We start from the raw sequence: 56,787 nt of genomic DNA, 5'->3' as shown, positions 1-56,787 counted from the left end.
TCGGGCGATCTCGGCCTTCGAAGGCTCGGACAGCTCGATGGAGGTGTACCGCCAGTCGTTCCCGACGCCGTGCGTTTGCGCCAGAAGTTTGACTGTCGCGGTGAATTCGTCCGCGGTCAGGGGATCGAGAGGGTGGAACGTGTCGGCTGCCATGTCTAGTGTGCGCTCATCACATGCTTGATGCGGGTGTAGTCCTCCACGCCGTAGGCCGACAGGTCCTTGCCGTACCCGGAGTATTTGAACCCGCCGTGTGGCATCTCGGCGACTAATGGGATATGACAGTTCACCCAGACACAGCCGAAATCGAGTTCGCGAGTAAACTTTTCGGCGGTCTCATGGTCCTTGGTCCATACACTGGAGGCCAGCGCGTAGCGCACGCCATTGGCCAGGCGGACGGCCTCGTCTGCGTCGTCAAAGGATTGGACCGTCAAGATGGGCCCAAAGGTCTCCTCCTGGACTATCGAGTCGTCCTGCCGGACACCGGTGACGATGGTGGGCTCGATGAAGTAACCCTTGTCGCCCCAGCGCTTTCCTCCGGTCACGATCGTCGCGTGCGCGGGTAGATTGTCGAGTTTTTTGGTGACCGCGGTGAAGTGGTTGATGTTGTTCATCGGCCCGTAGAAGCTGTCGGGGTCATCGGGCAGGCCCGGCCGCAACGTCTGCGCCGCGGAGTTGAGGGCGTTCACGAAGTCGTCATGAATCGACTGGTGCACGATCACCCGGGTGGCAGCCGTGCAGTCCTGGCCGGCGTTGAAGAAGGCGGCCTGCGCAATCCCGGTGGCCGCCTTGTCGATATCGACGTCACCGAACACCACAACCGGTGCCTTACCGCCGAGTTCGAGGTGGCTGCGCTTGAGCTGCTCGGCCGCCGAAGCGGCGACGGCGATGCCGGCCCGCACCGACCCGGTGATCGACACCAGGCCAATGGCAGGGTGACTCACCAATTCGGAGCCGGTGGTAGCGGTGCCCAGTACGACGTTGAAGACGCCGTCGGGCAGGATGCCCTTCGTCAGACGGGCCAGCACCAGTGTGCTTTCCGGGGTGGTGTCGCTGGGCTTGAGGACGATGGTGTTCCCGGCCGCCAGCGCGGGGCCGATCTTCCAGATCGCCATCATGAACGGGTAATTCCACGGGGTCACCTGCCCGACGACGCCAATGGGCTCGCGCCGAACGTAGGAGGTGAATCCCTCCATGTACTCGCCGGCAGATTTGCCCTCGACGAGTCGTGCCGCACCGGCGAAGAACCGGAGCTGGTCGGCGCTCACGGTCACCTCTTCGGCGGCGATGACCGCTTTCGGCTGCCCGGTGTTGCGGCACTGAGCCTCGACGATCTCGTCGATATGCGCCTCAATGGCGTCGGCGAGTTTGAGCAGCGCCTGCTGCCGCAAGCTCGGTGTGGACTTACCCCAGGAGATGAAGGCACGTTCGGCGGCGGCCACCGCCGCATTCACGTCGTCGGCATTGGACACCGGGGCGCGGCCCACCAACGATTCGTCGACCGGACTGATCAGGTCGACGGGCTCGGAGGATTTCAGGGACAAAGAATCGACGAACTGGCCGTCGATGTAGTTCTGGAGTACCGAATCCGGCATATCGCATGTCCATCCGTCGAGGGAATCCGTCTAAGCACGTCAAGAAAGCACGCAGACAACCAGTGTGCGCTGAGACACATGCCTGATCATCCGACAATTCCGGGAATCTTCGCGGTGTTTTTCACCATTCTGTACAGTCCCGTGAGGTGACTGTTGCGGTGCGCTGGGTGTTGGATCAGCTGGATCTGAAACTCACACTGAAGGGCGGCGCCGCGGGTCTGGGGCGCGAGATCAATCTGGCGCTCACCACAGAACTCGCCGACCCCGCGCGATGGCTATCCGGTGGAGAGTTGGTGCTCACCACCGGGATCGGCTTACCCGGTAGTGCCCGGGAACGGCTGCGCTACCTGCGTGCGCTTGACGAGAATGGCGTTGCCGCATTGGGATTCGGTACCGGACTGACGTTCGACGAGGTGCCGCCGGAGTTGGTGACAGCCGCCGACGAGCTGGGTATGCCGCTGATCGAGGTGCCGCTGCGCACCCCGTTCGCTGCAGTGGTCAAGGCGGTGAGCACCCGCATCGCCGAACTGGAGTACGACGCGGTGCTGCGGGTATCGCGGGCTCAGCCCCGGATTACCCGGGCGATCGTCAATGGTGGTGTGCAGGCGGTCACCGCGGAACTTGGACGGTCGCTGCGGGCCAGCATTGTGGTGCTGGACTCCGGTGGCACGGTGATCGCGAGTCATCCGCGCAATCTGGATGTCGCGACGGTCAATCTGGTCCGGGGTGCGTTGGCCCCGGGAGCATCGGCCGGCGCGCAACAACTGGACCCGGGAATCGCGGTCGCGCAACAGACGATCGGTGTGGGTGGTACCTCGTACGGAGTGTTGGCTGTTGTCAGTAAGGTGCCGTTGACCTTCGTGGACCATGTGTTACTGGGGCACGCAAACTCCCTGTTGGCCTTGGATTTTGATAAGCCGTCGCGGCTGCAGGACGCACAACGCCAGTTGAACGGGCAGGCCCTGGGGCTGCTGCTCGGCGATGCACGGAACCTGGACTCGGTGTGGGCGCAGCTCGCACAAGCTGCCGACGGGCGTGGGCGGATCCGGGTGTTGGTGGTGGATGCGGAATCCCCGGCGGCGCTGCGGCGGGTGCAGCCCGTAGTCACCCGGGCCATGGAGTCGGCGGGCCACCCGGTCTTCGCGCATACCTCCGAGTCCCAGCTCACCGTCGTGATTCCGGGGTCGGAGACTGCTGAATTTGCCCGGCAGTTGTTCGCGGAGGTGGACGGGCGTACCAGGAAGGGTCTGCGGGCGGGGTTGAGCGGGGCGCATCCGGTGGGGCGGCTCGGCGATGCGGCACAGAATGCGAAGCTCGCCGCGTCGGTGGCCGAACGCGGCGGGACACCGCTGGAGTTCACCTCGTTGGCGGGCAGTGCACTGTTGTCCTTCGGGGCGAGTCGTGAGGTGCTGGTTGCCGTCGCGAACGCGACCCTGGCGCCCGTCGCCGAATATGACGCCACCTACAGCGCCGAGCTGATGGCGTCCTTGCGGGCCTATCTGGAGGCGAACGGCCATTGGGAATCGGCGGCCGCCGCTGTCGGTGTACATCGTCACACGCTGCGCAAACGCATCGAAACCGTGCAGTCACTGCTGGCCTGCGACCTCGATATCGCGAGGGTGCGCGCTGAGCTGCTGTTGGCGATGCTGGCGGGTATGCCGAGCGCCGGGAACTGAACCAGGACCGCGAATTCGCAGTGCGCGGGCTTACGGTAGTGCTACCTTATTTAGAACAGGTTCCAGTTTCGGGGTTATTTATGCAGGTGAATAGATCGTGAGCGCCATGGTTGAAGCGTCACCGGTGCGGCCAGCCGCCGTGCCATCGACCAGGCGCCAACATGAGCAGTACAAGCGCATGCTCGATGCGGCCGAAGAACTCGCCATGACGCGCGAGCTCGATCACGTCCAGATGCATGATGTCGCCAAGCACGCCAACGTCGCCATTGGCACGTTGTACCGGTATTTCCCGACGAAGCGTCATCTGTTCGTCTCGGCTCTGGTACGTGAGTCGGAACGACTTGTCGGCCGCATCCCGTTGTCTCCCGATGGGGAGGAAACCGCGGCCGACCGGGTGGGTGAAGCGCTGGTGCGGGCACTGCGCGGATTGACGCGGCGCCGCATGCTGGCGATCGCGATGATCAGGTCCTCGAACTCGGCGTCAGTGGCCGAGGTGCCCGATCTGATGCAGGTCGAGAAGCGGTTCCATGAGCTGATATCCGAGGTGGCCGGTCTTTCGGGCCCGACCGATGAGGACGCGGCCGTGATCCGATTGCTGGTGCACCAGTGGTTTGGCTGTATTCAGGTGTGTCTCAACGGTGGTCTCACCGTGGCGCAGGCGGAGTCTGATCTGCGTCGGGCGGCACAGCTGTTGATGCGCGAATGGCGCGCCGTGGACGAGCGTTAGGTCCTACTATTTCGCTTTCAGGGCCGCCAGCGCGGCGTCGATGGCGAGCTCGGGGACATCGATTGTCTTGGACCCCAGGTCATGACGCGCGCCGGTGATCTCCACGATTGTCGCGCCGCCCGGTATCAGAACCGATGCCTCCTTGAGTTCGGCGACGGTGCCGAACGCATCCGAGGTGCCGTGGGTGAAGACCGTGGGAACTTGGATGCCGGGCAGATGCTCGGTGCGCAGCCGGTCGGGCTTGCCGGGCGGGTGTAGTGGGTAGGAGAACAGGGTGAGGACGTCGATGATCGGCCCCTTTTCCGCCACGAGCATCGAGGTTTGACGTCCGCCGTAGGAATGACCGCCGGCCAACAGCGGGCCATCCACCAGGGCGCGGGCCTTGTTGATCACCTCGGCAATACCCGCGCGGTCCTTGTCGCCCGACGAGGCCGAGGGGGGACCGCTTGGCCGGTTGCGCCGGAACGGCATGTCGAAACGTATCGCCAGCCAACCGCGTTCGGCCCAGGCCGTGCACAGCAGACGCAGCATGGGCGAGTGGCAGCTGCCCCCGGCGCCGTGGGTCAGCACTACCGCACCGTGGGGGTGTCCGTCGGGGTGGTGGGCGATTCCGGCGATATCCGGAAGTTCCTCGGTGCTCACGGAATCAGCTTAAGGCTCTTCGCGCGGACGCTCATCGCAGCCTGAACAGGGGCGATACCGGGCCGTGGCCACGGCCAAGGGGGTAGGCCGCTCGCAGGCACTCGGTGATCCACCGTTTTCCGAAGCCGACGGCTTCGGTCACGGAAAGTCCGTGTGCCAGTGCACAACTGATAGATGCGGCGAGGGTGTCACCGGCGCCGTGGTCGTGTCCGGTGTCCACCCGTTCGACGGGGAAGTAGTGAAACTCCGTGCCGTCGAAGAGCAGGTCGGTGCTGGTGTCGCTGGATCGAAGGTGCCCGCCCTTTACCAGGGCCCACCGCGGGCCGAGGGCATGGAGTTTTCGCGCGGCTTCCCTTTGTGACTCCTCGTCAACGACGTCGATGTCCACCAACAGCCGTACCTCGTCCAGATTCGGAGTGACGAGCGTTGCCAACGGAAAGAGTTGTTTACGGATGGCATCCAGTGCGCTCGGGTGCAGCAGCGGGTCGCCGTGCATGGATGCGCACACGGGGTCGACGACCAGAGGGACATTTGTCACCAGGCGCGACCATGTCTGCGAGATGGCCTCGATGATCGGGGCGGAGGCCAGCATCCCGGTCTTGGCGGCCTGGATGCCGATATCGGTGATCACCGCGTCCATCTGCGCGGCCACCACCTGCGGTGGGATTTCGTGAAAATCCCTGACACCCACCGAGTTCTGGACGGTTACCGCGGTGACGGCCACGCACCCGTGCACACCGAGCAGCGCCATGGTGCGCATATCGGCTTGGATACCTGCCCCGCCCCCGGAGTCGGACCCGGCGATGGTCATTACTCGCACCGGGGTAGCGCCCGGCTCCGGGATGGGGAGGAAGGCGGCCATGCTCACGCGATCGGCAGATAGACCCGGTTGCCGTGCTCGGCGAACTCCGCGGACTTCTCCTCCATGCCGCGTGCCAGCATCGCGTCGATGTCTTCCTGGGTCTCCAAACCGTTCTGGGCCGCGAACTCCCGGATATCGGCGGTGATGCGCATCGAGCAGAACTTCGGGCCGCACATCGAGCAGAAGTGTGCCGTCTTGGCCGGTTCGGCGGGCAGCGTCTCGTCGTGGAACTCCCGGGCGGTGTCCGGGTCCAATGAGAGGTTGAACTGGTCATCCCAGCGGAATTCAAAACGAGCACGGGATAGCGCGTCGTCTCTCAGCTGGGCGCGTGGGTGCCCCTTGGCGAGGTCGGCGGCGTGTGCGGCGATCTTGTAGGCGATCACCCCGTCCTTGACGTCCTTGCGGTCCGGCAGCCCCAGGTGTTCCTTGGGGGTGACGTAGCAGAGCATCGCGGTGCCGGCCTGGGCGATGATCGCCGCCCCGATGGCCGAGGTGATGTGGTCGTAGGCCGGAGCGATATCGGTGGCGAGCGGGCCCAGCGTATAGAACGGGGCCTCTTCGCAGAGCTCCTCCTCGAGCTTCACGTTCTCGACGATCTTGTGCATCGGCACGTGGCCGGGTCCCTCGATCATCACCTGCACGCCATGGGATTTCGCGATCTTCGTCAGTTCGCCGAGCGTGCGCAGCTCGGCGAACTGGGCCTCATCGTTGGCATCGGCGATAGACCCTGGACGCAGGCCGTCACCGAGCGAGAAGGTCACGTCGTAACGCGCCAGGATCTCGCACAGCTCCTCGAAGTGCGTGTACAGGAACGACTCCCGGTGATGGGCCAGGCACCAGGCGGCCATGATAGAACCGCCGCGCGAGACGATGCCGGTGACACGCTTGGCGGTCAGCGGCACATAGCGCAGCAGCACACCGGCATGCACCGTCATGTAGTCGACGCCCTGCTCGGCCTGCTCGATCACGGTGTCGCGGTACAGCTCCCAGGTCAGCGCGGCCGGATCACCGTTGGTCTTCTCCAGTGCCTGGTAGATCGGCACCGTGCCGACTGGGACGGGCGAGTTGCGCAGAATCCACTCACGGGTCTGGTGGATGTCCTTACCGGTGGAGAGGTCCATGATGTTGTCGGCACCCCAACGGATGGCCCACACCATTTTCTCCACCTCTTCGGCGATCGAAGAGGTGACGGCCGAGTTGCCGATGTTGGCATTGATTTTCACGCCGAAGGCCTTACCGATGATCATCGGCTCGCTCTCGGGGTGTTTGTGATTGGCGGGGATCACGGCGCGGCCCATCGCGACCTCACTGCGCACCAGCTCGGCGGGCACACCCTCGCGGACCGCGATGAACTCCATCTCGGCAGTGATCTCGCCAGCCCGAGCGCGCTGCAGCTGGGTGCCGCGATCGGTGACGATGCCGGCGCGCGGTGGCAGTCCCTTCTGGAGATCGATGGTGGCGCCCGAGTCGGTGTACGGACCGGAGGTGTCATACAGGTCCAGGTGCTCACCGTTGGTCAGGTTCACCCGGCGCTGCGGCACGCGCAGGCCACTGTCGAGGTGCTGGTAGATCTTCTCGCTGCCCTGGATGGGGCCGGTGGTGACGGTTTCCGGGGCCTGAGAACGGGTTGATTGAGTCGACATGATTTTCCTCCCTACGCCGGCATTACCCGGTCAGGTTCATACGGTCGACGGCCCTAGCCGTCCTCTCAGCGCACTGGTGCGCGCTCCCGTGTTTGTGTGTTTGGGGCTGTTCGTTGACGAACACTGGCCACGCTACTCGGTAGGTCACCGATTTCTCCGCCGAGTGCGAGCCTCACGCGGATTTCCGGCCAGATTTACGCGTGAGGCTCGCACTCGAACCGCGTGAGGCATGCACACAAAGCTCGATCTGACAGACGAGGCTAGAAGGTTTTCGGAATATAGTTTCCCTTGCTAAAGTTGTGCAACGGTGGTATCCACAGACGGCCGGTCTGGGGTGCCCTGCTGGCCGCGTCGGTGGAGAAGCGCGCAACAAGGGTGACGATGACCGATTTGATGACACAGACCGACGAAACAGCTGCGGATATCGAGACCGCACGACGTCGCCTGCGGGTGGATCGCGACCATCCGCACTACAAGTGGGTGGCGCTGTCGAACACCACGCTGGGTGTGCTGCTCGCGACCATCAACTCATCGATCGTCTTGATCTCACTACCGGCCATCTTTCGCGGCATCGGGCTGAACCCCCTCGCCGCAGGAAACGTGAGCTATCTGCTGTGGATGCTCATGGGCTACCTGCTGGCCTCCGCGGTTCTCGTCGTGTTGTTCGGCCGCCTCGGCGACATGTATGGGCGGGTCCGGATTTACAACATGGGCTTCGTCGTCTTCACCATCGCGGCGGTGGTGCTGTCCTTCGATCCGTTCCACTACGGCGGGGGTGCGGTGTGGCTCATCGCGTGGCGAGTGGTGCAAGGGGTGGGCGGCGCCATGTTGATGGCTAACTCGTCGGCCATCCTCACCGACGCGTTTCCGTCCACGCAGCGTGGATTGGCGCTGGGGATCAACCAGGTGGCCGCGGTGGCCGGGTCCTTCCTCGGGCTGCTGATCGGAGGCGTGCTCTCCGAATGGGATTGGCGCGCCATCTTCTGGGTGGGTGTGCCGCTGGGCCTGCTGGGCACTGTGTGGTCATACCGCTCCCTCGTCGAGATCGACGAACCCACACCCGGCAAGCTGGACTGGGCAGGCACCGTGACCGTTGCGCTGGGGCTGACGGTGCTGCTTACCGGAATCACATACGGCATTCAGCCGTACGGCAGTTCGAGCACCGGATGGGGTAATCCGCTGGTCTACGGATCGCTGATCGCCGGTGTCGCACTGCTGCTGTTGTTCTGCGTGATCGAGTCCCGGGTGGCCGACCCGATGCTGGACATGCGGTTATTCAAGAACCGTGCGTTTGGCCTGGGGAACCTGGCCAACCTGCTGGCGTCGGTCGGCCGCGGTGGACTCCAGTTCATGCTCATCATCTGGCTGCAAGGCATCTGGTTGCCATTGCGCGGATACAGCTATGAGTCGACCCCGTTGTGGGCGGGAATTTTCTTGCTGCCCATGACACTTGGCTTCCTGCTGGCCGGACCTATCGCCGGTGTGCTGTCGGACCGCTACGGTGCCCGGCCCTTCGCCACCGGCGGCATGGTGCTGTCGGCGGTGACGTTCCTGGCGCTCATCGCTATTCCGGTGAACTTCAATTACTGGGCCTTCGCGGCGCTCATCTTCCTCAACGGGCTGGGGTCGGCCATCTTCACCGCACCGAATACCGCGGCGATCATGTCCAGCGTGCCCGCGCATCAGCGCGGCGCAGCCTCGGGTGTGCGTGGCACCTTCTTCAACGCGGGCAGCTCGCTGTCCATCGGAATCTTCTTCTCGCTCATGATCGTCGGGCTCTCCTCCACGATGCCCGCCGCGATGCAATCAGGGCTGACCACCCAGGGAGTGCCCGCCTCGACCGCGGCCGAGGTATCCAGCCTGCCGCCGGTGGGCAGCCTGTTCGCGGCGTTCCTCGGTTACAACCCGGTCAGCGAATTGCTTGCTCCGTCAGGGGTTTTGGACCACCCGGGAGTCAACGCGGCCGAGTTGACCGGGCAGTCGTTCTTCCCGAATCTCATCACCGAGCCGTTCCATGCGGGACTGGTGGTGGTGTTCGTGGCCGCCGCACTGATGATGGCGGTCGCGGCGCTCGCCTCGCTGGGCGCCGGCGGCAAGTACGCCCACACGGAGGACTGAGCTAGCTACTATCTGCCCATGGCAACGTGGGGGATATCCGGTCCGGTGGATCTGCTGCGCCGCACGGGGTTCTTGTGGTGGCGGTGCTGGCCGTGGCTTATCGGTATCTGGCTCATGGGCTGGCTTACTCGATACTGGCTGATCAAGCTGGCCGTATACGTGGGCGCGCATTTCGGGGGCTACTGGGGTGACTTGATCATGCCGTTGGCTGCTTTGGCCAGGCTCACCACCTACATCTTGATGTACCTGGTGCTTCGCGGTGAGTCGGACCTTGATGGCCAGAATGCCGATGGCCGATCACGGTTTCAGGCGTTCATAGACATATTGCTGAAGGCGATTCTTCCTGTGTTCGTGCTCTTCGCGGCCTGGCGTCTCATACTGGCCGACTACTCGTCATATGTCGGTTTGTTGAACATCGACGTCTTTTACGCGATGGATTCTGGCTTGGCCCCAGACAGGACGGCGGCACAAGCCGAGGAGTTCATGACTCCCAGCGACTGGCGGGCCTACCTCGCGATATTGATTGCGTTCGTGGCTCGCGGTGCCTTAACCAGGTACTCGGAGAGGCTACCCGCCTGGACCCAATTGGTGGCTGTCTATCTCCAGGCCCTGTGGGTGGTTCTGCTACTCAATGCGGCGTCGAATCGGCTTGTCGGAAGCCCGAAATGGATATCCGAGCGCAAGGTCATCGTCTGGTATGCAGAGCAGAAGCAGCATGTCTTCGCGCACCTCAGTCGCGTTGGTGAGGTGTGGAAGTGGATCACCGATGCGGTGGGGCCGATGGTGTTGGCGGTGCTACTCGCGGTGACCTGGATTGCCATTGTGGGAACCGTCTATGCCGTTCGACCCGACACCACCTGGGCCGGTGTCAGTCGGACGGCATTTGGGCCGAATCAGGGAGGCAAGGTCACTGACGTGGCGGGCCGGACAGGTCGAGCGGCGAAGGCGCGTTGGCAGCGTCTGCCGCGGTTCGTGCAAATGCGTGCGTCCGAGATCTTCCGGAATCTGCTGGGGGTCGCCGACCAGCTGGGAGATACCCTCCGACTGACGCTGCATTCCGGACCATTGACGTTCTGTTTCTTCGTCTTTGCATTCATGGGGACCGTGGTCTTGGACCCTAACGGCGCCTACTTCAACGTCTACGTGACGGACGGATACATGTGGCGCGCGGTCGCGACGCTTCTCGGCCCGCATGAGTGGATCTGGTGGGCGTCCTATCGCGAGTCGATTCGGACTGCCATCGCAGTGTTGATCGATCCGCTGAGAGTGTGCCTGGTGGTGGCCATGTATTGGCATTGCGTGGAAAGGGCTTCGTCGCCGGCTCTCACGCAGGAGGTATGAACCGCACATAGCGGTACTTTTTGGCGCTGCCCTTTTCCGGTGCGAATTCGATATCCACCGCCGTGATGTTGGCGTTCTTGGGCACTACCATGACTGCCGCGAATGAACCTGGGCTATTGCACGTGTCGTAGCCCTGCTTCCGTAACCAGTCCGACGCCGACATCGGCAGTAGGCCAGTCTGTGTGTACCAGTGCCGGTAATTCTCGTCGATCAGCGTGGCGCGACACGCTCCCCATCCCTCGCCGATCGATGCGCGATTTCCATCTTTTGAGCGGTCAAATGCGTATGACACAAAACGCGTTTCGGGTGGCTGCGGATCGTCGTAGTACTTTTTGTATACCGGGCTGGGCATGTCGAGCACGCGCATCCTCCACAGCACACCGTCGATCTTGACAGTAGCGCCGGCCGGCACAGTGGCTGCGGGCACATCGACCCCAAGGTTCTCTTTCCATGCTGGGTATCCCACTGTGGCGCCATAGGCGAGTGTCGCGACAACTATCAGGATCACCCCAATTCTGTTGCGCTGCAGCCAGGTTTTCATGGAACCACCTTCCGGTTCACAAGTGATATCGACGCTCGCTGCTCGACCATGTCGGGTGGGATCGCAATCGACAGTTGCGAGTCGTACCAACCCTGCATCATGCGAAAATCATTGTCCGGGAAAATGATAGCTAGAAGATTAAGCGACTTGGTGGACGCCGGAACGTCGAAGACCCAGGTTCCGCGCAGGCTGAAACCGGGTTGGCCGAAGGCTCTGTCCGTGGCGAAGTTCTCCCGATCGATGTTGCGGTGATCGGCGCTGAGCTGTAAGTCGATTTTGTCCGGCATCCGGACGGTTTCATACGAGAGGTCGATTGCTATGTAGCGGCCCTTTGTCTGATAGACGTCGATACTCGTATCGCTGGCAGAGGATTTCGCTTGAACTTCAGGCGCCGAGAACACCCGGTGCACGGTGATCGCTAGGTTCCTTCCGGAGGTGCGTGCCGGTGCGGTGCCATGCACCACAGTTGGCGCATACGAATCGGTGCGTTGCGGCACGATCGCGTACAGATACGCCGAGCCCGAGAGCAGTAGCGCGCAGGCGATCACCTGAACAGCGATGACGACATGACGGCGCCGCATCACACGCACGCGCCGATCTTGGTGCGCAGCTCTCCGTACTTCCCTGTGGTGCCCCACGTGGTGACTGTGCTGGCCAGTCCGTGTTGTTCGGTGAAGTCAGATATTCGGACGGCGATATCGTCGCCAGGTTTCACTTTGCCGAACGGGAAGCCCCACACGACGATTACATCGAACTCCTTGCCTGGCTGAGGTCCAGAGACGAGACCATAGGGCCCGTAGGCTCCCTCATCTCGGATGTCGCCAACCCCGACCAGATCGAATACGTCCTCGTCGTTGGGCTTAACGTCGTGCAGTACCACCCTGCCCGAGTCGGAGATGTTCTCCACTGTGGTGAATAGCCCGACGAGTATCGAGTTCTTGGCAGCCTTCTGTAACAAGACGGAGTTGCGTGTCGGTAGATGCGACACGTCGCATATCTGGGCCACTCGACGCGGCGTGATCTTGTAAATGCCGTTTGTGTAGCTCGATCCCAACTCCACCGGTGTCATCGGTTCGGCCTGGTCCAATCCTCCGAAGGCGGCAGTTGTCGCTAACATCGCGATGATAGCCACCTGATGGAGTCGCTTCATCGAAAAGCGATCCAGGGACCGCCCTTTTTCTGGCTCCTCGGATTCGCTTGTCGGCTCCACCCCGCCCATGTGCAGAAGCATACGATGGCGAACTTCGCCCCCAGCAGCTTTCCGTTAGCCGAGTCGGTTCCACCGGTCCAGGGCGCGTTGACCGATCACCGATCGCGCGCCTTCGACCCAAGTGACATACCGGCCGCGCATGAACAGGCACCGTTGAAGCGGGTCGTCAACGGGCGGTGATGAGACGTACTGCAGACAGTTCGCGCTGGGCACCGTAGTCGGTGCATCCGCCGGTTCATAGCCTTTTCTTGACAGGAATTCGGGGCGAGCCTTCTCGAGCAACAATGCTGCACCGGTCTCGCCTGCCGCACGGATCACCTCTCCGGCTTCGTCGAGGATGAGCCGATCGACTCCTGTATTCCGGTACAGATCGGCCCATGACTGAATGTTGGCTTCGAAGAGCAGCGCGCCCTTTGCGTCGAAGACGCCACCGGAGCCATATGGAGCGAATTCGGTCTTGTCGGTGGCGAGCTTGAGGAGGGACCCATCAGGGTCGAAGGGCGGCGTGAGGGAACTGAGCTGATCGACTGGCGTGGGTGTGAATCCATCCAACTCGGCGAGCTGACGTGTGAGGTAGCGTGCGATGATCTCGATGCTTTCGGCCTCGGACTGTTGGCCGACCGAGATGCGTACTACCACTGGCCCCTTTTGTGCGAAGGCCGTTGTGTAGGCGAAAACAGCCTGACCTTCGCCGACGCGCCGTGAAAATGCCTTGGCCTCAGGAAAGCCCGGAATCTCTTCGGTCTGCACCCGCGTGGGTCTATCGGGGTCGCGTTCTTCGCGGAGGCGGAAGCCAACCTCAGTGGCCGCGCGTGCGGACGCCTCGTCCTTGAAGATCAAGACGGTGTTCTGAAGGATGGCAGTGGTGGCGGCCTCGCCGGATGGTTCACGCGCGATGCTGACGCCGGTGACGTATCCGTAGTCCCGGATCACGCTATCCAGGAGTTTGTCGGAGCCACCGGGACTGTCGTCTATCAGCCCCTCCTTGTACAGCATGCGGGCGCCTGCTGAGCCGGTGTCGAATCTAGGCTCAACGAGCGTGGGGGAAACGATTGCACTGGTGAGCCGGACAGCTTCGTTGAACAGATTGCGGCGCTTGATATCTCCGATGTTGCCCGTTGGAGTAGGGAGTGCGATGGTTGGCTTCGGTTTCGCCTTGGTGGATGTCGTGGGGGGTGAGAACGCGGTGGGTGTCTCGCCATTCGTCATGATCTCGATGCTCTCGGGAGGTGCCGTGCAGGCGCTCAGGCTGAGCGCAAGAGCAATCGCCAGACCGCAAAAACGGTGCATCGAACCCCCTCGATCATTAGTTCCCTGAGGGTAGCGCGGGCAGGATTCGCCGCGGGTTACTTCGCTGCCGGTGTCAGTCCAGGTCGACGACGACGGGTGCGTGGTCGCTCGCGCCCTTGCCCTTACGTTCCTCGCGGTCGATGTGAGCATCACCCACTCGCTTGGCGAACTCCGGTGAGCCGAGGACGAAGTCGATGCGCATCCCGCGCTTCTTGGGGAAGCTCAGCTGCGTGTAATCCCAGTACGTGTAGACGCCCGGACCGGGGGTGAACGGCCGCACCACATCGGCGTATCCGGCGTCGTTCATTGCGGTGAACGCGGTGCGTTCGGGCTCGGACACATGGGTGCTGCCCTGATAGGCCTCGACGCTCCAGATGTCGTCGTCTGTGGGAGCGATGTTCCAGTCGCCGACCAGTGCGACCTGTGCTGAGGGATCGGCCGCGAGCCAGCCGGCGGCCTCGTCGCGCAGAGCCGAGAGCCACCGCAGCTTGTACCGGTAGTGCGGATCCTCCAGCGTCCGGCCGTTCGGGACATACAGGCTCCACACCCGCACCCCGTTACAGGTGGCGCCGAGTGCGCGGGCCTCGGCGGCCTCCTCGACATCCTCACCGGACGCCCACCCGGGCTGCCCCTCGAACCCGGCGGTCACGTCCTCCAGCCCAACCCGGGAGGCGATGGCGACGCCATTCCACTGGCTGAGCCCCACGTGCGCCACCTCGTACCCGGCGTCGGTGAACGCCTGCATGGGGAACTGTTTGTCGGAGCACTTGGTCTCCTGCATGGCGAGCACGTCGGTGCCGGAGCGTTCCAGCCAGGAGATCACCCTGTCTGCACGGGCACGGATCGAGTTCACATTCCAGGTGGCCAATCGCATGACGTCACCCTACTTTTCGATGCTGACAGGCTCGATATGCGCATACCGGTACCGATGCTGCTCGGTAAAACCCAGGGTTGGATACAGCGCCAACGCCGCGGCGTTCTCCGCGCGGACCTGGACGTACGCACGACGGGCTCCCTGCGCGGCGCCCCAGCCCAGTAGGACGTCACACACCTGCCGAGCCAGCCCGCGACGTCGATGGGTCTCGGCCACCCGCACCGCGGAGATGCCGAGCCAGCCCTCGGTGACGGCGCCCCGCGCGATGGCAACCGTGGGACCATTCTCGGTGACGGATGCGAAGCCCAACATCCCGTCGACCACCGCCGTCAGCACCTGCATCGTCATGGGGTGGTTATCTCCATGCAGGGCAAGCCAACCCGAGGATGGCTCCGAGGGGATGGGCTCCGAACGGGCCGCGCCGAGATCGCGCACCATCACCACGGTTTCGCCGCTGGTGGCCAGCTCGCCTGGCGGGTGGATCAACCGGTCGGGCAGGCATAGCAGGGTGGGCAGCCGGTGTTCGGAGTACCATGCGGCCACGTCGACGAGCGAGCGTGGCGACGCCGAATGCTCCAGTGGTACAGCAGAATTACCGCGATGTGTGTGTCCGCTCGAGGCTCTGACGAACCACCCGTCCACCCAATCGTGCTCGATGCCCGGCCATGCGAAGGCCGCAGCCCGCTGCACCGACCTGATGTCCCGATTCAGTACCGGAACCGGTGGCAGCACGCGCACCGATACGATATCGAGGAGTGAAATATCCACCACCGCACCGGATTTATGAAGTATCCGCACCGTCGGATCGGTCGCCACCAGCTCGCCGACGGTGTCGGTAAAGGGGGGCACCGAACCGGCCGGGCGCCGACTGCGGATGGCTACCCGCGCTCCGAGTTCGGGCAGGGACACGGTGCAGTGCCGTCCTAATGCCCGAACGGATCGTCGACTTGCCCTGGCGTCCAGCTCAATCCGGGCACGCCCCAACCGTTGGACTTGACCGCGCGCTTGGCCGCCCTGGCGTTCCGCCCGATCAGCGTGTCTATATAGAGGAAGCCGTCCAGATGTCCGGTCTCATGCTGCAGCATGCGCGCGAACAGATCGTTGCCCTCCAGGGTGATCTCTTTGCCGTCGGCGTCCAGACCGGTGACTCGTGCCCAGTCCGCGCGCCCGGTGGGGAAGGACTCGCCGGGCACCGAGAGGCAGCCCTCCTCGTCATCGTCCGGGTCGGGCATGGTCTCCGGGATCGTGGAGGTTTCCAGGACGGGGTTGATCACCACTCCGCGGTGGCGGGTGCCGCCGCCGCGGGTGTCCGCGCAGTCGTAGACGAACAGGCGCAGGGGCACCCCGATCTGGTTGGCGGCGAGCCCGACGCCATTGGCGGCGTCCATGGTCTCGTACATATTCGCGATCAGCTCGGGCAGATCGGCGGGCAGCGAACCGTCGGGACCGACCGGGACGGGCTCGGTAGGCGTGTGCAGCACCGGGTCGCCGACGATGCGAATAGGAACAATAGCCACGGAAGGCAAGCTATCGGCTTGGTATTGGCGGCCGACGCGCGGGGTTGGCTAGCCGCAGTTGCGGTTTGAGCGTGGTTAAATATCGCCGAACCACAGTGTTGTAGTTTTTGGTGTTGCAGTGAACGCGATCGATCGACAGACAAGACAACGAACGCCCCGGTTGGGTCAGGAGCTTTTATGGACGGCGCCCAGGCGCGAGCTGAGCAGTCAAAGGCTGCAGACGCTGGTCAGGACTCGCCTGTCGTCGGCTCGGACGGAGTCGAGATTGCGGCCGGTCTGAGTCGGCGCGAGCATGACATCCTGGCCTTCGAACGGCAGTGGTGGAAGTACGCGGGTTCCAAGGAAGACGCCATCAAGGAGCTGTTCGGCATGTCGGCCACCCGCTACTACCAGGTGTTGAACGCCCTGGTGGATCGTCAAGAGGCCCTGGCAGCCGACCCGATGCTGGTCAAACGGCTCCGCCGACTGCGCGCGAGCCGTCAGAAGGCCCGCGCGGCACGCCGCCTGGGGTTTGAGGTCACTTGATGGTCCCGGTGGGGAGTCGGCGCTAGCCGGCTGAATAGGTGCTGGCGCCCACGGACCGTATTGTGGATTCACGATGAACGAACGCGTACCCGATTCTCATGGCCTGCCGCTACGTGCCATGGTGATGGTGCTGCTGTTTCTCGGCGTGATCTTCCTGCTCGTCGGCTTCAACGCCCTCGGATCCGATAAGTCCGCGTCATCCGACTCGACGTCAACGTCGGTCAGCGCCGCCGCAGCCCCCAAGTCGACGACACCGCCTCCCGCCCCGAAGCCCGAGGTTCGTGTCTACAACACCACCTCAGTGCCCGACCTGGCGCGGGGTGCCGCCGATCAGGTCGCGGCCGCCGGCTGGAAGGTCGCCGAAGTAGGCAACCTGCCCATGCCCGAGGTGAACGTAACGACCGTCTTCTTCGGCAAGACTGCCGGAGAAGAAGAAGCCGCCCACGAAATCGCCAAGGTGCTCGGCGTTCAGGCCGCACCGCGTGCACCTGAGCTCGTCGAACAGCCGCCGGGTGTCGTGGTCGCTGTCGCCATCTGATTGATCTGACGGATCAGCACTGCGGGTCTACCACTGGGTGCTACGCGCTGCAGGAGAGATGGCATGATGAGGCCCATGGTTAAGCCCGCCGTTCTCGCCGCCGGAACCCTTGCTGCCGTTGCCTTGTCCCTGAGTGGATGCTCCCCGGACCAGCCGGCCAGCACCACGCCGGGCACCACGCCTCCGGTGTGGACAGGTTCCACCGCGCCGTCGAGTGCGGGCGAGCACGGCGGTCATGGAGGCGGCGAGCGGCCGATCCCGTCGGGCGAAAAGCTCAATGCCACGCTCAAGCTCGCCGACGGCACCCCGGTGGCGACCGCGGAGTTCGTTTTCCAGGACGGGTTCGCCACCATCACGGTGAAGACCACGGAGAACGGCAAGCTCACCCCCGGGTTCCACGGGCTGCACATTCACTCCTTCAAGAAGTGCGACCCGAACTCCACCGCGCCGACCGGCGGCACCCCGGGTGACTTCTTGTCCGCTGGCGGACATTTCAACGTGCCCGGATACACCGGTCATCCGTCCAGCGGTGACCTGGTGTCGCTGAACATCCTCAAGGACGGCTCCGGTGAGCTGGTTACCACCGCGGACTCGTTCACCAAGGAGGATCTGACCGCCGGCAACGGCACCGCGATCATCATTCACGAGAAGGCGGACAACTTCGCCAACATTCCGCCGGAGCGGTACACCCAGGCCAACGGCACCGCGGGCCCCGATGACACCACGAAGTCGACCGGCGACGCAGGCAAGCGTGTGGCCTGCGGTCTCATCGACGCGGGCTAGCCGCTAGGGTGGCCCGTCCGATTGAATTTCGCGGGTCACCGCGGCCCACGCTGGGGGTGGAGTGGGAGTTCGCGCTCGTCGACGCCCAGACCCGGGACCTCACCAACGAAGCCTCCGCGGTGCTGGCGGCGATCGGTGAGAATCCGCACGTTCACAAGGAGCTGCTGCGTAACACGATCGAGGTGGTGACGGGCATCTGCGGGACCGTCGCCGAGGCGATGCAGGACCTGCAGGCAACCCTTGCGACGGTGCGACCGACCGTGCGCTCGATGGGTATGGAGTTGTTCTGCGCCGGTACCCATCCCTTCGCCCGTTGGTCGGCGCAACAGCTCACCGATGCGCCGCGGTACGACGAGCTGATCGCCCGCACGCAATGGTGGGGGCGGCAGATGCTGATCTGGGGCGTGCACGTGCATGTCGGTGTCTCCTCTAAGCACAAGGTGATGCCCATCGTCACATCGATGCTCAACTACTACCCGCACCTTTTGGCGCTGTCGGCGTCCTCCCCGATGTGGGAGGGGCAAGACACCGGGTACGCGAGTAACCGGGCCATGATGTTCCAGCAGCTGCCCACCGCCGGTCTGCCGTTCCACTTTCAGACCTGGGAGCAGTTTGAGGGCTTCGTCGATGATCAGATGAAGACCGGAATTATTGACCAGCTCAACGAAATTCGTTGGGATATCAGGCCTTCACCGGCGCTGGGTACGGTCGAGGTTCGGATCTTCGACGGGATTTCCAATGTCGCCGAACTCGAGGCGCTGGTGGCGCTGACCCATTGCCTGGTGGTGGACCTGGATCGAAAGCTGGAGGCGGGGGAATCCCTGCCCACCATGCCGCCCTGGCATGTGCAGGAAAACAAATGGCGCAGTGCGCGTTACGGCCTCGACGCGGTCATCATCCTGGACGAGGACAGTAACGAAAGATTGGTGACCGAAGACCTCGACGACCTACTGACGCGACTGCAACCCATCGCACGGCTGCTGGAATGCGAGACGGAACTGGCCGCCGTGGAGGAGATCTACCGCCACGGCGGCTCCTATCAGCGCCAGCGGCGCGTGGCCGAAGAGCATGACTGCGATCTGGGTGCGGTGGTGGACTCGGTGGTCAACGAGTTGGAGCCCGAGCGCTACACCGACAGCCAGTAGTCCAGAATCGCCGCGGCCTGCTGCTCCGGGTTCCCTTCCGCGTGATCGTCTGGGCGCAGCACCAGCTCGGCCTCCTCGGGCGCCTCGTAGGGTGCGTTGACTCCGGTGAAGTCGCTGATTTCACCGGCGCGCGCCTTGGCGTACATGCCCTTCGGGTCGCGCTGCTCGCAGATCTCGACCGGGGTGTCGACGAACACCTCGACGAACGGCAACCCGGCCACTTCATGCTGGGACCGGATCTTGTCTCGATCGGCTCGATACGGACTGATGAGCGCGGCCACTGCGACAACGCCGGAGTCGGCAAGAATCTGAGCGACGGCACCGACGCGGCGTACGTTCTCGGCGCGGTCGGCCGCGGAGAACCCGAGGTCGGCGTTGAGACCGTGTCGCAGATTGTCACCGTCGAGTCGATAGGCAGGGATGCCCATCGCCACCAGCCGTCGCTCCAATTCGACTGCTACGGTGGACTTCCCGGAAGCGGAGAGCCCCGTGATCCATATTGTCCCGCCCTTGGTGGAGCGTTCGTCGCGTGAAACCGCGGACGAGTGCCAGACCACCTTGGATTGGTGCAGTGTCGGGCCGGAGATCATGCCTGCCGCCACAGTGTTGTTGGTGGCCTCGTCCACCAGGATGAAGCTGCCCGTGGTCCGGTTGCGCCGGTAGGGGTCGAACATGATCGGCCGCTGCAGCCGTAGCTGCACGCGTCCGATCTCGTTGAGTTTCAGCTCCTTTGCCTCCTGGTCGCGATGCAGGCTGTTCACATCGAGCCGGTAGTCAAGCCCGGCGATGGCCGCCTTCACGGTCGAATTGGCATGCTGCATTACAAAGCGCGATCCCTCGGACAGTGTGGACACATCCGTGAACCAGCACACCATGGCATCGATCTGCGCACCGACCAGCGGCCGGTTGTTGGGACGGCAGAGCATGTCGCCGCGGCCCAGGTCCAGCTGGTCGGCCAGTTGCACGCTCACCGCGCTACCGGCGAATGCCTCGTCTACAACGGACCCGCCGGGGCCCCAGATCGCTGACACCGTTGAGGTGAAACCAGATGGCAGAGCGACGATCTCATCGCCGGGCTTGAACACGCCGCTGGCGACCGTTCCGGCCACGGCCCGGAAGTCGTGCAGATCGGTGATCTGCTCGGCACCGGGTGCCGCCGCACCGCCCTGCGGGCGGATGACGTATTGGATGGGGAATCGTGCGTCGATGAGGTTGCGGTCCGACGAAATATGCACCTGCTCAATATGATGCAACAACGACGGGCCCTCGTACCACGGTGTGTTGGTGGACCGGGTGACGATGTTGTCGCCGAGCAATGCCGACACCGGAATGACCGTGAGGTCATGCAGCTCAAGTTTGGTGGCGAATCTGCGGAACTCCTCTTTGATTTCGTCGAATCGCTGAGGCGACCAGTCGACCAGATCCATCTTGTTGATGCACAACACCACGTGCTCCACACCGAGCAGTGACGTGATGAACGCGTGTCGGCGGGTCTGCTGGGTCAGGCCGTTACGGGCATCGACGAGAATGATCGCCAGGTCAGCGGTCGAGGCGCCGGTCACCATGTTGCGGGTGTACTGCTCGTGCCCAGGCGTATCGGCGATGATGAATTTACGTACGGGCGTGGAGAAATAGCGGTGTGCGACATCGATCGTGATGCCCTGCTCACGTTCGGCGCGCAGGCCGTCGGTCAGCAGTGCCAGGTTGGTGTGTGTTTCACCCTTGGCCTTGCTGCTGGCTTCTACGGCGGCAAGCTGATCGGCGAAGATCGACTTCGAGTCGTACAGCAGGCGGCCGATGAGGGTGGACTTGCCGTCGTCGACGCTGCCCGCGGTGGCGATGCGGATGAGCTCCTGGGCCGGCTCGGTGGTTTCGATGGCATGCACGGACATCAGAAGTAGCCCTCTTTCTTGCGGTCTTCCATACCGGCCTCGGAGATCCGATCGTCGGCGCGGGTGGCTCCCCGCTCTGTGATGCGGGTGGCGGCAACCTCTTCCACCACCGCGCTGGCGGTCGTCGCGACGGATTCGACGGCTCCCGTGCAGGTGGCGTCGCCGATGGTCCGGAACCGAACCGACTTCTCGATAAGCTGCTCGCCCGGTTGCAGGCTAAGGAACCTGGTGTCTGCCAACAGCATTCCGTCGCGCTCTACCACGTTGCGCCTGTGCGCGTAGTACAGCGGCGGCAGCGTGATGTTCTCCAGTTCGATGTACTGCCAAATGTCCAGCTCGGTCCAGTTCGACAGCGGGAAAACCCGGATGTGCTCACCCTTGCGGTGGCGGCCGTTGTAGATGTTCCAGAGCTCTGGGCGTTGCGCGCGGGGGTCCCACTGGCCGAATTCATCGCGGAAGCTGAACACCCGCTCCTTGGCGCGGGCCTTCTCCTCGTCGCGGCGCGCGCCGCCGAACACGGCATCGAAGCGGTGCTCGTTGATGCTGCGCAACAGGGTCGCGGTCTGCAGACGGTTACGAGTGGCGCCTGGCCCGGTCTCCTCGACGACGGCGCCAGAGTCGATGTCGTCCTGCACGCTGCCGACTTCCAGCCGCAGGCTGTAGCGGCTGACGGTTTCGTCGCGGAAGGCGATGACCTCGTCGAAATTGTGCCCGGTGTCGATGTGCATGACGGGGAAGGGCAGCGGGGATGGCCAGAACGCCTTGGCCGCGACGTGCAGCATGACCACCGAATCCTTGCCGCCAGAGAACAGCAGGACGGGTCTTTCAAAGGTTGCTGCAACCTCCCGGAATATGTAGACCGCCTCGGCTTCCAGGGCGTTCACGTGCGATAACTCGTATGACTCGGCTGGTGATGAGCCTCTTGGGCGAAGAACATCTGGCGATGTCGGCATTTCCACAACTCCATTCGGTCCAAATATGTACCATATCGGTTCGTATTCGGTCCAGCTCACAGTAGAACGTGTTCTCGTTGGGTGTCAATGGGATGCACGCACGAAACCGCCGAGTGTGGCGGTGGTGCGCACACTCGGCGGAAGGCGGGGGAAGGCGAGAGGGGGTGACGTCAGGCGGGCTTGGTGCCGCCGATGTGTTCGGTGATTCCGTCCGCGGTGCTTACGAGCGCCTTGGCTCGGGTGGTGATCTCCGCGTCGGTGAGGTCGTCGCCGATGTAGAGGCTCGCGACCATTGCCTGCTTGCCATTGTGGTCGTAGACCGGCGCCGACATTACGTTTACCCGGTGGCGCACCTTTGCCCCCGATCCGACGGTGTAGTTCTCGCTGCGCAGGTACACCCGCTCTCCGATGCCCGAGACGATCTCCCCGAGCAGCGCGCGCAACTCGTTGGGGATGTCACCGGGCACCCCGGCCATAAGCGAGTACAGCTGTCGGCCGGCGGGTGTCAGTAGTTCGACGAGATAGCCGTCGGCGCGACATTCCTCGATCACCTTGCGCAACCGGTCATCCGCGGTGCGGCCGGGCGCGGTCGGGTCCTTGGCCAGCCAGGAGGTGATGGTGTCATCGGTATCCCAGAGCACGAACATCAGGCCCACCGGCGGAGTGAACGGATAGCTCTGGCCGACCTCGACCCGCACGGGGTGGTCGGGGTCGCTGACCACTTCCAGCACGGTCACCCGATCGCTGACCACCGCGGACAACGCCGCGGTATGTCCGAATTCTCGCGTCAGCATGAGCAATTGATCCCGGCTCGCCGGTTTCGCGCGCAGCGACTCCTGGGCTGCTCTACCGACGCGAATGAGCGCGGGACCCAGGCTGTACGTTTTGTCGCGGTCGTCCCTGATGAGATACCCGGCTTCGGTCAGGGTGGCCACGATGCCCAGGCAGGTGGGCTTACTGAGATCGAGGCGACGTGCCAATTCGGAGAGCCCGAAGCGTTCGGTGCGGTGCTGTGCCATGAAGTTGAGTACGGCCATCACGCGTTCGGTGGGCGGGGACGTCCTGCCTCGATCTTCGGCCAACGTGAAACCTCCTGTGCCGCTGTGCGGTTCCTGGCATTCTTGACGTACCTGGGCGCAGCGCTCTACTGTCGGGGAGCATTCTACCACTGCGGTACAAATTTGTACCAGTCAGGAGCGCCATGTACAGCGAGGCATTCACGTCCGCGATCGCGGAAGCCGAGGAGCTGATCGTCGCGGCACCCCACATCGACACCGAAGCCGATCTGCTTGAGGGGCTCCAGTATCTGGCGCAGGGGATTGCGGCCTGCGTGCATATGGCCTTTCACACCGACCGCGATCACCCGTTCCTGCTTTCCGGCACGGGGCCGTTCACGAAGATGGGGTTGGATAACCCCGACACCCTCTACTTCGGTGCTCGCGTCAACGGTGAACACGAGTACGTGGTCACCGGAAAGCGTGGCACCACTACCGATTTGAGCTTCCAGGTGCTTGGCGGCGGTGACTACACCGACAAGAATGTGCCCGGCAGCGCCATCGCCTTCGATGATCGCCAAATCCACATCGAGAGTGACGGCAGCTTCGAGGTTCGTTTTGGCCCAGGGCCGGTCAGCGAGTCTCGGCCCAACTACTTCACCCTCGGGCCGGGGCCGGCGCAACTGGTCATGCGCGAGGTCTACAGCGACTGGCGTCAGCAACGCGGCAGTCTTGCCATCGCGCGGGTGGATACGGCAGGCACGGCGCCTGCCCCGCTGACGAAGGAACAGATCGAAAAGCGTTATGCGAGTGCGGGTAGACAGCTGGTCAACCGAGTCAAGACGTGGTTGCAGTTCCCCAAATGGTTCTACGACAACCTGCCTGTCAACACCATGACCGAGCCGCGGCTCACTCCCGGTGGTCTGGCCACCCAGTTCTCCTCGGTGGGGCACTATGACCTGGCCGACGACCAGGCGATGATCATCACCGTTCCCAAATCCGATGCGCCGTACCAGGGTTTCCAGCTCGGAAGCCTCTGGTACATCTCGCTCGATTACATCAACCATCAGACCTCGCTGAACTCGAGCCAGGCTCAGATCGACCCGGACGGCAACATCCGGATGGTGGTGAGTAGTGCCAATCCCGGCGTTACCAACTGGATTGAGACTCTGGGGCACCGACGTGCGTACCTTCAGTTCCGGTGGCAGCGCGCCGACCGGCAGCTCACGGCCGACGATGGCCCGACGGTCGAGGTGGTCGCGATCGGCGATGTCCCCGCGAAACTGCCGCACTACGCACTGAATCAGATCAGCTCGGAGGGCTGGTGCAGCCGTATCGCCGAGCGCCAGACCGCCATCGGCGCAAGGATGTTGGGCTGATGAGTCTCCTCGATTTCGCCGGCAAGGTTGTCGTCGTATCCGGCATCGGCCCCGGTCTCGGCGCCACATTGGCCACCAAGTTCGCCGCGGCCGGCGCGGATGTCGTTCTCGCGGCACGCACGCAATCGCGCCTCGACGAGGTGGCCGAACAGATCACCAATACCGGACGCAGGGCCCTCACGGTGGCCACGGACATCACCGACGAGGCCAGCGTCGCCTATCTTGTCGAACGTGCGACCGAAACCTTCGGCGGCGTTGATGTTCTCGTCAACAACGCCTTCAGCATCCCGTCGATGAAATCCTTGGAGAAGACGGACTACCAGCATATTCGCGATAGCGTCGAACTCACCGTGGTCGGTACGCTGCGGCTGACGCAGAAGTTGGCCGCAGCGCTCGCCCAATCGAAGGGCGCGGTGGTCAACATCAATTCGATGGTCATCAGGCACTCGCAGATCCGCTATGGCAGTTACAAGATCGCCAAGGCGGCGCTGCTGGCCATGTCCCAATCGCTGGCCACAGAGTTGGGGCCGCAGGGAGTTCGGGTCAATTCAGTGGTGCCCGGTTACATGTGGGGCGAAAACCTCAAGGGCTACTTCGAACACCAGGCCAAGAAGTACGGCGGCACCGTCGAACAGATCTACGAGTACACGGCGGCGAACTCCGATCTCAAGCGGCTGCCGACCACTGACGAGGTGGCGAACGCCGTGCTGTTCCTCGCGTCGGACCTGGCGAGCGGCATTACCGGCCAGGCCCTCGATGTCAACTGCGGCGAATTCCACGCCTAGCCACAAGGAGATCAGTATGAGTTTTGACAAGAACTCTGAATCGAACGCCCAACGCACCAGCGTCGGCACCGTCGACGACCTACACGAGTCGGCCACCCGGCTCATCGGTCTGGATGACTTCGGGGACGGGTCTGTCGACAACTATCGCGAAGCGCTCGGAGTGCTGCTGGACTCCTATCACAGCGAGGCCGGGCTGACTCCGTTGGGCTCCAAGATGTCTCGGGTCTTCCTGCGCGGCGCATTGGGGGCACGGTTGCTCAGCGAGGCTGCGTTCAAGGCACATCCCGATCATGCGCAGGTGGCGATCGATCGGCCCATCTTCGTCACCGGCCTGCCTCGTACCGGCACCACCGCGCTGCATCGCCTCCTCAATGCCGACCCGATGCATCAAGGGCTGGAGATGTGGCTGGCCGACTTCCCGCAGCCCCGGCCGGCCCGCGACACCTGGGACACCAACCCCGTGTACCAGCAGCTGGAGGAGCAGTTCTCCAAGCACCATGTGGAGAACCCGGAATTCATGGGCCTGCATTACATGTCGGCCAGCGAGGTCGAGGAATGCTGGCAGCTGTTGCGGCAGTCGGTGCATTCGGTGTCCTATGAATGTCTTGCGCATGTGCCCACCTATGCCCAGTGGCTGTCCCAGCAGGACTGGACACCGGCGTACCGGCGTTACAAGGCCAACCTGCAGCTGATCGGTCTCAACGACATCGAAAAGCGTTGGGTGCTCAAGAACCCGAGCCATCTTTTCGCCCTCGATGCGCTCATGGAGGTGTACCCGGACGCGTTGGTCATCCAGACACATCGCCCGGCCGAGACCATCATTGCCTCGGTCTGCTCGCTCAACGAGCATGCGACGGCGGGCTGGTCAGAGACCTTCGTGGGTGCCACTCTCGGCGCTGATCAGCTGGACACGTGGGCCCGCGGCCTGGAGTCGTTCAAGTCCGCGCGTACTAAGTACAACGAGGCACAGTTCTGCGATGTCGACTACTTCGACTTCATCTCCGACCCGATTGGCACCGTCGAATCCATCTATCGACACTTCGGACTGGAGCTGTCGGCGTCCGCGCTGGTCGAGATGCAGAAGATGAACGATGAGAGCCAAAAGGGCCCGCGCGCACCCAAACACGTCTACTCGCTGGCCGACTATGGGCTGAGCAAGGAAGCGGTGGTGGAGCGCTTCGCGGGGCTGTGATGTTGGTCTTCGCGCAAGCGGCTCATCGATGATCCATGTCGCCGTCGTCGGTGCTGGCGCGGCGGGAACGATGGCTGCCCTACATCTGCTGCGGCGCAGGGACTCCCGGGCGCTGCGTCTGACCGTGATCGACCCCGACGCGCGTACCGGGCCAGGAGTTCCCTATCGCACCACCGATCCGCGCCATCTCCTGAACGTTCCTGCGGGCAGGCTCAGCGCCGATGCCAGCGAGCCCCTGGATTTCGTGGCCTGGCTGGGCGGCAATGGCCTACCGGGCGCGGGCCCCGAGGATTTCGTTCCCCGGGGACTGTTCGGACGTTATCTCTCCAGCGCCTTCGACGGAGCGCGCGGCGATAGGGTCACCCGTGTTCATCGCCGCGCGGTTGCGGTAGCGACGCACGGCCGCGGACTCGCGGTCACCCTGTGCAACGGCGGGCGGGTGCGCGCTGACGCCGTGATTCTCGCGGCCGGGCCCAATACTCCCGGAACCTCCTGGGCGCCAAAATGGTTGCGTGATAGTGCCCTGTTCGTGAGCGACCCCTGGCGCTCGGGTGCACTCGACGGCCTTCCTGAGGACGGCGATCTGCTGCTCGTCGGTACAGGTCTGACGATGGCCGACCTCACCTGCACACTGCGGCGGCCGGACCGTGTCGTGCACGCGATCTCCCGCAGCGGGCTGCTGCCACGAGCGCATCGACTGGATCCGTCGTCGCCGGTGCCCGCCCCTGCCTTCACTATCGATAGCGGGCAGGTGCTCGAGCGTTCCGTGCGCTATGTCCAGGACATGATCGCCCAGGGTGGCGACGCGTGTGTTGCCGTGGACGCGCTGCGCCCCCATGCCGGGGCGCTCTGGGCGGCCATGACCGACGATGAGCGGTCCCATTTCCTGCGAAAGTACCGCAGGCTGTGGGATATTCACCGCCACCGGATGGCACCGCGGACCGCCGCTCAGGTCGATCGGTACCTCGGTGACGGGGGGTTGCGGCTCCATTGTGCGGAGTTGGTGAATACCGTTGCCGCTGGCACCGGAGTCCGGGTGATGTTGTCGACGGGCCAGGTCCTCGATGTATGTGCGGTGATCAATTGCACCGGGCCGCAATACGACATCACCGCCGCCGCCGATCCGCTGTGGGGCCAACTCCTCGCTGACGGCTTGGTGAAACCCGGGCCACTGAACCTCGGATTGGATACCGACGCCGAAGGTAGGCTTCTTCCGGGGGTGGTGCCGATGTGGACACTCGGTCCGCTGCGGCGCGGAAATCTCTGGGAGACAACGGCATTTGCGGAGATCAGGGCGCAGGCGGAGCGATTGGCGGCGCTGATAGGGTCGTAACGTGCGTGTTCTGGTGCAGCGAGTCGCCTCGGCGTCAGTGTCCGTGGACGGGGCGGTGGTCGGCTCGATCCGCCCCGAAGGCCAAGGACTGTTGGCGCTCGTGGGTGTCACCCACGATGACGATGCCGGCAAGGCCGCGCAACTCGCAGAAAAACTTTGGCAACTGCGCATTCTCGATGATGAGAAGTCCGCTGCCGACCTCGGTGCTCCGATACTGGTGGTCAGTCAATTCACGCTGTATGCCAACACGAAGAAGGGGCGTCGTCCGGCGTGGAACGCGGCGGCGCCCGGAGGTGTCGCCGAACCTGTCGTGACAGCGTTCGCAGACGCCCTGCGGAACCTTGGTGCACACGTGGAGGTGGGGGTGTTCGGCGCGCACATGCAGGTCGAACTGATCAACGACGGTCCGGTGACCGTGCTGTTGGAGCTGTAGATTAGCCGTCCCCGGGCGGCGCTGCCGTGCAGATCTGGTCGAGGCAGCCCTCGGCGACTGCATGCGCGATGCTGTCGGATAGACGGGGGCACCCGCGCACCCGCGCCGTGTTGGTGCCCTCCTCACGCATCTGCGCGAAGAAGGCGCACCGCTCCGCCGCCGCGGTATTCCATTGCACAGCAGTGTGATTGAGACTGAGTTTCTTGACCATCACCGAGCCATGGCAGAACCGGCAGTCGACCTCCTGTAGGCCGGAAGTCAGGTACCGCTGCTTGTCGCTCTCGGTGGCCTCGTGTAGGAGTGCGGCCTGCTCCGGATCGTGTTCGAATGCGGGCGCCTTCGACCACTGGCCGTTCGGTCTGCCCGTCGGGGCATGGTCGTGATCGTCGTGGGCGCCATGCAAAGCCAGCATTGACTGAGCCAGCTCCTCCACGGAAGGCGGGCTGGTATTTTCCTCAGTCAAGGAAGACCCTGCTGAAACTTCGGTCATCGCACTAGCTTTGCGCCGCCTCGGCGGGAGCTTCGACCTCGGCTTGAGATTCTGCGGAAGCCTTTTCGTCCGCTTGGCGCTTCAGGTTCTCGTCGACCTCACCATGCCAGAACTCGTTGGCCTTGGTGGTGTCGATCTCGAGCTCGAAGCGGTCCGTCATCTCTGGAGTGACGTCGGCCTTGTTGACGTAGAACTGCGAGTACCAGCGGCGCATCTGGTAGACGGCGCCGTCCTCCTCGACCAGCAGCGGGTTGTCGATGCGGGTCTTGTTCTTCCAGATCTCGACGTCCTGAAGGAAGCCTTGTCCCACACCCTTGGTCATCGCGCGCGCGAGCTTGCCGGTCATCTTCTCGTCCATGCCCTCGGGCTTCTGGACGATGACGCCGTACTGTAGGACAAACGAGTTCTGGTCGATCGGGTAGTGGCAGTTGATCAGGATCGACTCTGCCTTGTAGCCGCCATAGTTGTTGTGCAGCCAGTTGATCATGAAGGACGGCCCGAAATACGAGGCCTCCGAATCCAGGATTTGCTCACCGGTGTACTGCGAAGAACCGCCCAACTGCACGTCGGGACGGCCGACGGTACGCAGATACTGCGAGGCGATGTGGCCCTCGAAGACGTTCTTGAAGAACGTCGGGAATCCGAAGTGGATGTAGTAGAAATGCGCCATATCGGTGACGTTGTCCACGATTTCGCGGCAGTTGGAACCCTCGATGACGATGGTGTTCCAGTCCCAGGTGGTCCAGCCGTCATCGGCGAACTCCGGAACCTCTGGAATCTCAACGTCATCCGTCGGACCGTTGCCCTCGGCGTCATGCCAAACGAACAGCAGACCGCTTTTCACGTCGGTGGTCCAGCTGCGGGTGCGGGCCAGCTTGGGCGTGCGCTTGGCGTAGGGGACGAGCTTGCACTTGCCGTCTCCGCCCCAGCGCCAATCATGGAACGGGCAGGCGACGTTGTCGCCCTTGACGGTTCCCTGGGACAGGTCGCCGCCCATGTGGCGGCAGTAACCGTCGAGCACCTTGATATCGCCCTGGGTATCGGCGAATACGACCAGCTTGGTGCCGAACGCGTCGATGGCGTGCGGCTCCCCGTCCCTGAACGACTCCGCGACGCCGAGGCAGTGCCAACCACGGGCATAGCGCGTCGGAAGCTCGCCGACGTCGATCTCGCGAACGCCGATTCCTGCGGTATCTGTGCTCATGGCGGGGCTGCCTCCAGTGTTTCGATGCTGGCCGCTGTGGCGACCATCTTCAACTAGAACAGGTTACAGTTTTGGCCCCCCGGAGCGCAAGAAATGTGCCTGCCACAAGCGGAAATAAGGTCTTTTAGGAAGGGTCGCTAGGGTGTTTCGATGCCTTTGTACTCACTCGACGGAAAAAGCCCGAGCGTCCACCCGGAGGCGTTTGTCGCGCCGACCGCCTGTCTCATCGGAGACGTCACAGTGGAAGCCGGCGCTTCGATCTGGTTCAACACGGTCATCCGCGCCGATTACGCCCCGATTGTGATCCGGGCGGGAGCAAACATTCAGGACGGGTCGGTGCTGCACAGCGATCCCGGGATGCCGGTAGACATCGGTGAGGGCGCGACAGTGGCGCATATGTGTCTGGTGCACAGCTGCACCGTCGGTGACGGCGCCCTGATCGGAAATCACGCGACGGTGCTCGACGGCGCCTCCATCGGCTCGCGCAGCATGGTGGCCGCGGGTTCCTTGGTGCTCGGTGGCACTCAGATCCCCGAGGATGTGCTGGTCATGGGTTCACCCGCTAAGGTCAAGGGGCCCGTCGCGGGCACTGCGGCGGAGTTCCTGACTAAGGGTGTTCCGGCCGCCTACCAGGCGCTGGGAACGCGTTATCTGGCCGGGTTGGACACGTAGCGGCGTTACGCCCGCCCCGGTGTCTTGGTCAGCTGCAGGCATTCGGGCACATGGAACACCCGCATCATCCGTAGCTCCTTGGCCGGGAGCTGCGACCGCACCTGCGCAGTGGGCACCACCCGAGGGTTGGCCAGCGTGAGTCGCTCGCCTGCGCGGAGTAATTCAGCGCCGCCCTGGGCGGTCACATTGCGCACCCAGTCGGCCGACCGCCCATAGGGCAGAAGGATCAGCACGGTGCCGTCTGCGGCGCCGAAGGCCTCCACCGGCGTTTCGTAGGCATGGCCGCTGCGCCTGCCGGCGTGCCGGATGACGGCCGTGGAGGTGGCATCGGTTCCGGCAGCGGACATGACCTTCGGGTTGGTCACGGCGCGGTTGAATCGTCGGATTGCGTTGAGAATCGGGCGGATCTGCAGGCGGATACCCGCGACGAGCAGAGCGAACAGGGCGAGGGGCACCACGACGACGGCACCGGCGACGATCAGCCCAATGACCACACGGCCAGGTTACTGAGATCCAGGCGGGGTGTGACTGGGATCTCTGGACGTGCGTCCCACTTTCTTTTGGATTCTTTTTAGGCTTGCCTTACCTAATCGATGTCCGAATCAAAGGGGATGGCATGAGGAAGATCCGAGTCGCGGTTATCGGCGCAGGTCCAGCCGGTATCTACGCCGCCGACATCCTCACCAAGGAGTACGAGCAGGCGCAGGTCGATGTGTTCGATCGGCTGCCGGCGCCCTATGGCCTGGTGCGCTACGGCGTGGCTCCCGACCATCCCCGCATCAAGGAGATCATCAAGGCGCTGCGCCGGGTATTCGAACGTGATTCGGGCAGTGTCAGATTTATTGGCAACGTCCACTACGGCACCGACATCAAGCTCTCGGATCTGCGGCGCTTCTATGACGCGGTGATCTTCTCGACCGGTGCGCGTGCGGACCGTGAGCTCGAGATCCCCGGCATCGATCTTCCGGAAAGCTACGGCGCCGCCGACTTCGTCTCCTGGTACGACGGTCATCCCGATGTCCCACGGGACTGGCCGCTGACCGCCAAGAGCATCGCCGTGCTCGGTGCCGGAAATGTGGCCCTGGACATCGCGCGCATGCTGGCCAAACCCGCCGATGAACAGCTCGGCACCGAGATCCCCGCCAACGTCTATCAGGGTTTGGCGCTCAACCAGGCGACCGATGTGCACGTCTTCGCGCGGCGCGGTCCGGCTCAGATCAAGTTCAGCCCCATGGAGTTTCGCGAGCTGTCCCACTCGCCGAGTGTGGACGTCATCGTGCATCCGGAAGGGTTTGAGATTGACGAGGGCAGCCAGCAGGCCATCAATTCCAGTAAGGCCACCAAGCTTGTCGTCGACACCATGATGAAGTACCTCGATCAGGAGCCCACCGGAGCTCCGCATCGCATCCACATCCACCTGTGCCAGTCGCCCGCGGCGGTGCTGGGAATCGACAGGGTGGAAGCCCTGCGTACCGAGCGCACTGAGCTCATCGGCGACGGAACTGTCAGGGGGACAGGCGAATACACCGACTGGCCGGTGCAGGCGGTCTACCGGGCCGTCGGGTACATCTCCTCGCATCTGGCGGATCTACCGTTCGACCACCACGCCGGGGTTGTCCCGCACGACGCCGGGCGGGTGCTCGATATCGATGGAATTCCGGTCGAATCGACCTATGTCACGGGCTGGGTCAAGCGCGGACCCGTGGGGTTGATCGGACACACCAAATCCGATGCCGCCGAGACGATTGCCAGCCTCCTCGCAGACCTCCCGGGTATTCAACCCGCCGAAATTTCCGACCCTGATGCGATTTTCGCGCATCTACGGGGAAGCGGGATTGACTACACCACCTGGGAGGAGTGGGAACGGCTCGATGCTCACGAGGTAGCCCTCGGCGAGGAACAGGGCCGCGAACGCATCAAAGTGGTACCGCGCGAGGAGATGATCAGCGCCGGGCGCCAGGCCTCTTAGCGCGAAGACATAAAGGCCCCCGTCGCCACGAGCACGGGGGCCTTTATGTGGATCTGCGGAGTTAGATCTTGCGCGCGGTCCCGGCGACCTTGTCGAATTCCCAATAGGCGCGCAACACGACGAGCTTGCCCTCGTCACTGGCCTCGTAGGTGAACACACCTTCGGCCGTCATCTGGTAACCGTTCATGGTGGTGACTATCCGGCCCACATTGGCCTGATGGGTGCCGCAATCGTAGGTGGCATCAAAGATGAAGTCGAGCTTCTCGGTGGGGGCGATGATGTTGTCCCAGAAGGCCGAAATGGCTTCCTTGCCGCGATGGCCCTTACCCTCGGGATCGAATGGCGACGGACCCACCGGATCCTGCACCACGCCGTCCTCGGCGAAGTTGTCGACCCAGGCCCGCTTGTCGCGGGCTTCGACGGCCGCGCGGGACCGCTTGCCTGCTTCGTCTGCGAGGCTCATGCCTTACTCCCATTCACTGCGGGCTTCTCTGCCCCTACGACCCACATCGAGTAGTACTGCGAGCCACCGCCGTATGCGTGACCCAATGCCTTCTTGGCGTCCGGTACCTGATGGTCACCGGCCTTGCCCATCACCTGGATGGCGGCCTCGGCGAACCGGATGAGGCCGGAGGCCCCAATCGGGTTAGAGGAGAGCACGCCGCCGGAGGCGTTGACGGGGATCTTGCCGCCGATGGCGGTCTCACCGGCTTGGGTCAGCTTCCAGCCCTCACCCTCGGCCGCGAACCCCAGGTTCTCCAGCCACATCGGCTCGAACCATGAGAACGGCACGTAGATCTCCGCGGCGTCGATCTCGTCGATCGGGCTGGTGATTCCGGCGTCGCGCCACAGTGCCGCCGCAGCATCACGTCCGGCTTGGGGGTTCACCCGGTCGCGTCCGGTGTAGTCGAGCGGTTCGGTGCGCAGCGCGGTGGCGTGCACCCAGGCGACCGTATGGCCATCGGCGATACGGCGATCGGCAGTCGCTTCGTCTCCCACGACGATCGCGCACGCGCCGTCCGAGGACGGGCAGGTCTCGTCGAACCGGATCGGGTCCCACAGCATCGGGGAGGCCATCACCTTCTCGACGGTGATATCGGGCTGCTGCAGGTGCGCCAGCGGGTTCTTCGCCGCGTTGAGCCGGTCCTTGACCGCCACGATGGCTCCGGTGTCCAGTGGGGCCTTGGAACGCTCGATGTATGCGCGCACGTGCGGAGCGAAGTAGCCGCCCGCACCGGCACCCACCGGCACGGAGAACGGCACCGGAATCGACAACGCCCACATGGCATTCGATTCGGACTGCTTCTCCCACGCCAGTGCGAGGACTCGGCGGTACTTGCCCGACTGCACCAGGCTGGCCGCGACCACACCGGTGGAGCCACCGACCGAACCGGCGGTGTGCACCCGGATCATGGGCTTTCCGGTCGCGCCGATCGCGTCCGCCATGAACAGCTCGGGCATCATCACGCCCTCGAAGAAGTCGGGGGCCTTACCCACGACAACGGCGTCGATATCGTCCCAGCCGACACCCGCATCGGCCATCGCCCGATCAATCGCCTCGCGGACAAGGCCATTCATCGAGACATCGTGGCGCTTGGCGACGTACTTGGTCTGCCCGGTGCCGATGACGGCAGCGAGGTTCTTGGATGCACCCACGATTACTTACCCTCCAGCACGGCGACCAGGTTCTGCTGAAGTACGGGCCCGCTGGTCGCGTGAGCCAGCACCCGCTGTGCCGAACCATTCCAGATATGTTGTGCGGCAAAGCCGATCCGCTCCAACCCGGCCGAGAACATCGGGTTGGCCACCAGCGCGCCACCCGAAGGGTTGATGGTCGTGGAGTCCTTGAGGCCGATGGCCTCGGCGAGGATCAGCTGCTGATGGCTGAACGGGGCGTACAACTCGGCCACCTCGATGGAGCCGGTGTCGCCGCCGGTCGCGGCGGCCGCCGACGCGGCTGTCGACGGAGAAGCCGTCAGGTCACGAGCGCCGAGTATCGGTGTCTCGATGCGATGCTCGAATCCGGTGATCCACGCTGGGTTTTCGCGCAGCTCGCGGGCACGGTCGGCCGAGGCCAGCACCATGATCGAGGCGCCATCGGAGATGGGCGCGATGTCGTGTTTGTGCAGTGGATCGGCGAAGTAATCGCGCGCCAGCAGCTCGTCGACGCTCGATGCCGGGGCCTCGGAGTCCACGCGCGCCGCGTGGCCGAAGGCGTCGAGGGCAACCTGTGCCATCTGCTCCTTGGTCCACTTGCCCGAGTCCAGGCCGAGTCGCGCCTGCAGTGCTGCCATGGACACCGAATCGGGCCACAGCGGCGCGACGGTGTACGGATCAGTTTGCAAGGCAAGGGCTCTGCGCAGAGTGCCGGCAGAGGACTTTCCGAATCCGTAGACGAGTGCGGTCTCGACCTGTCCGGTGAGGATCTTGATGTAGGCCTCGTACAGTGCCCATGCCGCGTCCATTTCCACATGGGACTCGTTGATGGGCGGTACCGCACCGATCGAATCGATCGCGGAGATGAACGAAAAGGCGCGCCCGGCGAGATAGTCGGACGACCCGGAGCACCAGAAACCGATATCTGACTTGGTGATTCCGAGGTCGGCGTAGATCTGCCGGAAACAGGGCACCAGCATCTCGACACCGTTGGTGGTGCCCTCGGTGCTGCGAACGTGCGGGGAATGGGCGAAGCCCACAACTGCTACTGCGGGGGCAGCGGAACTCATCAGATCCGGTCCTTGTAGGTCTCGTAGTCGGCGTCGGGTTCACCGGTGGGGCGGAAGTACTGGATGTTGTCGATCCCGTATCCCCACTCCTCCTTGGGTTTCCACACGGCCTCGACCCGCATGCCCATGCGGACGTCCGCCGGGTCGATGTCGTAGACGAGGTGCAGGAACGGAATATCGGCACCGTCGAGCAGTACATACGCGGCCACATACGGCGGCTTGATGCGCTGCCCGGGGAACGGGATGTTGATGATCGCGAAGGTGGTCACGACGCCCTTGTCAGCCACCTGCACCAGGTCGGAGGTGGGCTCGCCGGTCAGGGGATCCGCACCACGAGCCGGGAAGTAGACCCGGCCACCTGCGCCGGTGCGGCCGCCGAGGAGCTTGCCCTCGGCCAGCGCACGCAGGTAGGCGCTTTCTTCCGGGGAGGTGATGTGCTGAACTTCCAGCCGGATGGGGGTGACCTGCATGGTCACCGGCTCCTGATCAGATGCGGGAGCCGGAACGTCAACCGGCCGATCCCCGAGTGCGAAGTAGGCGATATCGGTGATCGCGCCGACGGTCTCGTCCGCCCACACCGCGTGTACGCGGGCACCGGTCTCGATTCCGGCGGAACCTGCGGCCCCGGTATCCACGGCGTGTAACAGCGCGGTGTCCGCACCGTCGAGTGTGATGAGTGCCCAGGCGAACGGCTTGGCGAGCGGCTGCCCTTCCAGTGGTTCGGGCTGCCACGACCAGGACTGAACCGTGCCCACACTCGACACCGGCACCATCTCAGTCAGTGGCGCGTACGTCACAGGGTCGTATTCGGCCGCGGGTACGTAAACCCGGCCGTCGCTGCCGCGGGTGCCGACAATCTGCCGATCGCGCAGAGCGGTGAAGAACTTGGAGAGGGTCGGTCCCACCGAACGGGTGTAATCAAAAGACAGTTCGAGGGGGGCTGAGAGGAGCGGCAGCGGGGAGGTAAGCCCGGTTGTGCTGCTTTGGCTGACTGTCACACCTCCGAGTAGAACAAGTTCTAGTTTTTTTCGCAAGGGTGGTGGTCGCGGCATATCCGGCCGGTTACAGTCGGGCCATGAAATTCGGATTGCAGCTGGGGTACTGGTCGGCCTCCCCGCCGGACAATGCGGCCGAACTGGTGGCCGCCGCCGAAGAGGGTGGATTCGATGCCGTCTTCACGGCCGAGGCCTGGGGTTCCGACGCGTACACCCCACTGGCCTGGTGGGGATCGGACACCAGCCGTATCCGGTTGGGCACCTCGGTCATTCAGCTTTCAGCGCGAACGCCGACGGCGTGCGCCATGGCGGCCCTGACTCTGGATCACCTCTCCGGTGGCCGCCACATCCTTGGGCTGGGCGTATCGGGGCCCCAGGTGGTGGAGGGCTGGTACGGGCAGCCATTCCCCAAACCCCTGGCTCGCACTCGTGAGTACATCGACATCATCAGGCAGGTGCTGGCCCGTGAGGCGCCCGTGCGCAGCGACGGCCCGCACTATCCGCTGCCGCTGACCGGAGACAAGGCCACCGGGCTGGGTAAGCCTCTCAAGCCGATCGTGCACCCGCTGCGCTCCGATATCCCCGTCTTCCTCGGGGCCGAGGGGCCGAAGAACGTCGCGCTGACCGCTGAGATCGCCGACGGCTGGCTGCCCATGTTCTACGCACCGCGGCTCGCCGACATGTACAACGAATGGCTCGACGAGGGCTTCGCGCGTCCCGGCGCCCGGCGCAGCCGTGCGGATTTCGAGATTGCCGCCACCGCGCAGGTCATCGTCACCGACGATCGCCGCTCGGTGCTCGATCAGCTGAAGCCGTTCTCCGCCTTGTACATCGGCGGCATGGGCGCGGTCGAACTGAACTTCCATGCCGAGGTGTATCGGCGCATGGGTTACGGCGAGGTGGTTGATGAGGTCACCGAGCTATTCCGCACCAATCGCAAGGACAAAGCGGCCGAAGCGATCCCGGACGAGCTGGTACTCGACACCACGATCGTCGGAACCGAGGCGGAGGTGCGTGAGCAGATCAAGGCGTGGGAGGCCGCAGGGGTCACCATGCTGGTGGTCGGTTGCCGGAGCGTCGAGCACGTCAAGCAACTGTCGGCACTGACGTAACAGCTCTAGCGCTGAACCTCGCGGAAGTCGAGCATCGCGGTGACGGTGTCGACGGCCTCGTTCAGCACTGCGCACCGCGTCGCCAGAGTCGGGGCGGCCAGTACGGCATGCCGGTCGGCCTGACCCATCGGTACGCGAGATGCCAATGCGTACAACCGCTTTTCGGCACCGCTCGGCAGTCCGGTGGCGATTGACCAGCGGCGGGGGAGCCGGACCTGCTGCGCGGTTGCCACGCGGCGCAGCAGGTTCTCGATACGTGCCTGCACCTCATTGAGGGCGCTCAACGGCAGTACCCGATCATCGAGTTCGTCGGGCCAGGGTTCGGTCTCGGCGCGCGGATACGGATCGTCATCGAGCCACTGGGTGATTCGTATCCGATGTGCGCCCTCGCAGCGCAACGCGAAGCGCTCCGCCCCGAGTGACTCGCAGTCAACGACCCGTGCGGCGGTCCCTACGTCATGCCGGATGTCTCCGCCACCGACCTCCCGGCCGCGGGCGATCAGAACGATACCGAAGGTGTGGTCGGCAGCCATCACGTCGCGGACCAGGGCGACATAGCGCGGCTCGAAGATACGCAGCGGTAGCGGCTCACCGGGCAGCAGTACCGACTGCAGCGGGAACATGGGCGTCACCCGCCCACACTATGCGTGGTGTCTTATGTCCCGGTGAAGTTGGGGGCGCGCTTCTCGGCGAAGGCGCGTGGACCCTCTTTGGCGTCATTACTGGTGAAAACGCCGATGCCCACCTTGGTGTCGGCCTTGAACGCCTCGTTCTCGTGCAGGCCCTCCGAATCGCGGATGGTCTTGAGCACGGCCTGGACGGCGACAGGTCCGTTCGCCGCGATCATCGCCGCCAGCTCCAGGGCTTTCTCCAGTGCCTGCCCATCGGGCACCACATGCCCGATGAGTCCGATTTCCTTGGCCTCGGGAGCCTTGATGTGCCGCCCGGTCAGCAGAATGTCGGCGGCGACGGTGTACGGGATCTGGCGGGGGAGGCGCACTGCCGATCCGCCCATCGGGTACAGGCTCCACTTCACCTCGGAGACACCGAATTTGGCGCTCTCCCCGGCGACGCGGATGTCCGTGGCCTGCAGAATCTCGGTACCGCCGGCGATCGCGGGTCCCTCCACCGCGGCGATCAGCGGTTTAGTCAGGCGGCGGCCCTTGAGGAGCCCGGGGATGACCGAGGGGTCGTAGCTGCCGTCCGAGAACTGATCGCCCGGGGCGCGCTTGTTCATGGCCTTGAGGTCGGCACCCGCGCAGAAGTAGCCGCCGGCGCCGGTCAGGATGCAGACGCGAACCTCGGGATCGTTGTCGACGCGGTCCCAGGCCTGCGTCATGATCTCCAGCATTTCCCCGGAGAGGGCGTTGCGTGCGTGCGGGCGGTTCATCGTCACGATCAACACATGGTCGCGTAGCTCCACCAGGGCGTGCGGTGCGTCCTGCTCGGTCACTGTCTCAGTCATGGTCTTTCCTCCGTGTTTCCGTCCAAGAGGAACCCCTTCAATGGGGCCGGGGCTTGTCTAAAAATGTAACACGTTCTAATTTATGGACATGGCCCTTAACATCGCCGACCTCATTGAGCATTCAGTCGACACTATGCCCGATCGTGTTGCCATCATTTCTGGCGATCGAAAGCTGACATATGCCGAGCTTGAAGAGCGGTCCAATCGGTTGGGGCACTACCTGCAGAGCCAGGGCGTAGGCCCCGGCGACAAGGTGGGCCTGTACTGCCGGAACGGTATCGAGATAGTCGTTGCGCTCACAGCCATCGTCAAGATCCGCGCGATCTCGGTCAACGTGAACTACCGGTACGTCGAAGCCGAGTTGCACTACCTTTTCGAGAACTCCGATATGGCAGCCCTCGTGCACGAGCGCCGCTACAGCGACAAGGTCGCCAATGTCCTGCCGAGCACGCCGAACGTCAAGACCGCGATCGTGGTGGAGGACGGAACAGACCTGGATTACTCGTCGCACGGCGGCGTCGCATTCGCGGATGCTCTCGCACAGGGGTCCCCGGAACGCGATTTCGAGGAACGCAGCCCCGATGACATCTTCCTGATTTACACCGGAGGAACCACGGGCTTCCCCAAGGGCGTGATGTGGCGGCACGAGGACATCTACCGCTCGCTGTTCGGCGGCATCAACTACGTCACCGGCGAGTACATCGAAGGCGAATGGGATCTGGCCAAGCAGGGCGCTGAGGCGGCACCGTTCATCGGTTTCCCGATCCCGCCGATGATCCACGGTGCCACTCAGGCGGCGACCTTCATGGCCCTGTTCCAGGGCCGGACCACGGTGCTCGCACCGGAGTTCAACCCCGAAGAGGTGTGGGAACTCATCGAGAAGCACAAGATCAACATGTTGTTCTTCGCGGGCGATGCCATTGGCCGACCGCTCATCGACGCTCTGGACACCGAGACGGGCCGCGCACGCGATCTGTCCTCACTGTGGGTGCTGGCCAGCAGTGCCGCACTGTTCTCACAGACGGTCAAGGAGCGCTACCTCGAACTGCTGCCCAACCGGGTGATCACCGATGCGATCGGCGCCTCCGAGACCGGCACCGGCGGCCTGTCCACCGTCACCAAGGGGCAGATGCACCCGGGTGGTCCGACTGTCAAAATTAGTTCCACCACAACGGTTCTCGACGAGAATGGCAATCCGATCGAGCCCGGTTCGGGGGTGCGCGGCCTCATCGCCAAGAGTGGCCACATTCCGGTCGGATACTTCAAGGACGAGAAGAAGACCGCTGAGACGTTCAAAACGTTCAACGGTGTGCGATACGCGATCCCGGGCGACTGGGCCACTGTCGAAGCCGACGGCACCGTCACGATGCTCGGCCGCGGATCGGTGTCCATCAACACCGGCGGCGAGAAGGTGTTCCCCGAAGAGGTTGAGAGCGTCCTGAAGGGCCACCCCGCCGTGTTCGACGCGGTTGTCGTCGGGGTGCCCGACGAAAAGTGGGGCCAGCATGTGGGAGCCGTGATCGCGGTGCGCGACGGCGTGCCGCTCACCTTCGAGGACCTGGACGGCCACGCGCGCAAGGAGATCGCCGGATACAAGGTGCCGCGCAGCGTCTGGATCGTCGACACGGTCAAGCGCAACCCCGCGGGCAAGGCCGATTACCGCTGGGCCAAGGAGGTCTCGGAAACCGAGAAGGTAGACCTCGTGAACACCAAGCACGTCAACACGGGAGCCTGAGCCATGCCTGATGGTCTTCGCGCAAGCGGCTCATCTATGCATACCGACCTGTGCGAGCGGTTTGGAATCCGTTACCCCATATTCGGTTTCACACCGTCGGAGAAGGTCGCGGCCGCCATCAGCCGCGCGGGCGGCATGGGCGTGCTTGGTTGCGTCCGCTTCAACGATCCCGACGAGTTGGACGCGATCCTGAACTGGATGGACGAGAACACCGACGGCAAGCCATACGGTGTCGACATCGTGATGCCGGCCAAGGTGCCCACCGAGGGCACCGCGGTGGATATCGACAAGCTGATTCCGCAGGCGCACAAGGACTTCGTAGAAAAGACGCTTGCCGACCTGGGCGTGCCCCCACTGCCGGGTGAACGTGAGTCGGCCGGTGTGCTGGGCTGGCTGCATTCGGTGGCACGCTCGCATGTGGAGGTGGCGCTCAAGCATCCGATCAAACTGATCGCCAATGCACTCGGGTCTCCACCGAAGGACGTGATCGACCAGGCCCATGAGCATGGCGTGCCGGTGGCGGCGCTGGCGGGTAAGGCCGAACATGCCAGGAGGCATGTCGAAAACGGCGTCGATATCGTGGTCGCCCAGGGCTATGAGGCCGGAGGGCACACCGGCGATGTGGCATCCATGGTGCTGTGGCCGGAGATCGTGGACGCGCTTGATGGCAGCGCCCCGGTGCTGGCGGCCGGCGGTATCGGCAGCGGCAGGCAGGCCGCCGCGGCCCTGGCGCTGGGCGCCTCGGGCGTGTGGACCGGTTCAATCTGGCTGACGGCTGCCGAGTATGACCTCGGAACCGTCACCGCCGGTGGTGATTCCGTGGTGCAGCAGGCGCTGTTGAAGGCGACCTCCAGCGATACCGTGCGTACTCGCATCTACACCGGGAAGCCCGCGCGGCTGCTGAAGACCAAGTGGACGCGGGCCTGGGATGCCGAGGACGCACCGACGCCGCTGCCCATGCCGCTGCAGAACATTCTCGTCAGCGGGGCCCATGAGCGGATGAATCGTGCGCACGACCCGGAGACGGTCTGCTTCCCGGCGGGACAGATCGTCGGGCGGATGAACGAGATTCGGCCCACCGCGGAGATCGTGGCCGATCTGGTGGCAGGTTTCGAGAGCACGGTCGACAGGCTGAACCAGATCCGCGGATAGGTGCGCGCCACTCCCCGGGCGACGCTCGCGCGCCAATCTCTTAGCCGCCGAGTGTGCGGATAGTGTCGAATATTGGCGAGATTTCGACCGGATCGGCACACTCGACTTACGCGGCCAATGCGGTGAATGCTTCTGCGACCCTGGCGACGATCGTTCCTGTGCGGTGGCGCACCATGTCGGAGCTCACGCGCACGATGCGCCACCCCTCGTCCGCCAGTTCCTTGGCGCGGTCGATATCGCGGGAGCGTTGGCCTGCGTCCCTCCAATGCTGGGCGCCGTCGAACTCGATACCCACTTTGTGGTCCTTCCACCCCATATCGAGGCGCGCGACGAAGTCGCCGAAGCGGTTACGTACAACGAGTTGAGTCTGTGGAGCCGCGAAGCCAGCACGCACCACGATGAGTCTGGTGCGTGTCTCCCAGGGTGACTCGGCGCCGCCGTCCACCAGGTCGAGGACCTGAGTGAGCCTTGTCAGACCTCGGGCACCGCGGTGCTGTGCCACCACGGTCTCGATATCGGCGACGGAAATTCCGGTGGCGTTCATCAAGGCGTCGAGACGTTCCACAGCTAGGTCAACCGTGGTGCGTCGTCCGATGTCGAACGCGGTGCGTGCGGGCGTCGTTACGGGTAGTCCGTTGATGACCGTCTGCTCGTCGCGGAGCAAACGGTCACTCGATACCGAGATACCCTGTGGAGCGCGACGATTAGTATGGATGAGTTCGGCGGGGCCGCTCTGCGGCAGCCATTTTGTGCCATGGACGGCCGCTGCGGATATGCCGGCGAGCACGCCACGGCGCCTCGACCATAGCCATGCCGCTTCGGCTCGCTTGAGTGGTGTTACCTCGGCGCCTGTCGGCACGTATATGGCAGGGTAAAGCGCGGTGAATCCCCGGAGGGCGTACCCGGTGACCAGATGGTTCGAGAGCGCCTCATCCCTGATGAATGGCCACGGTACATCCCCCATGGTGACAGCCTGACACTGACCGCCGACAGCCACTCGGCGGTGCTAGCGCGCGGAGTAGACGCCAGCCTGTAGCTCCCATAGCGGGTCGCTGGTCTCCAACGCCTCGGCGGACAACTGTCGCTTGATCACCTTGAACGTCGCGGTACGTGGCAGAGTCTGGCTCACCCTGACGAATGAGGGCCATTGTTTGGGGCCGAGATCCTCTTGGGCGGCGAGGAATCCGCCGAGTTCGGATGGCTGGAATCCGTTGCTCACCACCAGTGCCGCCATTACTCGGTCACCCACGGTGGGGTCGGGGATGCCGTAGACCGCCACCTCGGTGATGTCCGGATGGCGCAGTAGTACCCGCTCAATGGGGGCGGTGCCCAGGTTCTCACCGTCGACGCGTAGCCAATCGCCCAGGCGCCCGGCGAAGTATACGTATCCGTTCTCGTCGGCGTAGGCGAGATCGCCGCTACGGTACTTGCCCTCGATCATGCGTTCAGCATCGGCCTCGGGGTTCTTGTAATAGCCGGTGAATCGCCCGGGCCCGGTAATGTTCACCAGCTCACCGGTGGCCTGTGCGGCATTCACCAACTTGCCGCTACCGTCGAAAATTGCCGGGGGACAGGGCTCTCCGGTCTCGATGTCCAGGATGCGGACCTCCGGCGTGAGTGGCCCGATTGCACCCGGGGGAGTGCCGGGTGCCCACCCCAGTGCGACGCCGCCCTCGGTCGATCCAAATCCGTCAATGACGAAGGCGCCGAATCGTTGCGCGAATCGATCGGTGTCCCCGGCAGCGGCTTCGTTGCCGTACATGATCTTCAACGGGTTCTCGGCGTCGTCGGGTTGCTCGGGTGTCGCCAGCACGTAAGACATGGGCTTGCCCACGTAGTTGGCGTACGTCGCTCCGTACCTGCGGACGTCCTCGAGGAAGCCCGACGCGGAGAATTTGCGCCGCAGTGCAATCGACGCTCCCGCCGCGAGGGCAACCGACCAGCCCGCAAGCACTGCGTTGGAATGGAACATCGGCATCGATAGGTAACAGACATCCGCAGGACCGAGGCCGAAGCGTGCCGACAGCATGATTCCCGCAGAGGCAACCTTGGCGTGGGTGATCTGGACGGCCTTGGGGTCTCCGCTGGTACCCGAGGTGAAGATGAGCATGAACAGGTCATCCGGCCGCACCTCGGGAACATCCACCGGCGGCGCGGATTGACCAGCGAGAGAATCGATATCGACGTGGTCCACCCCATCCAGCAGGGACGCGCTCGCGGAGTCGGTGAGTATCAACTGGCAGTCGGCCAGGTCGATGTCTCGCTGCAGTGCCGTGCCCCGCCGAGTGGGGTTGAGTCCCACCAAGACCAGGCCGCCGAGCGCGGCGGCGCCCAACAGCTGAGAGAAGGCCGGGGTGTTCTCCAGCAGAACTCCGATATGAGGAGGCTTCGAGAGATCCAGACGTGCGCGCAATACTGATGCCAGGCGGCGACTTTCGGCCACATGATCACGCCACGACGTGAACGAACCTTCGAAGTGCAGCCCCCGGTCGTCGATATCGGCCAGGTTCACGAGCAGCTGAGTGACCGTTGCGTCTTCCGGGGTGCTCACAATCAGATACTAGGCAGGCGTGTCGGCGAGCTCGCGCCCGATACGGCGCAGCTGCTCCGTCGCGCTGCCGGAGGCGAACTCGCCCCGCTTGGCGGCCAGGAAGTAGCGATGCACCGGGTGATCCTCGTCGATGCCCACGCCGCCGTGCACGTGAACCGCGGTGTGCGCGACACGGTGACCGGCATCGGAGGCCCAGAACTTGGCCGTCGCGACATCGACATCGGCGGGTAGATCTTCCGAGACCCGCCATGCGGCCTGCCACAAGGTGAGCCGCAGACCCTTAACGTCGATGTATCCGTCGGCCAGCCGTTGGGCCACCGCCTGGAAGCCACCGATCGGCTTGCCGAACTGCTCGCGAGTGCGCGCGTAGTCGGCGGTCAGCTCCAGCGCCCGCTCGAGCACGCCTAGCTGATAGGCACTGTGGCCCAAGGACTCCCGCAGCCCCAGCCACTCTACAACCTCCACGCCGCCGACCTTGCGGTCTGCCGGAACGGGAACCTCGGAGAGGATCAGCTCAGCGGAGCTGTCCTTGCCGGTGGTATGCAGGGTCTCTTGAGTGACACCGGCATCGGCGGCCGCCACCAGAAATACCGCGGTGCCGGTCTCGGTCTCGGCAGGCACCAGGTAGGCATCGGCCTCGACGCCGAACGGCACGAGGACGCGATTACCGGTCAGGGCATAGCCGGCGCCTTCGGTACGGGCGGCCACCTGTCCCTCGCCCGGCTCACCCTCGAGCGCAATGGTGAGGACCTTCTTGCCGGCGACAGCCGGTGCGGCCCAATCGTTCTGCAGCGCCTCGGAGCCGAACGCCGCAAGTGCACCCGCCGCGAGCACCACTGACTCCAGGTACGGCACGGCGCCCAATTCACGGCCCAGCTCGACGAGGATCGAGGACTGCTCGAGGACGCCGAACCCCCCACCGCCCACCGACTCGGGTGTCGCGGTGGACAGGATGTCGGCCTCGACGAGCTTGGCCCACAGCTGCCAGTCGAACCGGCTGTCCTGCTTGTCGAGTTCCTTCTGACGTTCCGGCGTGCTGATCGCCGACGCGATGGTGCGGGTCAGGCCGGCGAGGTCAGTCTGTGCCTCGGTAAGGGAGAAATCCATTGCAGTGCAGTCCCTTCTAGCGTGTCGCGGCAGGCTGGCCGAGGGCGGTCATCGCGATGATGTCGCGTTGAACCTCGTTGGTGCCGCCGCCGAATGTGAGGATCAAGCAGGCCCGGTGCATCCGCTCGACGCGGCCGCGCAGTTGCGCGCCCGGGGAGTCCTGACGCAGCGTTGCCGCCGTCCCAAGAACCTCCATGAGAAGACGGTAGGCCTCGGTGGCTAACTCGGTGCCGAAGACCTTCGTGGCGGAGGCGTCGGCGGGAGACGGAGCGGCATCGGTGTTGGAGGCCAGCTCCCAGTTGATGAGCTTGAGGTACTCGACCTTGGCGTGCACGCGGGCCAGGTTCAGCTGAACCCATTCGGAATCGATGATCCGGCCACCCGGGCCCTTGGTGTGCTGTGCCCACTCGCGTACCTCGCGCAGCGCGGTGATGATCGGCGCCGAGGAAACCAGAGCCACTCGCTCATGATTCAGCTGGTTGGTCACCAGCTTCCAGCCCGCGTTCTCCTCACCGACTCGGCTCGACACCGGAACACGCACATCCTGGTAATAGGTGGCGCTGGTGCCGGGCCCGGCCATGGTGCGGACCTTGGTGTACGAGAAGCCCTCGGCGGTGGTGGGCACGATGAGCATGGAAATGCCGCGGTGCTTCTTCACCTCGGTGTTGGTACGCACCGCCAGCCAGATGTAGTCGGCGTACTCGATGAGGCTGGTCCACATCTTCTGGCCATTGATGACGTAGTCATCGCCGTCACGGACGGCCGAAGTACGCAGCGAAGCGAGGTCGGTACCAGCGCCCGGCTCGGAGTAGCCGATGGAGAAGTGCAGCTTGCCCGCAGCGATCTTTGGCAGGAAGAACTTCTTCTGCTCGTCGGAGCCGTAGTGCATGATCGTCGGTGCCACGCTATTGATGGTCAGGAACGGCACCGGAGCGCCGGCGATCGCTGCCTCGTCGGTGAAGATCAGCTGATCCATCACCGAACGGTCCTGGCCTCCGAACTCCTTGGGCCAGCCGAGGGCGAGCCAGCCATCGGCACCCATCTGCTGGACGGTCTCGCGGTAGACGTTGCCGGTGCCGTATTCACCCTGATTCGACGCCAAGGCCGCGCGTCGCTCCGGGGTCAGCAGTTTGTCGAAGTACGCGCGTAGTTCGCGGCGCAGCTCTTCCTGCTCGGGCGTATAGGCGATATGCATGTGTGTTCCTCTGCTGCCCGTCGGCTGTCGTGAGCCCTCAGGTGTGACCCACGTTGACACAAGAGTTGTAACACGTTCTAGTCTAGGGAGTCCAGACGCGGCGCCACGGCACAAACTCAGCCCAGAGATCCTGGTGTTACCAGGGTTGTGTCGTGGGTCACGTGTCGTAGTCTGGCGATACAGCTCAGCTAGACGACGGAGTCGGCTCATGGAGCCGGAAAGAGGTTTCCAATGCGTGTCGGTGTAGTTCCTGACCGTTGTGAAGGCAACTTGGTATGTCTCGGGATCGCTCCAGAGGTGTTCGACGTCGATGACGACGACTATGTCGTCATCCTGCAAGAGGAAGTACCGGCCGATCAGGAAGATCTGGTCGAGCAGGCGATCGCGGAATGCCCGCGCGCCGCTTTGATTCGCAAAGACTAGAGGCATTCGTAAATCACCGGCCCGTCCGCGCTCGGCGGAGCGGAGCCGGCTCGGTTGGGGCGCGTCGAAAGCATGGGACTGAAGGGAAATTTGTATGAGCGCGATTGCTGATGCCGACCTGAGTGGCCGCGTCGCCATTGTCACCGGAGCCGCCGCGGGACTCGGCCGCGCCGAGGCGATCGGTCTGGCCCGATCCGGAGCGACCGTCATCGTGAACGACATCGCGCCCGCTCTGGAGCGCAGCGATGTGCTCGACGAGATCGCCGCGGTGGGATCCAAGGGCGTGACCGTCGCTGGTGACATCGGTGAGCGCGCGACCGCGGACGAGCTGATCTCCACCGCCGAATCGCTCGGTGGTCTGCATGTCGTGGTCAACAACGCGGGCATCACGCGCGACCGGATGCTCTTCAATATGTCGGACGAGGAGTTCGACGCCGTCATCCACGTGCACTTGCGCGGTCACTTCCTGCTGACTCGCAACGCCGCCACCTACTGGCGCGGTGCGTCGAAGACTGCGGGAGCCCCGGTGTACGGCCGCCTGGTCAATACGTCGTCTGAAGCCGGCCTGCTGGGGCCGGAGGGGCAGGCCAACTATGGCGCCGCCAAGGCCGGCATCACCGCGCTGACGCTGTCGGCTGCGCGTGCCCTCGGACGCTACGGGGTGCGGGCCAATGCCATCGCCCCACGCGCGCGTACGGCGATGACCGCGGACGTTTTTGGCGACGCACCCGAGGACTCGATTGATCCTCTTTCCCCTGAACATGTCGTGACTTTGGTGCGCTACCTGGCCTCGCCGGCGGCGGAGGCGGTGAACGGTCAGTTGTTCATCGTGTACGGACCGACCGTGACGTTGTTGGCGGCGCCTACTGTAGAAGCGAAGTTCACTGCGGATTCCGGCGCGTGGGATCCGTCAGCGCTCAATTCAGCCCTTGCTGATTTCTTTGCTGGACACGATCCCAAGCGCACGTTTTCCGCGACCGCACTGATGGTCGAAGATTAAGCAACGCTAAGAGTGACGGTGCGGCACTAAATAGAACCAGTTCTATTTATCGCACCAAAATCGCAGGACAAAGTGGACGTGGCGTGCGATTTGCCTGCCCGTACAAGAATTGACACTAAGAATTTTTTCTCGTTAATATGATGCGCCTCACAGCGTGGTAGGTACACGTCGATCGTTAACCGGATCATAGGGGCCAGTCTTCGGCAGTACCGGGATGTGTGAGACAGGAGCAAAGGTTGAAGCAGCAGCTCGCGGCGCCGGCGCGCGCCGTCGGCGGCTTCGTCTCCATGTCGTTGGCCACGTTCCGTAACATGTTCCGCCGCCCGTTCCAGGGCCAGGAATTCCTGGATCAGACGTGGTTCATCGCGCGGGTCTCGTTGTTGCCGACGCTCTTGGTCGCCGTCCCGTTTACGGTCCTGGTCGCCTTCACGCTCAACATCCTGCTGCGCGAGATCGGTGCGGCGGACCTGTCCGGTGCGGCGACAGCCTTCGGCACGGTGACGCAGCTCGGGCCTGTGGTCACGGTGCTCGTTGTCGCGGGCGCCGGTGCCACGGCGATCTGCGCCGACCTGGGTGCCCGCACCATTCGCGAGGAAATTGACGCGATGCAGGTGCTGGGCATCGATCCGATCCAGCGGCTCGTGGTGCCGCGGGTGCTGGCGTCGACGTTCGTCGCGCTGCTACTGAACGGCCTGGTGTGTGCCATCGGCATGGTCGGCGGCTACGTGTTCTCGGTGTTCCTGCAGGGAGTCAACCCCGGCGCCTTTATCAACGGCCTGACGGTGCTGACCGGCCTGGGCGAGCTGATGATCTCGGAGATCAAGGCCTTCCTGTTCGGCATCTTCGCGGGCCTTGTTGGCTGCTATCGCGGGCTCACCGTCAAGGGCGGACCCAAGGGCGTCGGCGATGCGGTCAACGAGACCGTGGTTTACGCCTTCATTTGTTTGTTCGTCATCAACGTCGTCATGACGGCCATTGGCGTGCGGGTCCTGGTGAAGCACTAGTGACCGGACCGTATCTTTCGACGCACACCGTGACCTCCTATACCGTTCGGTATATGCGTGGTCTGGGACGCTCGTTCGACAAATTCGGCGAGCAGGCACTTTTCTACGCGCAGTCGCTGAGCTACATCCCTGCGGCGCTGACGAAATACCGCAAGGAAACCATCCGGGTGCTCGCCGAGATCACCATGGGCACCGGTGCCCTGGTGATGATCGGTGGCACGGTCGGCGTGGCCGTCTTCCTTACCCTGGCCTCCGGTGGCGTCATCGCGGTACAGGGCTACTCCTCGCTGGGCAATATCGGAATCGAGGCGCTCACCGGCTTCCTGTCCGCGTTCCTGAATGTGCGCATCATCGCGCCGGTGGTGGCGGGCATCGCGATGGCGGCGACGATCGGTGCCGGAACGACCGCCCAGCTGGGCGCCATGCGCGTTTCGGAGGAGATCGACGCGCTGGAAACGATGGCGGTCCACGCGGTTTCGTATCTGGTGTCCACCCGCTTGGTGGCCGGGCTCATCGCCATCGTCCCGCTGTATTCGCTGTCGGTGCTGGCGGCGTTCTTCGCGTCGCGCGCCACCACCGTGATGATCAACGGCCAGTCCCCGGGCGTATACGACCATTACTTCAACACCTTTTTGGTGCCCACCGATCTGCTGTGGTCGTTCCTGCAGGCGATCGTCATGTCGGTGGTCGTGATGCTCGTGCATACCAGCTACGGATTCAATGCCTCCGGCGGCCCGGTGGGTGTGGGTGTCGCGGTCGGCCAGGCCGTACGCACCTCCCTCATCGTGGTTGTGCTTGTCACCCTGTTCATCTCACTTGCCGTCTACGGCGGGTCCGGCAACTTCAATCTCTCGGGCTAGGAACCACATGTCAGGAGACTCATCGCGCCGGTCCGTCCGGCTAGCCGGCACGGTGCTCGCCGCCGTGTTGGTGGCGCTGACTGTGTTGACTTACCTGGCGTACAACGACGCCTTCTCCGACACCAAGCCCATCACTGTCGTCTCGCCCCGCGCGGGCCTGGTGATGGAAGAGGGCGGCAAGGTCAAGTTCCACGGACTGCAGATCGGCAAGGTCAAGTCCATCTCCTATGCCAACGAACAGGCCAAGTTGGAGCTCGCGGTTAATGCCAAAGATCTGCGGCTGATTCCATCCAATGCCACGGTGCGTATCGCGGGCACCACCATCTTCGGCGCGAAGTCGGTGGAATTTCTTGCCCCGCAACAGCCGTCGAGCTCGCCGCTGAGAGCAGGGGCGACGGTAACCGCGGAAGCGGTGGCCCTGGAAGTCAACACGGTGTTCGAGAACCTGACCCGGCTGCTCGGAAAGATCGACCCGGTCAACCTCAACGCCACCCTGACCGCCGTCGGTGAAGGGTTGCGCGGCAACGGAGACAATTTCGGACAGGGCCTCGTCGAGCTCGATCAATACCTGGATCAACTGAATCCCAAACTTCCTGCCCTGCAACAGGATTTTCAGAAGGCTGGTCAGGTGGGGCAGATCTATGGCGATGCCGCTCCGAATATCGTGCGCATACTCGACAATCTGCCGACGCTGAGCCGCACTATCGTGGATCAACAGCAGGATCTCAAGGCCACACTGCTTGCGGCAATTGGATTGGGTAACAACGGATACGAAACCCTGGCTCCCGCCGAGAAGGACCTCACCGCGGCGCTGCAGCGACTGCGCGCCCCCACCACGCTGCTCGGCAGATACTCGCCGGAGATTCCATGCACGCTGCAGGCGATCTCCAAGGCATTGGTGACCTTCACCCCGCTCATCGGCGGTGTGCGGCCCGGTCTATTCCTGAGCAACAGCTTTCCGCTCGGCGCACCGGTCTACACCTATCCGGATAGCCTGCCCATCGTGAACGGCTCCGGTGGCCCCAATTGTCGTGGGCTACCGAATATTCCCACCAAGGCGCAAAACGGTTCGTGGTACCGATCGCCCTTCCTGGTGACGGACAACGCGTACATCCCGTACAAGCCGTTGGAGGAGCTGCAAGTTAACGCTCCCGACACTCTGCAGTACCTCTACAACGGTGCCTTCGCGAAGCGAAGTGAGTTCTGATGCTGCGCGGTACACAGATCAAGGTTGTCGTCTTCACCGTGGTGATGTTGCTGGTGGCGGCGGGACTGATCATCACCTTCGGTGAGTTCCGATTCGGTTCAGGCAAGCGGTACCACGCAATCTTCACCACGGCATCCGACTTGCGGTCCGGTCAGAAGGTCCGCATCGCCGGCGTGCCGGTCGGTCGCGTCAAGGACGTCTCGCTCAATCCGGACAACACGGTCGAGGTCACCTTCGACGTCGACTCCAAGTATCAGCTCTACAGCTCCAGCCGGGCGATTGTCAGATACGAGAACCTGGTCGGTGACCGGTATCTGGAGATTTCGTCGGGCCCCGGAGAGCTGCGCAAGCTGCCCGACGGAGGAACGCTGGATAAGGAGCACACCCAGCCCGCTCTCGATCTGGATGCGCTGCTTGGCGGACTTCGGCCCGTGCTCAAGGGATTCGACGCCGCGAAGGTCAACGAGATCAGCAACGCGTTCATCCAGATTCTGCAGGGGCAAGGGGGAACGCTCTCCCAATTGCTCGGTGATACATCCTCGTTTACCTCGGGATTGGCCGAACGCGATCAGCTGATCGGCGATGTGATCAATCACCTCAACGACGTGCTAGGCACTGTTGACTCGAAGAGCAGCCAGTTCTCATCGAGCGTCGATCAGCTACAGCAGCTCGTCTCGGGCCTGGCGCAACAGCGCGATGTGGTCGCCGGAGCGCTACCGCCACTTGCTTCAACGGCCTCGTCGCTGGAGTCGGTGCTCAAGGACACTCGCCCGTACATCAAGGGCACCATCGAACAGACGCGCCAGCTGGCAACCCGGATGGATGAGCGCAAGGCCGATATCAACGTCGTCGTGGAGAACCTGGCCGAGAACTACCTGCGGCTCAATGCTCTTGGCGCCTACGGATCGTTCTTCAACATCTACTACTGCTCCATCCGGATCAAGGTCAACGGACCTGTCGGAACTGACTGGTTGATCCCGTTTGGTGGACCACCCGACCCATCGAAGGGCAGGTGCGCCTTCAAAAATGAGTGACATACAGGAGAAAGATCCGGTACGCACCGGAATCTTCGGCATCGCCGTGGTGGCGATGCTGGTGCTGGTCGCATTCGGCTATACGGGTCTTCCGTTCTGGCCACAAGGCAGGCAGTACACCGGATTCTTCTCGGACTCCGGAGGCCTGGAGCCGGGCGGCAACGTCTTCGTCTCGGGTATCAAGGTGGGTCAGGTCAAGGATGTGTCCTTGGCGGGCAACAAGGTTCGCGTGGACTTCACCGTGGATCGCTCGATCCGCCTGGGTGACCAGTCGCTGGCCGCGATAAGGACCACCACCGTGTTGGGTGAGAAATCGCTATCGGTGACGCCGGCTGGGTCGGGCCGTATCACCGAAATCCCGTTGGGCCGCACCAGAACTCCGTACACACTCAACAGTGCATTGAGCGACCTGGGCGCATCGGCGGGCGGGATAGACAAGGCGCAACTCGATCAGTCGCTGCAAGTCATCACCGATGCGATGCGTGACGCCACCCCGCAGCTGCGTGGTGCCCTGGACGGAGTCGCCTCGCTCTCACGCACGTTGAACGACCGCGATGCCGCCCTCGAGCAGCTGTTGAACCGTGCCAAGTCGGTGAGTGGGATTCTCTCCGAGCGTGCCGGGCAGGTGAACAAGCTTGTCGCCGATGGCAATCAACTGTTTGCAGCACTCGATGAGCGGCGTCTGGCCATCAGCGAGCTGATCAATCGTGTGCAGGGACTCTCGCAGCAGCTCAGTGGATTCGTGGCCGACAACCGCCAAGAGTTCCGGCCCACCATGGAGAAACTGAACGTCGTGCTCGATGACCTCTTAGACCGAAAGGCGCATATCAGTGAGGCGCTCAAGCGTCTACCCGGATACGGCACCGCTCTCGGCGAGGTCGTGTCCTCGGGGCCGGGCTTCCACGTCAACGTCTACGGCTTCCCGCCCGCGACACTGACCGCCGTCATGTTCGACACCTACTTCCAGCCCGGCAAGCTGCCCGCCAGCCTCTCGGACTACTTGAATGGTCTGATCGGCGAGCGCCAAGTCATGAGGCCGAAATCGCCATGACAACACAATCGAACCGTTTCACACCCTGGATCCGGAAGAGTGCCTACGCGCTGCTCGCCGTGACACTCGTGGGTGGCTTGCTGTATTGGGTGTGGCCCAGCCGCGGAACATACAAGATCGTCGGGCATTTCGCGTCGGCCGTCGGGTTGTACCCGGGTGATGACGTTCGGATTCTCGGTGTGAAGGCCGGCCACATCAGCGCCGTCGAGCCGCGCGAGGGTGACGTAAAGGTCACCATGGAGCTCCCGGACAAGTTCAAAGTGCCCGAGGGCGCGCAAGCGATCATCATGGCCCCAAATCTGGTGACCGCCAGGTTTGTTCAGCTGACCCCGGCCTACACCGAGGGGCAGGCTCTCGCCGACGGTGCCTCGTTGGGGCTGGACAAGACCGCCGTCCCGATCGAATGGGATGAGGTCAAGACCGAGCTGGCCAAACTCAGCGACAGCCTGGGGCCGCAGGGTGAATCCAAGGGCCCGGTAAGCGATTTCATCAACCAGGCGGCAAGTACTTTCGACGGTAACGGTGATTCGTTCCGGAACGCGGTGCGGGAGCTCTCGCAAGCGGCCGGGCGGCTCGGCGACTCGCGCACGGATCTATTCGGCACCATCAAGAACCTGCAGGTGCTGGTGGACGCGTTGGCGAATTCCAACGAGCAGATAGTGCAGTTCAGCACCCACTTGGCCTCGGTGTCGAAGGTCCTGGCGGCTAGCACCGAGAACCTCGGCGCCACCCTGGGTGCGCTCAATCAGGCACTCACCGATGTGCGAGGTTTCCTGGGAGACACCAACTCTGCGCTCGTTGATTCGGTGAATAAGCTGAGCGACTTTGTGAAGATCTTCTCCGACCAGAGCGACGACGTCGAACAGATCCTGCACGTCGCGCCCAACGGTCTGGCCAACTTTTACAACATCTACAACCCCGCGGCAGGCACGTTGAACGGCATGCTCTCGATTCCGAACCTGGCCAACCCGGTGCAGTTCATCTGTGGCGGCGTGTTCGAAACGGGCAACAAGGCCGAGTATTTGAAGCGGGCTGAGATCTGCCGCGAACGCATGGGACCCGTATTGCGCCGCGCGACCTTCAACTACGCCCCGATCCTGCTGCACCCGATCAACCAGATTTCGGCGTACAAGGGACAGATCATCTACGACACCCCCGAGACGGAGGCGAAGTCCGAGGCGCCCCGCGAGGACCTGGTGTGGGTCCGGCCCAATGGTGCCCCGCCGCCGCCGAAACCGTCGCCGCAGGACCTCAGTGCATTGATGCTCGGGCCCGAGGAGATCAACGCCCCGCCACCCCCGGGTACGGAGCTGCGTCCCGCCGAGCCGGGTCCGGTGCCGCCGGGCTTCCCCGCCGCCGCAGACGAGCCCGCGCCACTCGCTACTCCGGGAGGCCCGCGATGAGTTGTCTGAGTTCAACGCTCTTCGCGCGAGGCTCTCATCGCACACTGCGCGGGATGGCGATCGGTGTCGGTGTCGCCGTCGTGACGAGTGGATGTCAGTTCAATGGACTCAACTCGCTGAACCTGCCGGGGACGGCGGGTCATGGCTCACGGTCCTACACCATCACCGTCGAGCTGCCCGATGTCACCACGCTGCCGCAGAACTCTCCGGTCATGGTGGACGACGTGACCGTAGGCAGTGTGTCGGGTATCGATGCGTTCCAAAAGCCAGATGGTTCTTGGTATGCCGGAGTCAAGGTGTCCTTGAGTCCGGAGGTGCAGCTGCCGGCCAACGCCGTCGCGAAGGTCGCCCAGACCAGCTTGCTCGGCTCACAGCACATCGAGCTGGCCGCCCCCACCGGGGAACCCGCCGTGGGCCAGCTGGCCGGCGGAGACACCATCCCGCTGAGCCGGACCGACAAATACCCCAGCACCGAAGAGGTGTTGTCTGCGCTGTCAGTGGTAGTCAACAAGGGCAATCTCGGTGCGATACAAGACATCACCGACGAGACCTACAACTTGTTCAAGGGACGCACCGGAAACCTGACCCAGGTGTTGCCCAAGCTTGCCACCCTGATCTCGTCGCTGAACTCTCAGCGCAACGACATCATCTCGGCGATCGAGGGCATCGACAAGTTTTCGCGGGTCCTCGCCGAGCACAAGGAAAGCCTCGGGCGCGCCATCGATTCGATCGAACCTGCGCTGAAGGTGCTCAACGAGAATCGCGCCAACATCATCGAGGCGTTCCGATCGGTGGGGAATCTCGCGAAGATCACCGACCGGGTGCTGCGGACCACCAAGGAAGACATCGTCGCCGATCTCAAGGGGTTGTACCCGGTGGTTCGGGCACTGGCAGAAAACCGTGACGTTTTGATCGACAGCCTTGATCTCCTGCCGACATTCCCGTTTAGCACCAAGTACCTGCGGAACGCGGTGCGCGGGGACTACCTGAACGTCTTCGTGACGTTTGACCTGACCGCACGGCGCATAGGTGAAACGCTGTTCACCACATCGTTCTTCGATCCGAACATGCAGCACTTCAACGACGTAGTGAACCCGCCGGAATGGCTCATCGGATCCATGGCCAACCTGAACGGCAAGGAGACCAGCCCGTTCAGTCTGCCCGCGCCGGCTGCACCTGGCTCCCCGCAGGGAGGTGGTCGCTGATGGAAAAGCTGATCAAGATACAGCTGGCGATCTTCGCGGCCATCACGGTGATCAGCGTGGCGCTGATGGCGATCTTCTACCTGCGGGTGCCCACGGCGCTCGGCATCGGAAACCATGATGTGAAGGCACAGTTCGTTGCCACGGGTGGTCTGTACCAGAACGCGAACGTCACCTATCGCGGTGTGCAGATCGGCCGTGTCACCGATGTCGAGCTGACTCCCGAGGGCGTCACCGCCAGGATGCGGCTCAACGACAACGTGAAGGTGCCGGGCAATGTGCGGGCCGTCGTCAAGAGCGTGTCCGCCATCGGCGAGCAGTACGTAGATCTGGTGCCGCCACCGACGGGGGCCGCCGGTAGCCTGCGGCAAGGCGATGTCATCGGTACCGATCGCACCTCGATCCCCACCGACGTCTCCACTCTGCTGCGCCAGGCAGACAGCCTCGTGAACACCATTGCCGACACCCGGCTGCGGGAGGTGCTGGCCGAGGCGTTCAAGGCATTCAACGGATCCGGTCAGGAACTTTCCCGGCTGATCGATTCGTCGCGGCTGCTGATTCAAGAGGCCAACACCAATTACGACAGCACCACCAAGCTGATCGATCAGGTGGGGCCGCTGCTGGACGCCCAGATACGCAGTGGCGACAACATCCGCGGATCCGTCTCCAGTCTGGCGGCACTGACTGAACATTTCGCCAAAGCCGATCCGCAGCTGCGCCAGTTCCTCACGGTGGCTCCGGGGGCCGCCGAGGAAGCCTCCGAACTGTTCGCGGGTATCCGCCCGTCGTTCCCAGTGCTCGCGGCAAGCCTTGCCAATCTGGGTCGTGTCGGCGTCATCTACAACAAGTCGATCGAGCAGTCGTTGGTGATCCTGCCGGCGCTGTTCTCGGCGCTGTTGACGGTCGCCGGTGGTGCGCCGATGGACGAGGGCGCGAAGTTGGACTTCCGGCTTAACCTGGGCGATCCACCGCCGTGCCTGACCGGTTTCGTGCCGGCGCCGCTGATGCGCACCCCTGCCGACGAGACCCTGCGCGAGCTACCCAGCGACATGTACTGCAAGACGGCACAGAACGATCCGAGCGCGGTGCGCGGTGCGCGCAACTACCCGTGCCAGGAGTTCCCCGGTAAGCGGGCGCCGACCATTCAGCTGTGCCGCGACCCGCGCGGATATGTGCCGATTGGCAGCAACCCGTGGCGCGGTCCGCCTGCTCCGTACGGCACCCCGGTGGAGGACCCGCGGAAC

Annotated in this window: 56 protein-coding genes and 1 riboswitch (1 of these 57 only partly in view); of the genes, 28 read left to right on the top strand and 28 right to left on the bottom strand. The window is 63.7% G+C overall.

Annotated elements, in window-relative coordinates; all coding sequences use genetic code 11:
• Positions 1–153, bottom strand: the 5' portion of a protein-coding gene (locus B4383_RS07515; protein WP_078290212.1) for a primary-amine oxidase. It extends 1,791 nt beyond the left edge of the window; only the first 153 of its 1,944 coding nucleotides appear in the window; the start codon lies at positions 151–153; its stop codon lies off the left edge, out of view.
• Positions 154–155: 2 nt separating this feature from the next.
• On the bottom strand, positions 156–1,592 hold the full coding sequence (locus B4383_RS07510) for a gamma-aminobutyraldehyde dehydrogenase (protein WP_078290213.1): 1,437 nt from the start codon (positions 1,590–1,592) through the stop codon (positions 156–158).
• Between the two features lie 158 nt (positions 1,593–1,750).
• Here B4383_RS07510 and B4383_RS07505 point away from each other — a divergent pair, with 158 nt between their 5' ends.
• Together B4383_RS07505 and B4383_RS07500 are read left to right on the top strand one after the other, a co-directional pair.
• Positions 1,751–3,268, top strand: a complete 1,518-nt coding sequence (locus B4383_RS07505; protein WP_078290268.1) for a PucR family transcriptional regulator — start codon at positions 1,751–1,753, stop codon at positions 3,266–3,268.
• 106 nt (positions 3,269–3,374) lie between these two features.
• Positions 3,375–3,995 (top strand): TetR family transcriptional regulator, encoded by a 621-nt coding sequence (locus tag B4383_RS07500; protein ID WP_078290214.1) that lies wholly within the window; start codon positions 3,375–3,377, stop codon positions 3,993–3,995.
• Positions 3,996–4,001: 6 nt separating this feature from the next.
• Here B4383_RS07500 and B4383_RS07495 read toward each other — a convergent pair whose 3' ends face one another.
• The 3 genes from B4383_RS07495 to thiC form a co-directional block, all read right to left on the bottom strand.
• The gene (locus B4383_RS07495; RefSeq protein WP_078290215.1) at positions 4,002–4,637 is read right to left on the bottom strand and encodes an alpha/beta family hydrolase; all 636 of its coding nucleotides are present in this window, start codon (positions 4,635–4,637) and stop codon (positions 4,002–4,004) included.
• A 31-nt stretch (positions 4,638–4,668) separates the two neighbouring features.
• On the bottom strand, positions 4,669–5,499 hold the full coding sequence (gene thiD, locus B4383_RS07490; protein ID WP_139360612.1) for a bifunctional hydroxymethylpyrimidine kinase/phosphomethylpyrimidine kinase: 831 nt from the start codon (positions 5,497–5,499) through the stop codon (positions 4,669–4,671).
• Between the two features lie 2 nt (positions 5,500–5,501).
• Entirely contained in the window at positions 5,502–7,142 is a 1,641-nt protein-coding gene (thiC, locus tag B4383_RS07485; protein ID WP_078290216.1) for a phosphomethylpyrimidine synthase ThiC, read from the bottom strand.
• A riboswitch (TPP riboswitch) is annotated at positions 7,137–7,242 on the bottom strand. (Overlaps the previous gene by 6 nt.)
• 281 nt (positions 7,243–7,523) lie before the next feature.
• Between thiC and B4383_RS07480 the strand changes: the two genes are divergently transcribed.
• Both B4383_RS07480 and B4383_RS07475 read left to right on the top strand, forming a co-directional pair.
• A complete protein-coding gene (locus B4383_RS07480; protein WP_078290217.1) occupies positions 7,524–9,260 on the top strand; it encodes an MFS transporter in 1,737 nt (578 codons plus the stop codon).
• 18 nt (positions 9,261–9,278) lie between these two features.
• Positions 9,279–10,601 carry a hypothetical protein gene (locus tag B4383_RS07475; RefSeq protein WP_078290218.1) on the top strand — a complete coding sequence of 441 codons (1,323 nt, stop codon included), beginning with the start codon at positions 9,279–9,281 and terminating at the stop codon, positions 10,599–10,601.
• On the opposite strand, the gene B4383_RS07470 is transcribed toward B4383_RS07475, so the two are convergent.
• From B4383_RS07470 to B4383_RS07440, 7 genes are all read right to left on the bottom strand, one after another.
• Entirely contained in the window at positions 10,585–11,142 is a 558-nt protein-coding gene (locus tag B4383_RS07470) for a hypothetical protein (RefSeq protein WP_078290219.1), read from the bottom strand. The two genes, B4383_RS07475 and B4383_RS07470, sit on opposite strands and share 17 nt — an antisense overlap.
• Positions 11,139–11,723, bottom strand: a complete 585-nt coding sequence (locus tag B4383_RS07465) for a hypothetical protein (RefSeq protein ID WP_078290220.1) — start codon at positions 11,721–11,723, stop codon at positions 11,139–11,141. Before B4383_RS07465 ends, B4383_RS07470 begins: the two co-directional genes overlap by 4 nt.
• Entirely contained in the window at positions 11,723–12,373 is a 651-nt protein-coding gene (locus tag B4383_RS07460) for a hypothetical protein (protein ID WP_078290221.1), read from the bottom strand. Before B4383_RS07460 ends, B4383_RS07465 begins: the two co-directional genes overlap by 1 nt.
• Before the next feature lie 33 nt (positions 12,374–12,406).
• Positions 12,407–13,642 (bottom strand): hypothetical protein, encoded by a 1,236-nt coding sequence (locus B4383_RS07455; RefSeq protein WP_078290222.1) that lies wholly within the window; start codon positions 13,640–13,642, stop codon positions 12,407–12,409.
• A gap of 73 nt (positions 13,643–13,715) precedes the next feature.
• Positions 13,716–14,516: an exodeoxyribonuclease III gene (locus B4383_RS07450; RefSeq protein ID WP_078290223.1), complete on the bottom strand. Its 801-nt coding sequence runs from the start codon at positions 14,514–14,516 to the stop codon at positions 13,716–13,718.
• A 9-nt stretch (positions 14,517–14,525) separates the two neighbouring features.
• A complete protein-coding gene (locus B4383_RS07445; RefSeq protein ID WP_139360610.1) occupies positions 14,526–15,425 on the bottom strand; it encodes a GNAT family N-acetyltransferase in 900 nt (299 codons plus the stop codon).
• Between the two features lie 14 nt (positions 15,426–15,439).
• On the bottom strand, positions 15,440–16,033 hold the full coding sequence (locus B4383_RS07440) for a peptide deformylase (RefSeq protein WP_078290224.1): 594 nt from the start codon (positions 16,031–16,033) through the stop codon (positions 15,440–15,442).
• 177 nt (positions 16,034–16,210) lie between these two features.
• On the opposite strand from B4383_RS07440, the gene B4383_RS07435 reads away from it, so the two are divergent.
• The 4 genes from B4383_RS07435 (at position 16,211) to B4383_RS07420 (ending at position 19,024) form a co-directional block, all read left to right on the top strand.
• Positions 16,211–16,558, top strand: a complete 348-nt coding sequence (locus B4383_RS07435; RefSeq protein WP_078290225.1) for a DUF3263 domain-containing protein — start codon at positions 16,211–16,213, stop codon at positions 16,556–16,558.
• A 73-nt stretch (positions 16,559–16,631) separates the two neighbouring features.
• Positions 16,632–17,096 carry a LytR C-terminal domain-containing protein gene (locus B4383_RS07430; RefSeq protein ID WP_078290226.1) on the top strand — a complete coding sequence of 155 codons (465 nt, stop codon included), beginning with the start codon at positions 16,632–16,634 and terminating at the stop codon, positions 17,094–17,096.
• Positions 17,097–17,159: 63 nt separating this feature from the next.
• The gene (locus B4383_RS07425) at positions 17,160–17,879 is read left to right on the top strand and encodes a superoxide dismutase family protein (RefSeq protein ID WP_078290227.1); all 720 of its coding nucleotides are present in this window, start codon (positions 17,160–17,162) and stop codon (positions 17,877–17,879) included.
• An 8-nt stretch (positions 17,880–17,887) separates the two neighbouring features.
• Entirely contained in the window at positions 17,888–19,024 is a 1,137-nt protein-coding gene (locus tag B4383_RS07420; RefSeq protein WP_078290228.1) for a glutamate--cysteine ligase, read from the top strand.
• Here the strand turns inward: B4383_RS07420 and cysC are convergent.
• The 3 genes from cysC to B4383_RS07405 form a co-directional block, all read right to left on the bottom strand.
• On the bottom strand, positions 19,006–20,916 hold the full coding sequence (gene cysC, locus B4383_RS07415) for an adenylyl-sulfate kinase (protein WP_078290229.1): 1,911 nt from the start codon (positions 20,914–20,916) through the stop codon (positions 19,006–19,008). The genes B4383_RS07420 and cysC overlap by 19 nt on opposite strands.
• Positions 20,916–21,869 (bottom strand): sulfate adenylyltransferase subunit CysD, encoded by a 954-nt coding sequence (gene cysD / locus B4383_RS07410; RefSeq protein ID WP_078290271.1) that lies wholly within the window; start codon positions 21,867–21,869, stop codon positions 20,916–20,918. Before cysD ends, cysC begins: the two co-directional genes overlap by 1 nt.
• Positions 21,870–22,039: 170 nt before the next feature.
• Positions 22,040–22,906 (bottom strand): helix-turn-helix domain-containing protein, encoded by an 867-nt coding sequence (locus B4383_RS07405; RefSeq protein ID WP_139360615.1) that lies wholly within the window; start codon positions 22,904–22,906, stop codon positions 22,040–22,042.
• Positions 22,907–23,070: 164 nt separating this feature from the next.
• Between B4383_RS07405 and B4383_RS07400 the strand changes: the two genes are divergently transcribed.
• The 5 genes from B4383_RS07400 to dtd are packed head-to-tail and all read left to right on the top strand — an operon-like array spanning position 23,071 to position 27,986.
• Positions 23,071–24,243 (top strand): DUF1214 domain-containing protein, encoded by a 1,173-nt coding sequence (locus B4383_RS07400; RefSeq protein ID WP_078290231.1) that lies wholly within the window; start codon positions 23,071–23,073, stop codon positions 24,241–24,243.
• Positions 24,243–25,028 (top strand): SDR family oxidoreductase, encoded by a 786-nt coding sequence (locus tag B4383_RS07395; protein ID WP_078290232.1) that lies wholly within the window; start codon positions 24,243–24,245, stop codon positions 25,026–25,028. The genes B4383_RS07400 and B4383_RS07395 overlap by 1 nt, the downstream gene beginning before the upstream one ends.
• 16 nt (positions 25,029–25,044) lie before the next feature.
• Positions 25,045–26,220, top strand: a complete 1,176-nt coding sequence (locus B4383_RS07390) for a sulfotransferase (RefSeq protein WP_078290233.1) — start codon at positions 25,045–25,047, stop codon at positions 26,218–26,220.
• A 28-nt stretch (positions 26,221–26,248) separates the two neighbouring features.
• Entirely contained in the window at positions 26,249–27,553 is a 1,305-nt protein-coding gene (locus B4383_RS07385) for an FAD/NAD(P)-binding protein (protein WP_078290234.1), read from the top strand.
• 1 nt (position 27,554) lies between these two features.
• Entirely contained in the window at positions 27,555–27,986 is a 432-nt protein-coding gene (gene dtd, locus B4383_RS07380) for a D-aminoacyl-tRNA deacylase (RefSeq protein WP_078290235.1), read from the top strand.
• Position 27,987: 1 nt separating this feature from the next.
• Here dtd and B4383_RS07375 read toward each other — a convergent pair whose 3' ends face one another.
• The gene (locus tag B4383_RS07375; RefSeq protein ID WP_078290236.1) at positions 27,988–28,419 is read right to left on the bottom strand and encodes a hypothetical protein; all 432 of its coding nucleotides are present in this window, start codon (positions 28,417–28,419) and stop codon (positions 27,988–27,990) included.
• 61 nt (positions 28,420–28,480) lie between these two features.
• On the bottom strand, positions 28,481–29,680 hold the full coding sequence (locus tag B4383_RS07370; RefSeq protein WP_078290237.1) for a Rieske 2Fe-2S domain-containing protein: 1,200 nt from the start codon (positions 29,678–29,680) through the stop codon (positions 28,481–28,483).
• 150 nt (positions 29,681–29,830) lie between these two features.
• Between B4383_RS07370 and B4383_RS07365 the strand changes: the two genes are divergently transcribed.
• Positions 29,831–30,352 carry a gamma carbonic anhydrase family protein gene (locus B4383_RS07365; RefSeq protein ID WP_078290238.1) on the top strand — a complete coding sequence of 174 codons (522 nt, stop codon included), beginning with the start codon at positions 29,831–29,833 and terminating at the stop codon, positions 30,350–30,352.
• A gap of 5 nt (positions 30,353–30,357) precedes the next feature.
• Here B4383_RS07365 and B4383_RS07360 read toward each other — a convergent pair whose 3' ends face one another.
• A complete protein-coding gene (locus B4383_RS07360; RefSeq protein WP_078290239.1) occupies positions 30,358–30,846 on the bottom strand; it encodes a nitroreductase family deazaflavin-dependent oxidoreductase in 489 nt (162 codons plus the stop codon).
• 122 nt (positions 30,847–30,968) lie between these two features.
• On the opposite strand from B4383_RS07360, the gene B4383_RS07355 reads away from it, so the two are divergent.
• Positions 30,969–32,321 (top strand): FAD-dependent oxidoreductase, encoded by a 1,353-nt coding sequence (locus B4383_RS07355; RefSeq protein WP_078290240.1) that lies wholly within the window; start codon positions 30,969–30,971, stop codon positions 32,319–32,321.
• A gap of 61 nt (positions 32,322–32,382) precedes the next feature.
• On the opposite strand, the gene B4383_RS07350 is transcribed toward B4383_RS07355, so the two are convergent.
• From B4383_RS07350 to B4383_RS07335, 4 genes are read right to left on the bottom strand one after another with little or no spacing between them, the layout of a single operon-like run.
• Positions 32,383–32,784, bottom strand: a complete 402-nt coding sequence (locus B4383_RS07350; protein WP_078290241.1) for a nuclear transport factor 2 family protein — start codon at positions 32,782–32,784, stop codon at positions 32,383–32,385.
• Complete coding sequence (locus tag B4383_RS07345; protein ID WP_139360608.1) at positions 32,781–33,977, bottom strand: thiolase domain-containing protein; 1,197 nt, start codon at positions 33,975–33,977, stop codon at positions 32,781–32,783. The genes B4383_RS07350 and B4383_RS07345 overlap by 4 nt, the downstream gene beginning before the upstream one ends.
• A 2-nt stretch (positions 33,978–33,979) precedes the next feature.
• Positions 33,980–35,047 carry a thiolase domain-containing protein gene (locus B4383_RS07340; protein WP_078290243.1) on the bottom strand — a complete coding sequence of 356 codons (1,068 nt, stop codon included), beginning with the start codon at positions 35,045–35,047 and terminating at the stop codon, positions 33,980–33,982.
• Positions 35,047–36,045 (bottom strand): OB-fold nucleic acid binding domain-containing protein, encoded by a 999-nt coding sequence (locus B4383_RS07335; RefSeq protein WP_139360607.1) that lies wholly within the window; start codon positions 36,043–36,045, stop codon positions 35,047–35,049. The genes B4383_RS07340 and B4383_RS07335 overlap by 1 nt, the downstream gene beginning before the upstream one ends.
• A gap of 77 nt (positions 36,046–36,122) precedes the next feature.
• Here B4383_RS07335 and B4383_RS07330 point away from each other — a divergent pair, with 77 nt between their 5' ends.
• Complete coding sequence (locus B4383_RS07330; protein ID WP_078290272.1) at positions 36,123–37,154, top strand: LLM class F420-dependent oxidoreductase; 1,032 nt, start codon at positions 36,123–36,125, stop codon at positions 37,152–37,154.
• 5 nt (positions 37,155–37,159) lie between these two features.
• On the opposite strand, the gene B4383_RS07325 is transcribed toward B4383_RS07330, so the two are convergent.
• Positions 37,160–37,777: an LON peptidase substrate-binding domain-containing protein gene (locus B4383_RS07325; protein WP_078290245.1), complete on the bottom strand. Its 618-nt coding sequence runs from the start codon at positions 37,775–37,777 to the stop codon at positions 37,160–37,162.
• A 32-nt stretch (positions 37,778–37,809) separates the two neighbouring features.
• Positions 37,810–38,619 (bottom strand): crotonase/enoyl-CoA hydratase family protein, encoded by an 810-nt coding sequence (locus B4383_RS07320; protein ID WP_078290246.1) that lies wholly within the window; start codon positions 38,617–38,619, stop codon positions 37,810–37,812.
• A gap of 82 nt (positions 38,620–38,701) precedes the next feature.
• Here B4383_RS07320 and B4383_RS07315 point away from each other — a divergent pair, with 82 nt between their 5' ends.
• A complete protein-coding gene (locus B4383_RS07315) occupies positions 38,702–40,354 on the top strand; it encodes an acyl-CoA synthetase (RefSeq protein WP_078290247.1) in 1,653 nt (550 codons plus the stop codon).
• 36 nt (positions 40,355–40,390) lie between these two features.
• The gene (locus tag B4383_RS07310) at positions 40,391–41,506 is read left to right on the top strand and encodes a nitronate monooxygenase family protein (RefSeq protein ID WP_078290248.1); all 1,116 of its coding nucleotides are present in this window, start codon (positions 40,391–40,393) and stop codon (positions 41,504–41,506) included.
• A 106-nt stretch (positions 41,507–41,612) separates the two neighbouring features.
• Here the strand turns inward: B4383_RS07310 and B4383_RS07305 are convergent, their stop codons facing one another.
• The 4 genes from B4383_RS07305 to B4383_RS07290 are packed head-to-tail and all read right to left on the bottom strand — an operon-like array spanning position 41,613 to position 46,359.
• Complete coding sequence (locus B4383_RS07305) at positions 41,613–42,470, bottom strand: DUF559 domain-containing protein (protein ID WP_078290249.1); 858 nt, start codon at positions 42,468–42,470, stop codon at positions 41,613–41,615.
• A gap of 42 nt (positions 42,471–42,512) precedes the next feature.
• Complete coding sequence (locus B4383_RS07300) at positions 42,513–44,057, bottom strand: long-chain-fatty-acid--CoA ligase (RefSeq protein ID WP_078290250.1); 1,545 nt, start codon at positions 44,055–44,057, stop codon at positions 42,513–42,515.
• Positions 44,058–44,066: 9 nt separating this feature from the next.
• Positions 44,067–45,164, bottom strand: coding sequence for an acyl-CoA dehydrogenase family protein (locus B4383_RS07295; RefSeq protein ID WP_078290251.1), 1,098 nt, complete (start codon positions 45,162–45,164; stop codon positions 44,067–44,069).
• Positions 45,165–45,180: 16 nt separating this feature from the next.
• Positions 45,181–46,359: an acyl-CoA dehydrogenase family protein gene (locus B4383_RS07290; RefSeq protein ID WP_078290252.1), complete on the bottom strand. Its 1,179-nt coding sequence runs from the start codon at positions 46,357–46,359 to the stop codon at positions 45,181–45,183.
• Positions 46,360–46,590: 231 nt separating this feature from the next.
• On the opposite strand from B4383_RS07290, the gene B4383_RS07285 reads away from it, so the two are divergent.
• The 10 genes from B4383_RS07285 to B4383_RS07240 form a co-directional block, all read left to right on the top strand.
• Positions 46,591–46,782 carry a ferredoxin gene (locus tag B4383_RS07285; protein WP_005062259.1) on the top strand — a complete coding sequence of 64 codons (192 nt, stop codon included), beginning with the start codon at positions 46,591–46,593 and terminating at the stop codon, positions 46,780–46,782.
• A gap of 94 nt (positions 46,783–46,876) precedes the next feature.
• Positions 46,877–47,782 (top strand): 3-oxoacyl-ACP reductase, encoded by a 906-nt coding sequence (locus B4383_RS07280; RefSeq protein ID WP_078290253.1) that lies wholly within the window; start codon positions 46,877–46,879, stop codon positions 47,780–47,782.
• A gap of 236 nt (positions 47,783–48,018) precedes the next feature.
• Positions 48,019–48,786 carry an ABC transporter permease gene (locus B4383_RS07275; protein ID WP_078290254.1) on the top strand — a complete coding sequence of 256 codons (768 nt, stop codon included), beginning with the start codon at positions 48,019–48,021 and terminating at the stop codon, positions 48,784–48,786.
• A gap of 53 nt (positions 48,787–48,839) precedes the next feature.
• The gene (locus tag B4383_RS07270; protein ID WP_078290273.1) at positions 48,840–49,646 is read left to right on the top strand and encodes an ABC transporter permease; all 807 of its coding nucleotides are present in this window, start codon (positions 48,840–48,842) and stop codon (positions 49,644–49,646) included.
• A 7-nt stretch (positions 49,647–49,653) separates the two neighbouring features.
• On the top strand, positions 49,654–50,853 hold the full coding sequence (locus tag B4383_RS07265; RefSeq protein ID WP_078290255.1) for an MCE family protein: 1,200 nt from the start codon (positions 49,654–49,656) through the stop codon (positions 50,851–50,853).
• Positions 50,853–51,887 (top strand): MCE family protein, encoded by a 1,035-nt coding sequence (locus B4383_RS07260; RefSeq protein WP_078290256.1) that lies wholly within the window; start codon positions 50,853–50,855, stop codon positions 51,885–51,887. The genes B4383_RS07265 and B4383_RS07260 overlap by 1 nt, the downstream gene beginning before the upstream one ends.
• On the top strand, positions 51,880–52,938 hold the full coding sequence (locus B4383_RS07255) for an MCE family protein (protein ID WP_078290257.1): 1,059 nt from the start codon (positions 51,880–51,882) through the stop codon (positions 52,936–52,938). The genes B4383_RS07260 and B4383_RS07255 overlap by 8 nt, the downstream gene beginning before the upstream one ends.
• Positions 52,935–54,341 carry an MCE family protein gene (locus B4383_RS07250; protein WP_078290258.1) on the top strand — a complete coding sequence of 469 codons (1,407 nt, stop codon included), beginning with the start codon at positions 52,935–52,937 and terminating at the stop codon, positions 54,339–54,341. Before B4383_RS07255 ends, B4383_RS07250 begins: the two co-directional genes overlap by 4 nt.
• 53 nt (positions 54,342–54,394) lie before the next feature.
• Positions 54,395–55,546, top strand: a complete 1,152-nt coding sequence (locus B4383_RS07245; protein WP_078290259.1) for an MCE family protein — start codon at positions 54,395–54,397, stop codon at positions 55,544–55,546.
• The coding region (locus B4383_RS07240; protein ID WP_078321066.1) for an MCE family protein at positions 55,546–56,787 on the top strand (1,242 nt) is incomplete at its 3' end. The genes B4383_RS07245 and B4383_RS07240, both read left to right, overlap by 1 nt.

The sequence above is a fragment of the Mycobacterium sp. D16R24 genome (assembly GCF_002013385.1).
Lineage (GTDB): Bacteria > Actinomycetota > Actinomycetes > Mycobacteriales > Mycobacteriaceae > Mycobacterium.
This window is presented reverse-complemented; position numbering and strand designations above follow the sequence as displayed.

Coding starts and splice junctions, on each gene's coding strand:
- B4383_RS07365 (WP_078290238.1), top strand. CDS start 29,831: ATGCCTTTGTACTCACTCGACGGAAAAAGCCCGAGCGTCCACCCGGAG.
- B4383_RS07385 (WP_078290234.1), top strand. CDS start 26,249: ATGATCCATGTCGCCGTCGTCGGTGCTGGCGCGGCGGGAACGATGGCT.
- B4383_RS07270 (WP_078290273.1), top strand. CDS start 48,840: ATGCGTGGTCTGGGACGCTCGTTCGACAAATTCGGCGAGCAGGCACTT.
- B4383_RS07265 (WP_078290255.1), top strand. CDS start 49,654: ATGTCAGGAGACTCATCGCGCCGGTCCGTCCGGCTAGCCGGCACGGTG.
- B4383_RS07350 (WP_078290241.1), bottom strand. CDS start 32,784: ATGAGCCTCGCAGACGAAGCAGGCAAGCGGTCCCGCGCGGCCGTCGAA.
- B4383_RS07480 (WP_078290217.1), top strand. CDS start 7,524: ATGACCGATTTGATGACACAGACCGACGAAACAGCTGCGGATATCGAG.
- B4383_RS07405 (WP_139360615.1), bottom strand. CDS start 22,906: ATGGCCGTACTCAACTTCATGGCACAGCACCGCACCGAACGCTTCGGG.
- B4383_RS07465 (WP_078290220.1), bottom strand. CDS start 11,723: ATGCGGCGCCGTCATGTCGTCATCGCTGTTCAGGTGATCGCCTGCGCG.
- B4383_RS07310 (WP_078290248.1), top strand. CDS start 40,391: ATGCATACCGACCTGTGCGAGCGGTTTGGAATCCGTTACCCCATATTC.
- B4383_RS07305 (WP_078290249.1), bottom strand. CDS start 42,470: ATGGGGGATGTACCGTGGCCATTCATCAGGGATGAGGCGCTCTCGAAC.
- B4383_RS07430 (WP_078290226.1), top strand. CDS start 16,632: ATGAACGAACGCGTACCCGATTCTCATGGCCTGCCGCTACGTGCCATG.
- thiC (WP_078290216.1), bottom strand. CDS start 7,142: ATGTCGACTCAATCAACCCGTTCTCAGGCCCCGGAAACCGTCACCACC.
- B4383_RS07475 (WP_078290218.1), top strand. CDS start 9,279: ATGGCAACGTGGGGGATATCCGGTCCGGTGGATCTGCTGCGCCGCACG.
- B4383_RS07330 (WP_078290272.1), top strand. CDS start 36,123: ATGAAATTCGGATTGCAGCTGGGGTACTGGTCGGCCTCCCCGCCGGAC.
- B4383_RS07395 (WP_078290232.1), top strand. CDS start 24,243: ATGAGTCTCCTCGATTTCGCCGGCAAGGTTGTCGTCGTATCCGGCATC.
- B4383_RS07455 (WP_078290222.1), bottom strand. CDS start 13,642: ATGCACCGTTTTTGCGGTCTGGCGATTGCTCTTGCGCTCAGCCTGAGC.
- thiD (WP_139360612.1), bottom strand. CDS start 5,499: ATGGCCGCCTTCCTCCCCATCCCGGAGCCGGGCGCTACCCCGGTGCGA.
- B4383_RS07460 (WP_078290221.1), bottom strand. CDS start 12,373: ATGCTTCTGCACATGGGCGGGGTGGAGCCGACAAGCGAATCCGAGGAG.
- B4383_RS07245 (WP_078290259.1), top strand. CDS start 54,395: ATGGCGATCGGTGTCGGTGTCGCCGTCGTGACGAGTGGATGTCAGTTC.
- B4383_RS07320 (WP_078290246.1), bottom strand. CDS start 38,619: ATGACTGAGACAGTGACCGAGCAGGACGCACCGCACGCCCTGGTGGAG.
- B4383_RS07255 (WP_078290257.1), top strand. CDS start 51,880: ATGAGTGACATACAGGAGAAAGATCCGGTACGCACCGGAATCTTCGGC.
- B4383_RS07450 (WP_078290223.1), bottom strand. CDS start 14,516: ATGCGATTGGCCACCTGGAATGTGAACTCGATCCGTGCCCGTGCAGAC.
- B4383_RS07285 (WP_005062259.1), top strand. CDS start 46,591: ATGCGTGTCGGTGTAGTTCCTGACCGTTGTGAAGGCAACTTGGTATGT.
- B4383_RS07510 (WP_078290213.1), bottom strand. CDS start 1,592: ATGCCGGATTCGGTACTCCAGAACTACATCGACGGCCAGTTCGTCGAT.
- B4383_RS07370 (WP_078290237.1), bottom strand. CDS start 29,680: ATGAGCACAGATACCGCAGGAATCGGCGTTCGCGAGATCGACGTCGGC.
- B4383_RS07295 (WP_078290251.1), bottom strand. CDS start 45,164: ATGGATTTCTCCCTTACCGAGGCACAGACTGACCTCGCCGGCCTGACC.
- B4383_RS07390 (WP_078290233.1), top strand. CDS start 25,045: ATGAGTTTTGACAAGAACTCTGAATCGAACGCCCAACGCACCAGCGTC.
- B4383_RS07325 (WP_078290245.1), bottom strand. CDS start 37,777: ATGTTCCCGCTGCAGTCGGTACTGCTGCCCGGTGAGCCGCTACCGCTG.
- B4383_RS07355 (WP_078290240.1), top strand. CDS start 30,969: ATGAGGAAGATCCGAGTCGCGGTTATCGGCGCAGGTCCAGCCGGTATC.
- B4383_RS07470 (WP_078290219.1), bottom strand. CDS start 11,142: ATGAAAACCTGGCTGCAGCGCAACAGAATTGGGGTGATCCTGATAGTT.
- cysD (WP_078290271.1), bottom strand. CDS start 21,869: ATGCCGACATCGCCAGATGTTCTTCGCCCAAGAGGCTCATCACCAGCC.
- B4383_RS07250 (WP_078290258.1), top strand. CDS start 52,935: ATGACAACACAATCGAACCGTTTCACACCCTGGATCCGGAAGAGTGCC.
- B4383_RS07435 (WP_078290225.1), top strand. CDS start 16,211: ATGGACGGCGCCCAGGCGCGAGCTGAGCAGTCAAAGGCTGCAGACGCT.
- B4383_RS07400 (WP_078290231.1), top strand. CDS start 23,071: ATGTACAGCGAGGCATTCACGTCCGCGATCGCGGAAGCCGAGGAGCTG.
- B4383_RS07340 (WP_078290243.1), bottom strand. CDS start 35,047: ATGAGTTCCGCTGCCCCCGCAGTAGCAGTTGTGGGCTTCGCCCATTCC.
- B4383_RS07315 (WP_078290247.1), top strand. CDS start 38,702: ATGGACATGGCCCTTAACATCGCCGACCTCATTGAGCATTCAGTCGAC.
- cysC (WP_078290229.1), bottom strand. CDS start 20,916: ATGTCCGTGCATGCCATCGAAACCACCGAGCCGGCCCAGGAGCTCATC.
- B4383_RS07260 (WP_078290256.1), top strand. CDS start 50,853: ATGCTGCGCGGTACACAGATCAAGGTTGTCGTCTTCACCGTGGTGATG.
- B4383_RS07425 (WP_078290227.1), top strand. CDS start 17,160: ATGATGAGGCCCATGGTTAAGCCCGCCGTTCTCGCCGCCGGAACCCTT.
- B4383_RS07280 (WP_078290253.1), top strand. CDS start 46,877: ATGAGCGCGATTGCTGATGCCGACCTGAGTGGCCGCGTCGCCATTGTC.
- B4383_RS07290 (WP_078290252.1), bottom strand. CDS start 46,359: ATGCATATCGCCTATACGCCCGAGCAGGAAGAGCTGCGCCGCGAACTA.
- B4383_RS07500 (WP_078290214.1), top strand. CDS start 3,375: ATGGTTGAAGCGTCACCGGTGCGGCCAGCCGCCGTGCCATCGACCAGG.